The organism is Pseudomonas fluorescens group sp. PF-69 (assembly GCF_054481235.1).
In genome coordinates this window covers 797,136-854,806 of the sequence record NZ_JBTMNC010000001.1, presented here as the reverse complement: position 1 = coordinate 854,806, position 57,671 = coordinate 797,136, and the positions used below count along the sequence as shown (strand labels likewise).

The window sequence follows — 57,671 nt, the reverse complement described above, 5'->3', positions numbered from 1 at the left end:
CGGTAGCCGTTTGTGTTGGCGACCAGGTGGCGGATGCGCTGGTGGCCAAACTTGTACCGCAAATCAAGGCATTGAAAATCGGTGCTGGCACCTCTTGCGGTCTGGACATGGGGCCGCTGGTCACAGGTCAGGCGCGCGACAAGGTCAGCGGTTATGTTGAAGACGGCGTTGCAGCCGGCGCGAAACTGGTGGTTGATGGCCGCGGCCTGAGCGTGGCCGGTCACGAGGAAGGCTTCTTCCTGGGTGGCTGCCTGTTCGATAACGTCACCCCGGAAATGCGTATCTATAAAGAAGAGATCTTCGGGCCGGTACTGTGCGTGGTTCGAGTGAACAGCCTGGAAGAAGCCATGCAACTGATCAACGATCACGAGTATGGCAACGGCACCTGCATCTTCACCCGTGATGGGGAAGCGGCGCGGTTGTTCTGCGATGAGATCGAAGTCGGCATGGTCGGCGTCAACGTGCCTTTGCCGGTGCCAGTGGCTTATCACAGCTTCGGTGGCTGGAAGCGTTCGCTGTTTGGCGACCTGCATGCTTACGGTCCGGATGGCGTGCGCTTCTACACCCGTCGCAAGGCCATCACTCAGCGTTGGCCGCAGCGTGCGAGCCACGAAGCGTCGCAGTTCGCATTCCCTAGCTTGTAAGTAGAAGGGGATAAAAGGCCGACCCATTGGGTCGGCCTTTTTGTTTTCGGGGCTTTTTTGACCTGTATGACAGATTTATGAAGATAGGGGTTGACGGCAGATTCTGGAAGCCTATAATTCGCCCCACTTCCGGCGCAGTCGAAACTGAAAACTCCTTGGAATACAATGAGTTACGAAGTTTTCGGCAGCAAGTTGCTTCAGGTTATCGAAGCGCGAAGGAAGTTGAAAAAGAGGTGTTGACAGCAGCGAGTAACGCTGTAGAATTCGCCTCCCGCTGACGAGAGATCGAAGGCGCAAGTGGTTGAAGTTGTTAAGGAATCCTTGAAAACTTCTGAAAATAATCACTTGACAGCAAATGAGGCTGCTGTAGAATGCGCGCCTCGGTTGAGACGAAAGATCTTAACCAACCGCTCTTTAACAACTGAATCAAGCAATTCGTGTGGGTGCTTGTGGAGTCAGACTGCTAGTCAACAGATTATCAGCATCACAAGTTACTCCGCGAGAAATCAAAGATGTAGCCAACGATTGCTGAGCCAAGTTTAGGGTTTTCTCAAAACCCAAAGATGTTTGAACTGAAGAGTTTGATCATGGCTCAGATTGAACGCTGGCGGCAGGCCTAACACATGCAAGTCGAGCGGATGAAGAGAGCTTGCTCTCTGATTCAGCGGCGGACGGGTGAGTAATGCCTAGGAATCTGCCTGGTAGTGGGGGACAACGTTTCGAAAGGAACGCTAATACCGCATACGTCCTACGGGAGAAAGCAGGGGACCTTCGGGCCTTGCGCTATCAGATGAGCCTAGGTCGGATTAGCTAGTTGGTGAGGTAATGGCTCACCAAGGCGACGATCCGTAACTGGTCTGAGAGGATGATCAGTCACACTGGAACTGAGACACGGTCCAGACTCCTACGGGAGGCAGCAGTGGGGAATATTGGACAATGGGCGAAAGCCTGATCCAGCCATGCCGCGTGTGTGAAGAAGGTCTTCGGATTGTAAAGCACTTTAAGTTGGGAGGAAGGGCAGTAAATTAATACTTTGCTGTTTTGACGTTACCGACAGAATAAGCACCGGCTAACTCTGTGCCAGCAGCCGCGGTAATACAGAGGGTGCAAGCGTTAATCGGAATTACTGGGCGTAAAGCGCGCGTAGGTGGTTTGTTAAGTTGGATGTGAAAGCCCCGGGCTCAACCTGGGAACTGCATTCAAAACTGACAAGCTAGAGTATGGTAGAGGGTGGTGGAATTTCCTGTGTAGCGGTGAAATGCGTAGATATAGGAAGGAACACCAGTGGCGAAGGCGACCACCTGGACTGATACTGACACTGAGGTGCGAAAGCGTGGGGAGCAAACAGGATTAGATACCCTGGTAGTCCACGCCGTAAACGATGTCAACTAGCCGTTGGGAGCCTTGAGCTCTTAGTGGCGCAGCTAACGCATTAAGTTGACCGCCTGGGGAGTACGGCCGCAAGGTTAAAACTCAAATGAATTGACGGGGGCCCGCACAAGCGGTGGAGCATGTGGTTTAATTCGAAGCAACGCGAAGAACCTTACCAGGCCTTGACATCCAATGAACTTTCCAGAGATGGATTGGTGCCTTCGGGAACATTGAGACAGGTGCTGCATGGCTGTCGTCAGCTCGTGTCGTGAGATGTTGGGTTAAGTCCCGTAACGAGCGCAACCCTTGTCCTTAGTTACCAGCACGTTATGGTGGGCACTCTAAGGAGACTGCCGGTGACAAACCGGAGGAAGGTGGGGATGACGTCAAGTCATCATGGCCCTTACGGCCTGGGCTACACACGTGCTACAATGGTCGGTACAGAGGGTTGCCAAGCCGCGAGGTGGAGCTAATCCCATAAAACCGATCGTAGTCCGGATCGCAGTCTGCAACTCGACTGCGTGAAGTCGGAATCGCTAGTAATCGCGAATCAGAATGTCGCGGTGAATACGTTCCCGGGCCTTGTACACACCGCCCGTCACACCATGGGAGTGGGTTGCACCAGAAGTAGCTAGTCTAACCTTCGGGAGGACGGTTACCACGGTGTGATTCATGACTGGGGTGAAGTCGTAACAAGGTAGCCGTAGGGGAACCTGCGGCTGGATCACCTCCTTAATCGACGACTCAGCTGCTCCATAAGTTCCCACACGAATTGCTTGATTCATTGAAGAAGACGATAGAAGCAGCTTTAAGCTCCAAGCTGATAGCTCACGCTAACAGTTACGCGCTCGAAATTGGGTCTGTAGCTCAGTTGGTTAGAGCGCACCCCTGATAAGGGTGAGGTCGGCAGTTCGAATCTGCCCAGACCCACCAATTTTGTATGGGGCCATAGCTCAGCTGGGAGAGCGCCTGCCTTGCACGCAGGAGGTCAACGGTTCGATCCCGTTTGGCTCCACCATTAACTGCTTCGAAACGTTTGAGAGTTTAGAAATGAATATTCCGATGTGAATATTGATTTCTAGTCTTTTGACTAGATCGTTCTTTAAAAATTTGGGTATGTGATAGAAAGATAGACTGAACGTTACTTTCACTGGTAACGGATCAGGCTAAGGTAAAATTTGTGAGTTGCTCTTTATTGAGCGGCGCGAATTTTCGGCGAATGTCGTCTTCACAGTATAACCAGATTGCTTGGGGTTATATGGTCAAGTGAAGAAGCGCATACGGTGGATGCCTTGGCAGTCAGAGGCGATGAAAGACGTGGTAGCCTGCGAAAAGCTTCGGGGAGTCGGCAAACAGACTTTGATCCGGAGATGTCTGAATGGGGGAACCCAGCCATCATAAGATGGTTATCTTAAGCTGAATACATAGGCTTAAGAGGCGAACCAGGGGAACTGAAACATCTAAGTACCCTGAGGAAAAGAAATCAACCGAGATTCCCTTAGTAGTGGCGAGCGAACGGGGACTAGCCCTTAAGTGGCTTTGAGATTAGCGGAACGCTCTGGAAAGTGCGGCCATAGTGGGTGATAGCCCTGTACGCGAAAATCTCTTGGTCATGAAATCGAGTAGGACGGAGCACGAGAAACTTTGTCTGAATATGGGGGGACCATCCTCCAAGGCTAAATACTACTGACTGACCGATAGTGAACTAGTACCGTGAGGGAAAGGCGAAAAGAACCCCGGAGAGGGGAGTGAAATAGATCCTGAAACCGTATGCGTACAAGCAGTGGGAGCAGACTTTGTTCTGTGACTGCGTACCTTTTGTATAATGGGTCAGCGACTTATTTTCAGTGGCGAGCTTAACCGAATAGGGGAGGCGTAGCGAAAGCGAGTCTTAATAGGGCGTCTAGTCGCTGGGAATAGACCCGAAACCGGGCGATCTATCCATGGGCAGGTTGAAGGTTAGGTAACACTGACTGGAGGACCGAACCGACTACCGTTGAAAAGTTAGCGGATGACCTGTGGATCGGAGTGAAAGGCTAATCAAGCTCGGAGATAGCTGGTTCTCCTCGAAAGCTATTTAGGTAGCGCCTCATGTATCACTGTAGGGGGTAGAGCACTGTTTCGGCTAGGGGGTCATCCCGACTTACCAAACCGATGCAAACTCCGAATACCTACAAGTGCCGAGCATGGGAGACACACGGCGGGTGCTAACGTCCGTCGTGAAAAGGGAAACAACCCAGACCGTCAGCTAAGGTCCCAAAGTTATGGTTAAGTGGGAAACGATGTGGGAAGGCTTAGACAGCTAGGAGGTTGGCTTAGAAGCAGCCACCCTTTAAAGAAAGCGTAATAGCTCACTAGTCGAGTCGGCCTGCGCGGAAGATGTAACGGGGCTCAAACCATACACCGAAGCTACGGGTATCACTTAGGTGATGCGGTAGAGGAGCGTTCTGTAAGCCTGTGAAGGTGAGTTGAGAAGCTTGCTGGAGGTATCAGAAGTGCGAATGCTGACATGAGTAACGACAATGGGTGTGAAAAACACCCACGCCGAAAGACCAAGGTTTCCTGCGCAACGTTAATCGACGCAGGGTTAGTCGGTCCCTAAGGCGAGGCTGAAAAGCGTAGTCGATGGAAAACAGGTTAATATTCCTGTACTTCTGGTTATTGCGATGGAGGGACGGAGAAGGCTAGGCCAGCTTGGCGTTGGTTGTCCAAGTTTAAGGTGGTAGGCTGGAATCTTAGGTAAATCCGGGATTCCAAGGCCGAGAGCTGATGACGAGTGTTCTTTTAGAACACGAAGTGGTTGATGCCATGCTTCCAAGAAAAGCTTCTAAGCTTCAGGTAACCAGGAACCGTACCCCAAACCGACACAGGTGGTTGGGTAGAGAATACCAAGGCGCTTGAGAGAACTCGGGTGAAGGAACTAGGCAAAATGGCACCGTAACTTCGGGAGAAGGTGCGCCGGTGAGGGTGAAGCACTTGCTGCGTAAGCCCACGCCGGTCGAAGATACCAGGCCGCTGCGACTGTTTATTAAAAACACAGCACTCTGCAAACACGAAAGTGGACGTATAGGGTGTGACGCCTGCCCGGTGCCGGAAGGTTAATTGATGGGGTTAGCTAACGCGAAGCTCTTGATCGAAGCCCCGGTAAACGGCGGCCGTAACTATAACGGTCCTAAGGTAGCGAAATTCCTTGTCGGGTAAGTTCCGACCTGCACGAATGGCGTAACGATGGCGGCGCTGTCTCCACCCGAGACTCAGTGAAATTGAAATCGCTGTGAAGATGCAGTGTATCCGCGGCTAGACGGAAAGACCCCGTGAACCTTTACTATAGCTTTGCACTGGACTTTGAATTTGCTTGTGTAGGATAGGTGGGAGGCTTTGAAGCGTGGACGCCAGTTCGCGTGGAGCCATCCTTGAAATACCACCCTGGCAACTTTGAGGTTCTAACTCAGGTCCGTTATCCGGATCGAGGACAGTGTATGGTGGGTAGTTTGACTGGGGCGGTCTCCTCCTAAAGAGTAACGGAGGAGTACGAAGGTGCGCTCAGACCGGTCGGAAATCGGTCGTAGAGTATAAAGGCAAAAGCGCGCTTGACTGCGAGACAGACACGTCGAGCAGGTACGAAAGTAGGTCTTAGTGATCCGGTGGTTCTGTATGGAAGGGCCATCGCTCAACGGATAAAAGGTACTCCGGGGATAACAGGCTGATACCGCCCAAGAGTTCATATCGACGGCGGTGTTTGGCACCTCGATGTCGGCTCATCACATCCTGGGGCTGAAGCCGGTCCCAAGGGTATGGCTGTTCGCCATTTAAAGTGGTACGCGAGCTGGGTTTAGAACGTCGTGAGACAGTTCGGTCCCTATCTGCCGTGGACGTTTGAGATTTGAGAGGGGCTGCTCCTAGTACGAGAGGACCGGAGTGGACGAACCTCTGGTGTTCCGGTTGTCACGCCAGTGGCATTGCCGGGTAGCTATGTTCGGAATAGATAACCGCTGAAAGCATCTAAGCGGGAAACTAGCCTCAAGATGAGATCTCACTGGAACCTTGAGTTCCCTGAAGGGCCGTCGAAGACTACGACGTTGATAGGTTGGGTGTGTAAGCGCTGTGAGGCGTTGAGCTAACCAATACTAATTGCCCGTGAGGCTTGACCATATAACACCCAAGCAATTTGCATGCTCCTAAATAAAGAGCAAAGCCAGATTGCGGTGTGTGAAGACGCAATGAACCGAAAGTTCGCACAACACACAAACTATCGCATACCCAATTTGCTGAAGCGTCGAAAGACGGTTCGGTACCCGAATTTCTTGACGACCATAGAGCATTGGAACCACCTGATCCCATCCCGAACTCAGCAGTGAAACGATGCATCGCCGATGGTAGTGTGGGGTTTCCCCATGTGAGAGTAGGTCATCGTCAAGATTAAATTCCAAAACCCCTATCTGCGTATGCAGGTAGGGGTTTTGTTTTTGTCCGCAGGAAAGTACCGCGCCGGAAATGGCAGCGGCAGCGATGACGTTACTGTCTGACGCCCCCCGCAGCCCTGAAGTTCTTCGCGAGCGAGCTCGCTCCCACAATGAAGCAAGTCGCCTTCAATGCTAAAGTCGTCCCTCGATTTTGAGCTTTCCAAGGAAGCCTTTATGCCGGATGCAACGTCCCTCAGTGCTGGTTTTATGGTGGTTCACGGCAACCGCCTCGACGAGTTACGCAGCCTGGTGGTGAGCTGGATGCGGCGCTACCCGCTGGCTCCCTTGGAAAATGAGATTGCTCTGGTGCAGAGCAATGGCATTGCCCAGTGGCTCAAGTTGGCACTGGCTGAAGACTCTGAAGAAGATGACATGGGCGGCTGCGGTATCGCCGCTGCCATCGACGTACAGTTACCGGGCAGCTTCATGTGGCAGCTGTATCGCATGGTCCTTGGCCGTGACGAAATCCCGGTCACTTCCCTGCTCGATAAGGCTCCCTTGACCTGGCGTCTGATGCGTCTGCTTCCGCAACTGATCAATCAAGCGCATTTCGAGCCTCTGCAGCGCTTCCTGACCCATGACACCGATCTGCGCAAACGCTATCAACTGGCAGAGCGGCTGGCGGATTTGTTCGACCAGTACCAGGTGTACCGTGCCGACTGGCTCGAAGACTGGGCTGAAGGCCGGCATCAATTACGCAACGGCAGAGGTGAAGCCAAACCGCTGACCCCGGCCAATTGCTGGCAAGCGGAATTGTGGCGCGCTCTGTTGCTGGATGTCGGCGAAGAGGGCATGGCGCAAAGCCGCGCGGGTGTACACCAGCGGTTCATCGAGCGGATCAACAGTCTCGATGTTGCCCCTGTCGGGCTGCCTTCCCGGGTCATCGTTTTCGGCATTTCGTCGCTACCCGCACAAGCCCTGGAAGCCCTGGCCGGACTGGCTCGTTTCAGCCAGGTGCTGCTGTGCGTGCATAACCCGTGTCGCCACCATTGGGCGGACATCGTCGCCGATAAGGACCTATTGCGGCATCAATACAAACGCCAGGCTCGCAAGAGCGGTATGCCGGTTGTGCTCGACCCGCAAACCCTTCATCAGCATGCCCATCCGTTGCTGGCCGCATGGGGCAAGCAGGGGCGGGACTATATCAACCTGCTCGATAGCTACGACGATCCCAACAGCTATCGTTCGGCATTCCGCGACGGCCGCATCGACCTGTTCAGTGACAGCCAGCCCCTGAACATGCTCAATCAGTTGCAGGACGACATCCTTGAGTTGCGCCCCCTGAACGAAACCCGCGAACGTTGGCCGGCAGTGGATCTGGAGACAGACCCGTCGATCCGCTTTCATATCGCTCACAGTGCCCAGCGCGAAGTCGAAATCCTTCACGATCAACTGCTCGCCCGCTTCAGCGCCGATCCGCAATTGCGTCCCCGAGACGTGATTGTGATGGTCCCGGATATCGACAGTTATGCCCCGCATATACGAGCAGTGTTCGGCCAGCTTGATCGCCAGGATCCGCGGTTCATTCCCTTCACGCTCGCTGATCAAGGCCAGCGTGGCCGCGACCCGTTACTGATCGCCGTCGAACATCTACTCAAGCTGCCGGACAGCCGTTTCCCTGTCAGCGAAATTCTCGACCTGTTGGATGTCCCGGCATTGCGCGCTCGCTTCGGCGTCGAGGAGCGTGACCTGCCCACCCTTCACCGCTGGATTGAAGGCGCGGGTATTCGTTGGGGCATGAATGCCGAGCAGCGGGCGGGATTGGGACTGCCGCAGGCGCTGGAGCAAAACAGTTGGCGTTTTGGCCTGCGCCGGATGTTGCTGGGTTATGCCGTGGGCAGTGGCAGTGCGTGCGAAGGTATCGAACCCTACGACGAGATCGGCGGGCTGGATGCGGCACTCATCGGTCCGTTGGTGGCGTTGCTGGATACGCTGGAGATCGCCCACCACGAACTCACGCAACCGGCATCGCCCCGGCAATGGAGCGTGCGATTACAGGCGTTGATGTCATTGTTCTTCCAGGCCAGTAACGAGCATGACGACTATTTGCTGACCCAACTGGAAGCGTTGCGCGAAACCTGGCTCGAGAATTGTGAATCGGTAGGCTTGCAGGATGAACTGCCCCTGACCGTCGTCCGTGAGGCCTGGCTGGCCGGTCTCGATCAGGGACGCTTGTCTCAGCGTTTTCTGGCCGGAGCCGTTAACTTCTGCACATTGATGCCCATGCGAGCCATTCCCTTCAAACTGGTCTGTCTGCTGGGGATGAATGACGGCGACTACCCGCGCGCGCAGCCTCCATTGGATTTCGACCTCATGGGCAGTGACTACCGCCCCGGTGATCGATCACGACGCGAAGATGACCGTTACTTGCTGTTGGAGGCGCTGTTGTCGGCCCGCGACCAGCTCTACATCAGTTGGGTCGGCCGTAGTATCCGCGATAACAGCGAGCGCCCGGCGTCGGTGCTGATCGGCCAGCTCCGCGACCACCTGGCCAGCGGCTGGCGATTGAGCGACGCCAACGAGGACCTGCTCGAGGCCATCACCCAGGAGCACCCCTTGCAGCCCTTCAGTGCTCGTTATTTCCATGAAGGCGACGCACTGTTCAGCTACGCCACTGAATGGCAGGCGCTTCATCACGCGACCGAGCACGCCACGGACGTCGAAGTGCTGGATGCCCACGCTCAAGAAGAACCGCTGGGTCTCGGCCAATTGCAGGATTTCCTGCGCAACCCTGTGCGGCATTTCTTCAGCCAGCGCTTGAAGGTGTTTTTCGAAGCTGCCGAAGTGCCCTTGGCGGATGAAGAGCCCTTTGTGCTCGATGCTCTACAACGCTACAGCCTCAGCGACAGTTTGCTCGACGCCGCACTGACGCAACCGGGCGAAGTCGATCAGGCATTGGAGTCGCAGGCCCGGCGCCTGCAAAACAGTGGGCTGCTGCCGATGGCAGGATTTGGCGAATGCCTTCAGCGAGAGTTGATAGAGCCGTTACCCGATCTGCTGCAACGCTACCATCAGCTCCTGGCGTTATGGCCGACGCCGCTGACCAGTGCCCTGCCGGTCAATCTGGAGCTGCATGGTTTGCCTGTCGAGGGCTGGCTCAGCGGGCTGCACCAGCGCGCCGACGGTGGTTTGCTCTCGGTCACAACCATCCCCAACAGCATCGGCTCGATCAAATCGCGCAAATGGCATCGCCTGACGCGAGCCTGGGTCAATCATCTGGTCGCTTGTGCCAGCGGCATGGCGATGACGACCGCATTGGTGGCCAGTGACGACAGCCTGATCCTTGAGCCGATGGAGCAAGAATCAGCATCACGGATTCTGGGAGACCTGTTGCTGGCCTGGCAATCGGGCATGCGTCAGCCGCTACCGATTGCCGTCAAGACTGCGTTCGCCTGGTTGGGTCAAGCCGAGCCGGTCAAAGCCGAAGCGGCCGCTCGCAAAGCATATGAAGGTGATGGCGTGAACACTGACGGGGAGCGAAGGGAAAGCGTGGCACTGGCCCGTCAATTCGCTGATTACGATGCACTGACCGCCGATGAAACGTTCGTCGATTGGTGCAACGCCTTGTATCGGCCACTACTCGAGGCGCCTTGGCGCTCGTTGTCCAGCGAGGAGGCGCGCCCATGACCAGCAAGACACCTCTGGCCCTGGCATTCCCGCTGCGCGGCAGTCAACTGATCGAAGCCAGTGCCGGGACCGGCAAGACCTTCACTATTTCTGCGTTGTATTTGCGCCTGGTCCTTGGCCATGGCGGCGAACCGAGTGGTTTCGGGCGTGAGCTGTTGCCTCCGCAAATCCTCGTCGTGACCTTCACCGACGCCGCCACCAAAGAGCTGCGTGAACGCATTCGCACACGGCTGGCAGAAGCCGCCCGGTATTTCCGGGATGAAACATCGGCACCCGATGGGCTGATTGCAGAACTGCGTAACGAGTACCCGCCCGAACAGTGGCCCGGTTGCGCGAACCGCCTGGACATCGCCGCCCAGTGGATGGACGAAGCCGCCGTCTCGACCATCCACAGCTGGTGTCAGCGCATGTTGCGCGAACACGCCTTCGACAGTGGCAGCCTGTTTACCCAGACCCTGGAAACCGACCACAGCGATTTGCTCGGCGAGGTCTTGCGCGATTACTGGCGACTGTTCTGCTACCCGATGCAAGGCGATGCCCTGAACTGGGTGCGCAACAATTGGGGCGGCCCGGCCGCATTGTTGCCGCGTGTTCGCGGACTGTTCGCCAGTGAGCGGGACAGTGTTGAAGGTAAAGAACCTGTCGAACTGATCACCGAATGTCTACAGGAACGACGGGCGGCCTTGCTCGAACTCAAGAAACCCTGGCGTCAGTGGGCGGACGAGTTGCTCGCCATCTGCCACGAGGGTGTTGCCAGCAAAAATGTCGACGGTCGCAAGATGCAGGCGCGTTACTTCGAGCCCTGGTTCGAGAAACTCAAAGCCTGGGCCGAGGATGAATCCCTTGAGCAACTGGATATTGGCACCGGTTTCACGCGTCTCACGCCCGACGGTATGGCCGAAGCCTGGAAGAAGGGCGACGTGCCCAGTCATCCTGGCCTGGACGCAATGCCCGGCCTGAAAACCGCGCTCGATCAATTGCCGACGCCTGATGCCGCCGTGCTGCAACACGCCGCCCATTGGGTCGGTGCACGCTTCGAAGAAGAGAAGCGTCGCCGTGCGGAAATGGGCTTTGACGACATGTTGCTGCGTCTTGATGCGGCGTTGCAATCCGATGGCGGCGAGCGCCTGGCCGCCTTGATCCGCGAGCAGTTTCCGGTAGCGCTGATCGATGAGTTCCAGGACACCGACCCGGTGCAGTACCGGATCTTCGAGAGCATCTACCGCATCGAAGACAACAACCCCGAAAACGGCCTGTTTCTGATCGGCGACCCGAAGCAGGCGATTTACGCCTTCCGCGGTGCCGACATCTACACCTACCTTCGAGCGCGCCAGGCCACCGCTGGCCGACTGCACACCCTGGGCACCAATTTCCGTTCCAGTCATGGCATGGTCGGTGCCGTGAACCATGTCTTCGAACGTGCGGAATCCCGTGAGTCCGGGCGTGGTGCGTTCCTGTTCCGCGAAACGAACGGCGACAACCCGGTGCCGTTCCTGCCGGTCGACTCGCAGGGTCGCAAAGAAGTCCTGTGCGTCGATGGTCAGGTCTTGCCGGCCCTGAACATCTGGCACTTGTCCGCCGAGCAACCGTTGTCCGGTGCGGTTTACCGGCAACAACTGGCGGCCGCCTGTGCCAGCGAGATCACCGGACTGCTCAATGGCGGGCAACAGGGGCGTGCGGGTTTCAATCAGGATGGCAAGGACTTCAGAGGGCTGTTGCCCGCGGACATTGCGATCCTGGTCCGCGATGGCAAGGAAGCGCAGGCTGTGCGTGCCGAACTCTCGGCCCGTGGCGTACGCAGCGTTTATTTGTCGGACAAGGACTCGGTGTTCGCCGCTCAGGAAGCTCACGATGTGCTGGCCTGGCTCAAGGCCTGCGCCGAGCCGGATGTCGAACGCCCTCTGCGGGCCGCATTGGCCTGCATCACGCTGAATCTGTCGCTGGCGGAACTGGAGCGGCTGAATCAGGACGAACTGGCTTGGGAATCGCGGGTCATGCAGTTCCGCAATTATCGCGAGATCTGGCGCAAGCAGGGCGTGTTGCCCATGTTGCGACGCTTGCTGCATGACTTCCAGCTGCCCCAGGCGTTGATGGCACGCAGCGATGGCGAGCGAGTGTTGACCAACCTGTTGCACCTCTCCGAGTTGCTGCAGCAGGCGGCGGCCGAACTGGATGGCGAGCAGGCCCTGATCCGGCATCTGTCCGAGCATCTGGCATTGTCCGGCCAGGCCGGCGAAGAGCAGATCCTGCGTCTGGAAAGCGATGAGCAACTGGTCAAGGTCGTGACCATCCACAAATCCAAGGGACTGGAGTACCCCTTGGTGTTCCTGCCGTTCATTTGTTCGGCGAAACCGGTGGATGGCAGCCGACTGCCGATGCATTACCACGACGCCACGGGCAAGGCCCAGGTGACCTTGAGCCCGACCGCCGAGTTGATTGCCCTGGCCGATGATGAACGTCTGGCCGAAGATTTGCGCTTGCTGTATGTCGCCCTGACCCGGGCGCAGCATGCCTGTTGGCTGGGCGTGACGGACCTCAAGCGCGGCAATAACAACAGCTCGGTGCTGCACCTTTCGGCGCTGGGTTATCTGTTGGGCGGCGGCGCGGCATTGGCTGAGTCGGCGGGGCTGAAGCGCTGGCTGGAAGACCTGCAACAGGATTGTGCCGCGCTGGCTTACGGCGAAATGCCCGAAGCCACCGCCGAGCATTACCACCCACCGCAGAACGAAGCAGCGTTGCTGGCCCCGTTGATGCCGAAGCGCAAGGCCAGCGAAAACTGGTGGATCGCTTCCTACAGCGCGTTGCGAATCAGCGACATCCTGAATGTCGGCAGCGTTGAAGCGCCGGAGAGTCCGCAGGCGCAGAAACTCTTTGACGACGAACGTCTCGATCCACAAGCGCTCCATGAAATGGTCGCCGGGGGCGCCGATATCCATCGATTCCCTCGCGGTCCGAACCCGGGCACCTTTCTGCATGGATTGCTCGAATGGGCGGGCGGCGAAGGTTTTGCCGCCAGCCCTCAGGCCGTGGAAGATGCGATCGCCCGTCGCTGCAATCGCCGTGGCTGGGAAGGCTGGATCACCACGTTGAGCGATTGGCTGCAGCACTTGCTCAAATCACCGTTGCCGGTCGGTGCAGGGCACCCCCCGGTGGTTTTCGAGCAACTGACCCAGTACCAGGTCGAAATGGAATTCTGGTTCGCCAGTCACAAAGTCGACGTGCTCAAGCTCGACGCGCTGGTGTGCCAATACACGCACAACGGCGTGGCGCGGGTAGCCGCCGAACCCGTGTTGCTCAATGGCATGTTCAAGGGCTTTATCGACCTGACCTTCGAGCACGACGGCCGCTACTACGTCGCTGACTACAAATCCAACTGGCTCGGTGTCGACGACGCGGCGTACACCGAACAGGCCATGGAGCAGTCGATCCTCGACAACCGCTACGACCTGCAATACGTGCTGTACCTCCTGGCGCTGCATCGGCAACTCAAGGCCCGACTGGCCGATTACGACTACGACCGGCATGTCGGTGGCGCGTTGTACCTGTTCTTGCGCGGCACGCGGGCATCCAGCCAGGGCGTGTACTTCGCCCGCCCTCCAAAAGAGCTGATCGAACGAATGGACCGGCTGTTTCAAGGTCAGCCAGAACCCAAGGCCGAACCCGCCTGGGAACAGGGAGTATTGCTATGAGCCGCACCTTCGCTGACTTGCTGCCCACTTCATTGGCTGCCGAGAGCCTCGCCGATCTTGCCCCGTTGAGCCGTGCTGAGGACTTGCTGTTGCTGCTCACCCGCTGGGTCGAGCGTGGCTGGTTGCGTGCACTGGACAAAGCCTTCGTGGCCTTCCTTCATGAACTGGCTCCGCACGATGATCCCTTGGTGTTGCTGGCCGCGGCATTGACCAGTCATCAGTTGGGCCATGGGCATGTTTGCCTGGATCTGTTCGAGACCCTGAAGGAGCCGGATTTCGCCTTGTCGCTACCACCGGAGGGTGATCTGCACAGTGGCGCGATGTTGTTGCCATCGCAGTTGCTGGAAGCGCTGGACGGTGCCCATTGGTGCAAGGTGCTGGCCTCCAGCAGTCTGGTCGCGTTGGCGGCCGACGGGCGTGAGGCGGTGCACAGCCGTCCACTGGTGTTGTCGGGCAAGCGTCTGTACCTGCGCCGTTACTGGGCTTACGAGCGCCGTATCGACAACGCGCTGCGTCAACGCCTGGCCGAACACGAAGCAACCCCGGGCGACTTGCCCGAGCGCCTCAGCGGATTGTTCGGGCCGGCCAAGCCGGGGGACGTGATCGACTGGCAGAAACTGGCCTGCGCCCTCGCTACCCGAGGTGCCTTCAGCATCGTCACCGGCGGGCCGGGAACCGGCAAGACCACTACTGTCGTGCGCCTGCTGGCGTTGCTTCAGGCGCCAGCGGTAGAGGCGGGCAAACCGCTGCGCATTCGTCTCGCCGCCCCGACCGGCAAAGCGGCGGCGCGCCTGACCGAATCCATCAGTCAGCAAGTCAGAACGTTGAAAGTCACCGACGCCATACGCCAGAAAGTCCCTTCGGATGTCACCACTGTTCACCGTCTGCTCGGCAGCCGTCCCGGTACGCGGCATTTCCGCCACCACGCGGGCAATCGCTTGCCATTGGACGTGTTGGTGGTGGACGAAGCCTCGATGATCGACCTGGAAATGATGGCCAGCCTGCTCGACGCGCTGCCAGCCCATGCTCGCCTGGTGTTGCTGGGCGACAAGGATCAACTGGCATCGGTCGAGGCCGGTGCCGTGTTGGGCGATTTGTGCCGCGATGCCGAGGCCGGTTGGTACAGCCCGCAAACACGCCAGTGGCTGGAAGCGGTCAGTGGCGAAAGCCTGGCGGCCAGTGGCTTGCAGGAAGACACCCAGAGCACTCACCCACTGGCCCAGCAAGTGGTGATGCTGCGTCACTCGCGGCGGTTTGGCGAGGGCAGTGGAATCGGTCAACTCGCCCGATGGGTCAATCAACAACAACCGGATGAAGCCCGCAGATTGCTGGCTGCACGAAGCCATGACGACGTGTTTTCCCTGTCCCTCAAGAACGAACAGGATCGAGCGCTGGAGCGCCTGTTGCTCGATGGCCATGGCGAAGGACCCCAAGGTTACCGGCATTACCTGAGCCTGTTGCGCACCCAGCGGCCGGCCCTCGACCGTCCGCTCGATGATGCGTGCTGGATGGAGTGGGCGCGGGATGTCCTGAAAGCCTTCGACGCTTTTCAGTTGCTGTGCGCGGTGCGCAAGGGGCCGTGGGGCGTCGAGGGCTTGAATCGGCGAGTGACCGACGCGTTGCTCAAGGCCCGCCTGATCGACAGCGACCAGCAGTGGTACGAAGGACGGCCCGTACTGATGACCCGCAACGACTACGGCCTGGGCCTGATGAACGGCGACATCGGTATTGCGCTGAAACTTCCCGAGCGTGATGGGCCTGATACTGGCAAGCAGGTGCTTCGCGTGGCGTTCCCGCGCAACGACGGACAGGGCGGCGTGCGTTTCGTCCTGCCCAGTCGACTCAACGACGTTGAAACCGTGTACGCCATGACCGTGCATAAATCCCAGGGCTCGGAATTCACACACACCGCGTTGATTCTGCCCGATGCCCTGAACCCGGTGCTGACCAAAGAGTTGATCTACACCGGGATTACCCGGGCCAAGGACTGGTTCACCTTGATCGAGCCGCGTGCAGGGGTATTTGAGGAGGCCGTGAGGCGCAAGGTCAAACGCTTGAGCGGGTTGATGCTGGCGCTCAAGGAAGAAGTCGAAACGATAGGCTGAGCCAGGCGTCACGAGGCTGCGCAAACGGTTCGAAGTACGATCGTGCACAGTCTCGCTGGCGTTTAAGCGCTGTGCTATCGTTGCGGCATCATTTAGTTACGTTCGAAGAGAATCCCTGCATGAAGGTGGCTGTCAGGACGACGGGGCGTGTGGCTGGCTGCAAACAAACGCTGCTTGCCGGTCTTCTCTTTGTGATGTCTGGCGTGGTTTTCGCCCAGTCGCAGGCACCGGCGGGCATGGCCGACCAGCGTGCCAAATCAGTCACGCAAGTGGTGCTCGGGATTCTCAGCTATGCCCGTTGGCCGGTTGAGCCTGCGCAACTTCGTCTGTGCATCGTCGGCCCCACCGAATACACCGACGATCTGGTCAAAGGCACGACCCAGGCGACCGGCAGGCCCGTGACGGTGCAGCGGCTGCTGGCTGACAATCCGTCGATTGCCGGTGAATGCGATGCGGTCTACATCGGCAAATTGACCCAGGAAGAGCGCGGACGGCTGTTCGCCTCGCTGACCGGCCGCCCCGTACTGAGCATCAGCGAAAGCGACACTCAATGCACCGTGGGCAGCCTGTTTTGCCTGCGGGTCAGCGACGATCAGGTGTCGTTTGAAGTCAACCTCGATTCCGTTGCCCGTAGCGGCGTACGCATTCACCCAAGCGTGCTGCAACTGTCCCGCCGCAAGCCGGTGGCGCCATGAGTCTATTCAAACCGGGTAGCCGCCCGGCCTTGCGTTCCGTCCTCGGCCGCGGTCATTTGATTGTCGCGCTGGTGGGCGTGGCGATGGCCAGTGTTTCGTTGACCCTGCTTGGCATACTGGCCTTGCGCGTCTACGCCGACCACAACCTGCACCTGATCGCACGTTCGATCAATTACACCGTGGAAGCCGCCGTCGTGTTCAACGACAAGGCCGCCGCCACCGAGGCGCTGGCGCTGATTGCCTCCACCGAAGAAGTGGCCGATGCCCAGGTGCTGGACGCACGTGGTCAATTGCTGGCGCGCTGGCAGCGGCCGGAAACCGGGTTGTTTTCCAGACTCGAAATGCAGGTGGCCAAGGCCTTTCTGGAAGAACCCATCAACCTGCCGATCATCCATCAGGATCGGGAGATCGGCAGCATTTTGCTGACCGGCCATGGCGGCAACCTGATGCGCTTTTTGCTCAGCGGCCTGATGGGTATTGTGTTGTGTTCGGCGATCAGCACCTGGGTCGCGCTCTCTCTGGCACGCCGACAGCTTCGCGGGATCATTGGTCCACTTCGCAATCTGGCCTCGGTGGCTCATGCCGTGCGCAGCGAGCGTGCCTTCGACCAACGTGTCCCCGCCGCTTCCATTGCCGAACTCGACAACCTGGGCAACGACTTCAACGCCCTGCTCGATGAGCTGGAATCCTGGCAAACCCACCTGCAAAGTGAAAACGAAACCCTGGCCCACCAGGCCAGTCACGACAGCCTCACGGGGTTGCCGAACCGGGCGTTTTTTGAGGGGCGGTTGATACGGGCATTGCGCAATGCCAACAAACTCAACGAGCGGGCGGCGGTGTTGTTTCTCGACAGCGATCGGTTCAAGGAAATCAACGACAACTTCGGTCATGCCGCGGGGGACGCCGTGTTGGTCGCCGTGGCCAATCGGGTACGGATGCAACTGCGGGAAGAGGATCTGGTGGCACGCTTGGGCGGTGATGAGTTTGCCGTGCTGCTGACACCGTTGCACAAGATCGAAGACGCCGAGCGCATTGCCGACAAAATCCTGGCCAGCATGGAAGTCCCCATCCCGTTGCCGGGCGATCATCAAGTGCTGACCTCACTCAGCATTGGCATTGCCGTATACCCCGATCATGGCGCTACACCGGTCGCGTTACTCAACGCGGCCGACACGGCGATGTATCAAGCCAAGCGCATCGCCCGAGGCGCTCGACACACGGCAGGGGCGGAGCACCCTGTCGCCGATGTTCAAATCAGGAGCTAATTTCCCGTGTCCTCACTCATTCAGCGTTCCCTGCGACTGTTCACGATCACCCTGGTAATGGCCATCCTGACCCTGACGGGTTGCCAGTCGGTACCGCAAAAAGGTCTGACCCCGGCGCAGATTGCCGTGCTCAAGCAGCAAGGGTTCAAGCTGACCGATGAAGGCTGGGCGTTCGGCCTGTCCGGCAAAGTGCTGTTTGGCAGTGATATCGACAGCCTCAACCCGCAGAGCACCGCGATCGTCGAGCGCATTGGCAAGTCGTTGCTGGGTGTCGGCATCGAGCGCGTCAGAGTCGATGGGCATACCGATGCTTCCGGCAAAGAAGCCTATAACGAACAGCTTGCCCTGCGCCGGGCAAAAAGCGTCGCCACGGTGCTGGCCACCACCGGTATGAAGCAGGACAACATCCAACTGCGTGGGCTTGGCAGCAGCCAGCCCGTGGCCTCCAACGACACGGTGGACGGCCGCGCGGAAAACCGCCGCGTCGCTATCGTGGTGAGTGCCGACTAATCGGCGAACAACATCTCCCGACTTTCCCCCATCAACAGCCGCTGATTCTGCTCAGTGACCTCGCGGATGTAATCCCACAACAGGGTGATCCGCTTGAGCTTGCGCAGGTCTTCGCGGCAGTACATCCAGAATTGCCGGGTGATGTTGATTTCCTCCGGCAGCACCGGCAGCAGCCGTGGGTCTTGTGCGGCGAGGAAGCACGGCAGGATCGCCAGTGACCGGCCCTGCTGCGCTGCCACGAATTGCGCGATGACGCTGGTGCTGCGCAGGTTGGCACTGGCGCCGGGCAACACGTTGGCCAGGTACAGCAGCTCCGAGCTGAACGCCAGGTCGTCGACATAGCTGATGAATGAATGCTCACTGAGGTCGGCCGGGCGGCGGATCGCCGGGTGTTTGTCGAGGTATTCCTGGGTCGCATACAGCTGCAGGCGATAGTCCGTCAGTTTGCAGCACACGTAGGGCCCGTGTTCCGGGCGCTCCAGGGCGATGACGATGTCCGCCTCGCGCTTGGACAGGCTGATGAAGTGCGGCAGCGGCAGGATGTCCACCGAAATCGCCGGGTAGGCGTCGACGAAATGGCTGAGCTGAGGCGTGATGAAAAAACTGCCGAACCCTTCGGTGCAGCCCATGCGCACATGCCCGGACAACGCCACCCCGGAGCCGGACACCTGCTCGCAGGCCATGTGCAACGTGCTTTCGATCGACTCGGCGTAACCCAGCAATCGCTGGCCTTCGGCGGTCAGGACGAAGCCGCTGGTCCGGGACTTCTCGAACAGCAAAGTCCCCAATGACGCTTCCAGCGAACTGATGCGCCGCGACACGGTGGTGTAGTCGACGGCCAGGCGTTTGGCCGCGGTGCTGGCCTTGCGGGTTCGGGCGACTTCGAGGAAAAACTTGAGGTCGTCCCAGTTCAGCGAGCCTAAAGACGTGATGTTTTTTTGCATGATGGACCGGCTTTTATGTACGTTCTTATTAGAAGTTTGCACATCTATACTCCAAAAACAGTCCCACAACCAATTCGCGACACACGCCTCATCGCAAGGCGACTTTTTCGCCTTGGCTCCCAAGATAAAAACAAACATCCGGAGACCCACATGAACGCTTCGCTCACGCCTAACGAAACCACGCTGCACAAGGTCAAGCTGTTGATCGACGGCCAGTGGGTCGAGTCCAAGACCACTGAATGGCACGACATCATCAACCCGGCGACCCAACAGGTGCTGGCCAAGGTGCCGTTTGCCACCACCGAAGAAGTCGACGCCGCGATCAGCGCCGCCCATCGCGCCTTCCAGACCTGGAAGCTGACGCCGATAGGCGCGCGGATGCGCATCATGCTCAAGCTGCAGGCGTTGATTCGCGAACATTCCAAACGCATCGCCGTCGTGCTCAGCAACGAGCAAGGCAAAACCATCGCCGACGCCGAGGGCGACATTTTCCGTGGCCTGGAAGTGGTCGAACACGCCTGCTCCATTGGCACCCTGCAAATGGGCGAGTTCGCTGAAAACGTGGCGGGCGGTGTCGACACCTACACCCTGCGTCAACCGATCGGCGTCTGCGCCGGCATCACCCCGTTCAACTTCCCGGCAATGATTCCACTGTGGATGTTCCCGATGGCCATCGCCTGCGGCAACACCTTCGTGCTCAAGCCGTCCGAGCAGGACCCGCTGTCGACCATGCTGCTGGTGGAACTGGCGATCGAAGCCGGCGTTCCGGCAGGCGTGCTCAACGTCGTGCACGGTGGCAAGGACGTGGTGGATGCGCTCTGCACCCACAAGGACATCAAGGCGGTTTCGTTCGTCGGCTCGACCGCCGTCGGGACTCACGTCTACGACCTGGCCGGCAAGCACGGCAAGCGTGTGCAATCGATGATGGGCGCCAAGAACCACGCCGTGGTGCTGCCGGATGCCAATCGCGAACAAGCGCTGAATGCGCTGGTAGGTGCCGGTTTCGGCGCGGCCGGTCAACGTTGCATGGCCACCTCGGTGGTGGTGCTGGTGGGCGCGGCTAGGCAGTGGCTGCCTGACCTCAAGGCGCTGGCGCAAAAGCTCAAGGTCAACGCGGGCAGTGAGCCGGGCACCGACGTAGGGCCGGTGATCTCGAAAAAGGCCAAGGCGCGGATTCTCGACCTGATCGAAAGCGGCATCAAGGAAGGCGCGAAACTGGAGCTGGACGGTCGCGATATCACGGTTCCCGGTTTTGAGCAGGGCAACTTTGTCGGCCCGACGCTGTTCTCCGGCGTGACCACCGACATGCAGATCTACACCCAGGAAATCTTCGGCCCGGTGCTGGTGGTGCTGGAGGTCAATACCCTCGACGAGGCCATCGCCCTGGTCAACGCCAACCCGTTCGGCAACGGCACCGGCCTGTTCACCCAGAGCGGTGCGGCGGCGCGCAAATTCCAGAGCGAAATCGACGTCGGCCAGGTCGGTATCAACATCCCGATCCCCGTGCCGGTGCCGTTCTTCAGCTTCACCGGTTCCCGTGGTTCCAAACTCGGCGACCTCGGTCCGTACGGCAAGCAAGTGGTGCAGTTCTACACTCAGACCAAGACGGTCACCAGTCGCTGGTTCGATGACGACAGCGTCAACGACGGTGTGAACACCACCATCAACTTGCGTTAAGGAGCCGGACATGAAAATCGCTTTTATCGGTCTGGGCAACATGGGCGCGCCGATGGCGCGCAACCTGATCAAGGCCGGCCATGCCCTGCGCCTGGTCGACCTGAACAAAGCCGTGCTGGCGGAACTCGAGCAGTTGGGCGGCAGCATCAGCGCCTCGGCGCGGGAAGCGGCGGACGGTGCCGAGCTGGTGATCACCATGCTGCCGGCGGCCGTGCATGTGCGCAGTGTCTGGCTGGGTGAAGACGGCGTTCTGGCCGGTATCGGCAAAGGCGTACCGGCGGTGGATTGCAGCACCATCGACCCGCAGACCGCGCGTGACGTGGCCGCCGCTGCCGCCAAACAGGGCGTGGCCATGGCCGATGCACCGGTTTCCGGCGGCACGGGTGGCGCCGCCGCCGGGACGCTGACGTTCATGGTCGGCGCCACCCCGGAACTGTTCGCCACCCTGCAACCGGTACTCGCGCAGATGGGCCGTAACATCGTCCATTGCGGTGAGGTCGGCACCGGGCAAATCGCTAAAATCTGCAACAACCTGCTGCTGGGGATTTCCATGGTCGGCGTCAGCGAAGCCATGGCCCTGGGCGATGCCCTGGGCATCGACACCAAGGTGCTGGCGGGCATCATCAACAGCTCCACCGGGCGTTGCTGGAGTTCGGAGATGTACAACCCATGGCCGGGCATCGTCGAAACGGCGCCGGCGTCACGCGGCTATACCGGCGGTTTCGGTGCCGAACTGATGCTCAAGGATCTGGGGCTGGCCACCGAAGCGGCGCGTCAGGCACACCAACCGGTGGTGCTCGGCGCGGTGGCCCAGCAGTTGTATCAGGCGATGAGTTTGCGTGGGGAAGGCGGGAACGACTTTTCGGCGATCATTAACAGCTATCGCAAACCGCAATAATCGCTCGGAAACCTGTGGGAGCGAGCCTGCTCGCGATAGCGGTGTGACAGTCGACGAAAATGTTGAATGTGAGTCCGACATCGCGAGCAGCCTCGCTCCCACAGGGGCAGCATCTACCTATCGACATTTACCGGGAGATCACGTCGGGTGATCTCCCGGTTTTTTTGTATCAGGCAAACACGAAATACTTGCGCACGGTCTCCACCACTTCCCACGTGCCTTTCATGCCTGGCTCGATGACGAAAATGTCACCGGCGCGCAGGTGGATCGGCGCCATGCCTTCCGGGGTGATGATGCAGTAGCCTTCCTGGAAGTGGCAGTACTCCCACTTCACGTATTCCACGTACCACTTGCCCGGCGTGCAGATCCAGGTGCCCATGATCTTGCTGCCGTCTTCGCTGGTGTAGGCATTGAGGTTGACGGTATGCGGATCGCCTTCGAGTTTTTCCCATTTGCAGGCGTCGAGCACCGGCAGCGGGTGAGTGTCGCGAAGAACAGTAATCGGTGCGGACATGATGACTCCGAGCGTTGGGGAGAACTGAAGTCGCACCCTATCGGGCTTGGTTGTGCGTCAGTTGTCTGTGCTCGACATCGAGGTATCCAGAAACGCAGCGGTCAGTGTTCGGCCAGGTAAGTCTTTCGAAGCCCTGATGCCGACCGATGATTATCAAAGACTGTCGAGCCGGCACTGTTCCTGAGCATTCTGCAAGCTCGCCTCTAAGTCCTCCAGCGCCCGGTGGCGTTGTTGGAGGGCATCGATGTTGTCCGTCAGCTCGCGTTTTTTGTCGGCGATGGCGACTCGCGCAAGTGCCCATGGAAAGGCCTCGCCCCGGTGCTGTTCGAACATCGCCTGCATTTCCTTGAGCCTGAAGCCCAACTGTTGGGCGCACTTGATGAACATCAGCAACTCGACGTGTTGCTGCGAGTAAGTGCGGTACTTTCCCTGGCGTTGCGCGGGGGGCAACAAGCCGATGGCTTCATAGTGGCGGATGCTTTTGACGGTGCTTCCCGAGAGTCGCGCGGCTTGACCGATGTACATGAAAGTCCCTTTTTAAATGTCCCGAACAATGCGCCCGCAGGCCCTGCGCATTATCCGGGACATTCAATGAGCGGCGATAGCATGCACCTGTTCGAGCCAGGCCTGCCGTTGCGCTGCGTTGGCCCCGAGAATCGGCCCGAACGTGAGGGTTTTGGTGGGCTTGATACCGCAAAACTCCAGTGTGGCCTTGCGGACCTCGTGCAGCCCCGGCATGCGATAGATCCAGCGGTAGTACCAGGGTGGCGTATCCATGGTCACCAGCAAATGGGCGCTGCGACCGTGCAGCAGTTTGTCGGGAAAGGCTTTGCCTTCGCGGTACTTGAAGGCGAAACCGGACAGCAACACGCGATCGAAAAAGCCCTTGAGCAAGGCTGGAATCCCGCCCCACCAGATCGGATAGACCAGTGTCAGATGCTCGGCCCACAAAATGTCCGCCTGCGCCTGGCGCAAGTCCGGTTCCAGTGGCTGAACCTGTTGATAGCCTTCGTGCAGGATGGGATCGAAGTCCAGTTTCCCGAGAAACAGCTGGCGCACCTCATGCCCGGCATGCAACGCCGATTGTGTGTAGCGCTCGGCGATGGCCCCGCAAAAACTGTTGCTCGACGGATGACCCAGAATCACCAGCATTCGTTTGCCCATTGTCGCTGTCCTTGAAGTTGAAAGCCCCAAGGGTAAAGTCTGCCCCTCAGGGGAGAGTCAAGGCATGCAGCAAGGCCCTGGCATAACCGGGCAGTGCCGCGAAATCCCTGGCGCAGAGCTGGAGCGTGCGTCGGGCCCAGGGTTCCTGCAGGGCGATGCAGTTGAAAGGGGCTTCCCCTGGCCAGCGTTCGACCGCCGCCAACGGCACAATCGCCAACCCCGCGCCGCGAGCGACCATGCGCATCACGCCATCGAAACCGTCTGCGCGGATGCGGATCTGCAAGCGCGCGCCGAGATGCAGCGCTTGTTCTTCGAGGTACACCGCCAACGCACTGTTGGCGTTCAATCCAACGTAATCGTGGTGCAGCGTTTCGCTGAAGGCGAGTGACCGGGTGTCGGCCAGAGGGTGATGACGGGGCACGATCAACCCCAGGGGATCGTCACGAAACGGCAGGGTCTGCAGGTTCTCGGTGTCCACGGCGTCGGAGACGATACCGAGGTCGGCCGCGCCTTGACGCAAGGCATGGGTGATGCGGGCGCTGGGCAGTTCCTGCAGGTCGATGTCCAGGTTGGGATGTTCGCGCAGAAAGTCCGCGAGCAGTTCCGGCAGGTACTCGGTGAGCGCCGTGGTGTTGCACAGCAGCCGCACCTGACCTTTGACGCCATTGGCGTATTCGGCGAGGTCCTGCTGCATGCGTTCGGCGTGTTGCAGCAAGAGCCGGGCGTGCTGCGCCAGCGCTTTTCCCGCCGGCGTGGGAGTGACGCCACGCCGGCCGCGCTCGAGAAAATCAATGCCGATCGATGCTTCCATGGCACGGATTCGTGCGCTCGCCGCCGCCAGGGACAGGTGACTGCGCGCGGCACCGGCGGTGATGTTGCCGCTGTCGAGGATATTCAGGTACAGGCGCAGGTCGGTCAGGTCGAAGTGCATCTTAAGGCTCTGGATGTGTGATGTCGGGGCTGGCCCCTTCGCGGGCAAGCCCGCTCCCACAGGGGATTGGTGTCGTTCGCAAGTCTCATGTAGGAGCGAGCCTGCTCGCGATGGACTTAAGAGCGCCGCGTTTAACCAGTAAACACGCGTTATCGTTAACGACCATCGCGGGCAAGCCCGCTCCCACAGGGGATTGGTGTCGTTCGCAAGTCTCATGTAGGAGCGAGCCTGCTCGCGATGGCGTCAGTCGCCGCGCCTCGTTCCTCAGCCTCTTGTTTTAAGAGAGGCAGCCTCAGTATATGGCAGATTTTCAAGCGACCACGGCGGGCTCACCATGGCCCCATGAATACACTCGCCACGTTCTACCAAAATCTCGGCTTTGCCCTGTCCTTGCTGGTCATGGTGACTTTTCTGCTGGCCGGCACGATCAAGGGTGTGATCGGTCTCGGTCTGCCGACCATCGCCATGGGCTTGCTCGGTCTGGCTATGGCCCCGTCACAGGCTGCTGCGTTGTTGATCATTCCCGCGACACTGACCAACGTCTGGCAATTGGCATTCGGCGGACATTTGCGCGGTTTGATCAAACGACTCTGGCCGATGCTGCTGGCGATTTTCATCGGCACCGGGGCCGGCACGTTGTGGATCGGCATGGCGGGCGGGCACTGGGTCGTACGGGGATTGGGGGCGGCGCTGTTGCTCTATGCGTTGAGCGGGTTGTTTCTGCCGACCTTGCGTGCAGGTGCCCGCAGCGAACCCTGGCTCGGTCCGCTGTGCGGTGGACTGACAGGCGTCATCACTTCGGCCACCGGCGTGTTCGTGATCCCGGCGGTGCCGTATCTGCAAGCACTGGGCTTGAGCAAGGATGAACTGGTACAGGCGCTGGGCCTGTCGTTTACCGTGTCGACACTGGCCCTGGCGGGTGGCTTGTTATGGCGTGGCGCGCTCGGTGGCGGCGAGTTGAGCGCGTCCCTGCTGGCGCTGATCCCGGCAGTGCTCGGCATGTGGCTGGGGCAATCGCTGCGCCAGCGGATCAGCGCCGTGTTGTTCAAACGCGTGTTCTTCATCGGCCTCGGCGTGCTCGGCGGCCACTTGTTGATCAGCGGCTAGCGGACGACGGGCTGATCATGTCGATGGCGCGGATCTCGAAATCCCGCTCCAGGTATTCGTCGCGTTGATCGAGGAACTGCTTCATGTGCGGCAGATTAGAGTGCACGTCGAGGTGGGCCTGGGACTGCCAGATCTCGTAGAAGATGAACAGGGTCGGGTCCTGTTTGTCGCGCAGCATGTGGTACTCGATGCAGCCGGGTTCGGCACGACTGGCTTCTACATAGCCGCTGAAAAACGCTTCGAAGGCGTCGGATTTTTCCGGGCGGGTCTTGGCGTGCAGGATGAAGCCTTGCAGTTCACTCATCGAAAATGCTCCTCAAGTCAGAATGGGCGCCAGTCTAAGTCAACAATAACCCATCAATTCGTGCTTGTGGGTCAAATGAATTTTGCGATGAAGGCGCTTATTCCGCGCGAGGCGAATCGGTACGCTGCCGCCATCCATTTCTGACCCTTTCCGAGATCCCTCATGAAAAAAGTCCTGTTGCTCAATGGCGGCAAAAAATTCGCCCATTCCGATGGCCGCTACAACACCACCCTCCACGAAACCGCGTTGAGCGTGCTGGACCGTGGCGGCGTGGATATCAAAACCACGTTCATCGACGAGGGCTACGACATCGCGGAAGAAGTCGCCAAGTTCCTCTGGGCCGACGTGATCATTTACCAGATGCCCGGCTGGTGGATGGGCGCGCCGTGGACTGTGAAGAAGTACATCGATGAAGTGTTCACCGAAGGCCATGGCAGCCTCTACGCCAGCGACGGTCGTACCCGTTCCGACGCATCGCAGAAGTACGGCAGCGGCGGCTTGATCCAGGGCAAACAGTACATGCTGTCCCTGACCTGGAACGCACCGCAGCAAGCCTTTGACGACCCGACCGACTTCTTCGAAGCCAAAGGCGTGGACGCGGTGTACTTTCCTTTCCACAAGGCCAACGAATTCCTCGGCATGACCGGGTTGCCGACATTCCTCTGCGTTGACGTGATGAAACGCCCGAACATCGAAGCCGATGTGGCGCGCTACGAGCAGCATCTGATTGAGGTGTTTGGCCTTAAGGCTTGAGGCTCCGCTACTATCGATAGCTGGAGCGGGCACTGACAATGGATTGCCCACACAGCAGACCTGTGCAGGACTATCGATAAGGAACACACGTGAAAGCCAGATCCGATGAATTGCAGATTTTCGTCTGCGTGATTGAGTGCGGGTCGATTTCTGCGGCGGCCGAGCAGGTCGGGCAAACGCCTTCGGCGGTCAGCCGCACGCTGTCGCGGCTGGAGGCCAAGCTCGATACCACGTTGATCAACCGCACGACGCGGCGCATGGACCTGACCGAGGAGGGCAAGTACTTCTTCGAACAGGCCAAGCTGATTCTCGATCAGATGGACGAACTCGAAGAGCGCCTGTCCTCGCGCCAGCAAACGCCGTCCGGGCGTTTGCGCATCAACGCCGCATCGCCGTTCATGCTGCACGCGATCGTGCCCTACATCGATGAGTTCCGCCGGCTCTATCCGGACATTCAACTGGAACTCAACAGCAACGACCTGATCATCGATCTGCTCGAACAGAGCACCGACATCGCCATCCGCATCGGCACCCTGGCCGACTCGACCCTGCATGCCCGCTCCCTGGGCTGCAGTCCGCTGCACATCGTCGCCAGTCCGGCGTACCTGGAAAAGCACGGCACCCCCACCGCCGTGGCCGACCTTACCGCCCACACCTTGTTGGGATTCACCCAGAACGAAGGCCTCAACCAATGGCCGCTGCGCTACGTGCACGGTGACCGCTGGCCGATCCAGGCCTCGCTCAGTGCCTCCAGCGGCGAAACCATTCGTCATCTGGCGCTGGAGGGGCAGGGCATCGCCAGCCTGTCGCATTACATGACCATCGACGACATCCGCGCCGGACGCTTGAAAGTCTTGCTGGCCGAGTTCAACAGTGGTTATCGCCAGCCGATCAACGCGGTGTATTACCGCAACTCGCAACTGGCCCTGCGAATTCAATGTTTCCTGGATTTCATCCAGAGCAAATTGGCGCTCTATGCCTCCGATGATTTCAGTGACTGATTCGTGATTCCTGCGCAAGAGTGAATTGGGCCGGCAGGGATTTTTCGTCAGGGATCGCTGCTTGATACTCGCTGCATCACTGATCAACGCAGGGAGTTCCTCCATGAATGTATTCGTCACCGGCGCCGCCGGCTTCATCGGCGGCTCGATCGCCACGGGACTGATCCGCGCGGGTCATCGGGTCACCGGTCTGGTGCGCAGCGCCGAACAAGCGGATGAACTGACAGCGCTGGGCATCACCCCGGTCATCGGCACTCTTGACGACAGCGCACTATTGGCCGATCAGGCCCGCGCCGCCGACGCCGTGATCAACGCCGCCAGCAGTGACCATCGCGGTGCGGTGCAAGCCCTGCTCGACGCCCTGCGCGGTTCCAACAAGGTGTTCCTGCACACCAGCGGTTCGAGCATCGTCGGCGATGCGTCGGGCGGTAAGTCCAGCGATGTCATCTACTACGAAGACAACCTGCCGGAACCGACCGTCGACAAGGCTGCACGGGTGGCCATCGACAACCTGATCCTGGCGGCGGCCAGGGACGGCGTGAATTCGGCGGTCATCTGCAACACCCTGATCTACGGCCACAGCCTGGGCGTCCATCGCGACAGCGTGCAGTTGCCGCGTTTGCTGAAACAGGCGCGTAAAAGTGGCGTGGTGCGTCACGTCGGGACCGGCCAGAACATCTGGTCCAACGTGCACATCGAAGACGTGGTGGCCCTGTACCTGCTGGCGCTGAGCAAAAACGTCCCCGGCACGTTCTACTTTGTCGAAAGCGGCGAAGCGTCGTTCATCGACATGACCACGGCGATGGCCGAGGTGTTGAAACTGGGCAAGCCGCAAGACTGGCCACTGAAAGACGCCGAAGCCGAATGGGGTTATGAAATGGCCAACTATGGCCTGGGCTCCAACAGCCGGGTTCGCGGCAAGCATGCGCGGGCGTTGCTGGGCTGGGTGCCGAAGCGCACGTCGGTGGTTGAGTGGATTCTTAACGAGATGGTGTGAAGTCTTTATTAGACCGCGTCATCGTTCATCGCGAGCAGGCTCGCTCCCACATTAGACCGCGCCGGTATGGAGAACGCGGTTCACTGTGGGAGCGAGCCTGCTCGCGAGAGCGTTTTTGAAACCGCATAAACTGGCCGGGCCGCCCTCGATTCCGTAACATCCGCAAACTCTTTCTTGCGACTCCCTGCATGCGGTCCCCATGAAACCAAAACATCTACGCGCCGATGCCCTGGCCGGCCTCACCACGTCTTTCGCCTTGCTGCCCGAATGCATCGCCTTCGCGCTGGTGGCCCACCTCAATCCGCTGATGGGCCTGTATGGCGCGTTCATCATTTGCACCCTGACCGCGCTGTTCGGCGGTCGGCCGGGCATGGTCTCGGGGGCTGCGGGTTCGATGGCGGTGGTGATTGTCGCGCTGGTGGTGCAGCACGGCGTGCAGTACTTGCTGGCCACGGTGTTGCTCGGTGGCCTGGTCATGCTGGCGTTCGGGCTGCTGCGGCTGGGCAAACTGGTGCGGATGGTGCCGCATCCGGTGATGCTCGGCTTCGTCAACGGCCTGGCGATCATCATTGCCCTGGCGCAACTGGAACACTTCAAAAACGGAGAGGCCTGGTTGAGCGGTACGCCGCTGTACATGATGATCGGCCTGGTCGCGGTGACGATGGCGATTGTCTATGTACTGCCGCGCCTGACCCGCACGGTCCCGCCAGCGTTGGTGGCGATTCTGGGCGTTGGCCTGGCGGTTGACCTGCTCGGCCTGCCGACCCGTACCCTGGGCGATATGGCGCACATCGCCGGCGGCCTGCCGACGTTTGCCCTGCCGGACCTTCCCTGGAACCTGGAAACCCTGCGCATCATCGCGCCCTACGCGATCCTGATGGCACTGGTCGGTTTGCTGGAAACCCTGCTGACCCTGAACCTCACCGACGAAATCACTGAAAGTCGCGGCTACCCCGATCGCGAATGCGTGGCGTTGGGCGCGGCCAATGTGGTGTCCGGTCTGTTTGGCGGCATGGGTGGTTGCGCGATGATCGGCCAGACCGTGATCAACCTCAGTTCCGGTGGTCGGGGTCGCTTGTCCGGTGTGGTCGCCGGGGTGGCAATTTTGCTGTTCATTCTGTTTCTGTCGCCGCTGATCGAGCGCATTCCGTTGGCGGCCCTGGTCGGGGTGATGTTCGTGGTGTCGCAGCAGACCTTTGCCTGGGCCTCGCTGCGGGTGCTGAACAAGGTGCCGCTCAATGACGTGCTGGTGATCATCGCGGTGACGGTGATCACGGTGTTCACCGATCTGGCGACGGCCGTGCTGTGCGGCATCATCATCGCGGCGCTCAATTTCGCCTGGCAGCAGGCTCGCGAGCTGTATGCCGACACTCACGTCGAAGCCGACGGCAGCAAGCTGTACCTGCTGCATGGCACGCTGTTCTTCGCCTCGACCACACCCTTTCTCAACCAGTTCGATCCTGCCAACGACCCGTCCGTGGTGACCATCGATTGTCGCCACCTGAGCTTCGTCGATTACTCGGCCATCGCCGCGCTCAAGACATTGCGCGAGCGCTATGAAAAGGCTGGGAAGCACCTGCGGGTGCTGCACTTGTCCGAACGCTGCAAGAAGCTGCTCAAGCGGGCGCGCGTGCAGCACGACTGAGGTCCCGCCCGTGGCAGGCGCGATGAAAGTCCACGATCAAGAACGTCTGCGGCGGTTCAAACTCGCCCTGGACGATGACCGCGGCGGCGATGATCACTTGCCGTTGGGAGACTGAGATGATGTACGACACGCTGATTCGCAACGCACTGATCATCGATGGCAGCAACAGCCCCGGCTACCCCGCCGACCTGGCGATTCTGAACGGTCGCATCGAGCGCATCGGCGACTTGCACGACGCCCGCGCCACCGAGGAGATCGACGCCGCCGCTCGCGTGCTGGCGCCGGGTTTCATCGACGTGCACACCCATGACGACACCGTGGTGATCCGCCAGCCGCAAATGCTGCCCAAGCTCAGCCAGGGCGTGACCACGGTGATCGTCGGCAACTGCGGCATCAGTGCTTCGCCGGTGAGTTTGCGCGGCGATCCGCCGGACCCGATGAACCTGCTGGGCAGCCGCGCCGCTTTTGTTTATCCGACGTTCAGCGATTACCGCGCGGCGGTCGAAGCCGCGAACACGACGCTGAACGTTGCCGCGCTGGTGGGCCACACCGCACTGCGCAGCAACCATCTCGACGATCTGTATCGCACCGCCACCGCCGGCGAAATTGCCGCGATGCGCGAACAGCTGCGCGAGAGCCTGGAGGCCGGTGCGCTGGGACTGTCCACGGGCCTGGCTTACGCCAGCGCGTTTTCGGCGTCCACGGATGAAGTCATGCAACTGACCGAAGAGCTGACAGCGTTCGGCGCCGTCTACACCACCCACTTGCGCAGCGAATTCGAACCGGTACTGGAGGCCATGGACGAGGCGTTCCGGATCGGCCGTCATGCGAAAGTCCCGGTGATCATTTCCCACCTCAAATGCGCCGGCGCCGGTAACTGGGGCCGCAGCTCGCAGTTGCTGGAATCCCTTGAGCGTGCCGCGCAAACCCACCCGGTGGGCTGCGATTGCTATCCCTATGCGGCGAGCTCTTCGACCCTGGACCTCAAGCAAGTCACCGACGCCCATCGCATCACCATCACCTGGTCGACGCCGCACCCGGAGATGGGCGGCCGCGACCTGATGGACATCGCTGCCGAGTGGAACCTGTCGTTGCTCGATACCGCCCGCCAACTGCAACCGGCCGGCGCGGTGTATTACGGAATGGACGAGGCGGACGTGCGCAGAATCCTCGCGCATCCGCTGTCGATGGTCGGCTCCGACGGTTTGCCGGAAGACCCGTTTCCCCATCCTCGTTTGTGGGGCGCGTTCCCTCGGGTGCTGGGGCATTTCAGCCGCGACGCAGGGCTGTTCGAGCTGCACACCGCCGTGCACAAGATGACCGGGCTATCAGCCGCGCGATTCGGCTTGAAGGAACGGGGCGAGATCCGCGAAGGGCATTGGGCCGACCTGGTGTTGTTCGACCCGGCGACCATTCGCGACGTGGCGGACTTCAATGATCCGCAACGGGCGGCCGAAGGCATCGACGGCGTGTGGGTCAACGGCGTTCTGAGTTACTGCGACGGTCAGGCGAACGGACGCAGGGAAGGGCGGTTTCTGGCGCGGGAAGGGGATTTGCGAGACGGGTTTGAGTGAGGATTGGGCGTTGCATCACAGTGGTGGCACATTGAGATTAAAGAATGCCATGGCCAAGCCGAATTGCTGAGGTACAGCCCGGCTACACGCCGGGCAATTTCTGTCTGGGAGCAACGCGATGAGCTTCGGCAAAACCACCCCGATCCTGCGGATCTCCGATGAAGTCAAGGCCGTGGAGTTCTACGTCGACTTCCTCGGATTCAAGATCGATTGGCAGCATCGTTTCGAACCCGACTTCCCGTTGTACCTGCAGGTTTCCCACGGTGAATGCGTGCTGCATCTGTCCGGACACCAGGGTGACAGCACTCCGGGCTCGGCGCTGCGCATCGAGACCGATGAACTGGAAGTGTTCCAGCAGCAATTGCTGGCCAAGCAATACCCCTTCGCTCACCCGCAGATTCAGGCGATGCCGTGGGGCAGCCAGGACATGACCATCGCCGATCCGTTCGGCAATCGGTTGGTGTTTACCAATGCGATCAGTGTGTGACGCCATTCAGCGGCCAGCAGTGGTAACTGAATCATGATGTGCTAGCCTGCAATCAATGATTTCATTGATTGCAGGAGGCATCATGGCCAGCATCACTATTCGAAACCTCGACGATCAGATTAAAGAGCAGCTACGCATTGCGGCTGCCCATAACGGGCACTCGATGGAAGAAGAAGCTCGTCTGATTTTGGGGAGAGCATTGGCGACCATCGATCGAGCAGGAGGGCTCGGCAGTAGAATTCGTGATCGGTTCAGAGTGTGCGGCGGTGTTGAACTCGATTTGCCAGAGCGGCAAGAAAAAGCGAGCGCTGTGGATTTCTCCGAATGATCGTGCTCGATACGAATGTGCTTTCAGAGTTCATGCGACTCGAACCTGACACCCAAGTTCTTGCCTGGGTGGATGCGCAACCTGCTTTGGAGCTGGCAATCAGTGCTATTACCGTGGCGGAAATTCTCCATGGTATCGCCAGGCTCCCGTCCGGCAAGCGTAAACAAAAGCTCGAATCCCATGCGATGGCGATGTTTGAAGAAGACTTTGCCGGAAGGATTTTGCCCTTTGATGTTCATGCCGCGGTCGAGTACGCGACGCTTGTGGCCGGTTGTGAAGCCAAGGGACGTGCTGCGTCGATGGCTGATGCGCAGATTGCCGCTGTCTGCCGAATCCACGGAGCTCCAATTGCTACTCGTAATGTTCGGGATTTCGAGTTTTCCGGACTGGACGTGATCAATCCGTGGGGAGCCTGAGTGTCTTCATTGCCAGTCAGATCGCCATCGCGGGCAAGCCCGCTCCCACAGGGTACTCACTGAACCTGTGGGAGCGGGCTTGCCCGCGATTGGATCTGTGGTTCAGCGCTGATCCAGCGTCAGACCCGGAAGTGGCTCACCATCGCTTGCAACTGATTCCCCAACCGCGCCAGTTCAACACTGGATGCTGCCGTTTCGTCGCTGGCCGCGGCTGTCTGTTCGGAGACGTCGCGTACGTTGATGATGCTGCGGCTGATCTCTTCGGCCACGGCGCTTTGCTGTTCGGCGGCGGCGGCGATCTGCTGGTTCATCGACTGGATGTTGGACACCGTGCGGGTGATGTTTTCCAGTGACGCGCCGGCCTTGCGGGTCAGGGCCACGCTGCTGTCGGTCAGGACGCGGCTGTTGTTCATCACCATTGCCACTTGTTGGGTGCCGTTCTGCAGACCCGCCACCAGGCTTTCGATTTCTTCGGTGGATTTTTGCGTACGCTGGGCCAGGCCGCGGACTTCGTCGGCCACCACGGCAAAACCACGTCCGGCTTCACCGGCACGCGCCGCTTCAATGGCCGCGTTGAGCGCCAGCAGGTTGGTCTGTTCGGCCACGGCCTTGATCACGTCCATCACGCTGCCGATCTTGTCGCTTTCCTGTTGCAGCACGCCCATGGCTTCGGTGGAACGCACCACTTCGCTGGCCAGGCGTTCGATCTGGGTGATGGCCTCGGCCACCACTTTGTCGCCTTCGCGAGCTTCACCATCGGCCGCGGCTGCCGCTTGCGAAGCCTGCTCGGCATTGCGCGCGACTTCCTGCACGGTGGCGGTCATTTCGTGCATGGCGGTGGCGACCTGATCGGTTTCGACTTTCTGGCTGTTGACCCCGGCGCTGGTTTGTTCGGTCACGGCCGACAGCTCTTCTGCGGCGCTGGCGATCTGGGTGACGCCGTCGCGGATGCCGCTGATCAGGTCGCGCAGGGTCACGCCCATGCGCGCGATGCCTTGTTGCAACACACCGAGTTCGTCGCGGCGCGTCACCTGGACATCGTGGGACAAGTCGCCGCTGGCGATGCGATCGACCACGGCCAGGGTGTCGCGCAGCGGGCCGGTAATCTGTCGGGTAATGACGACGGCGGCAATGATGCCCACCAACAATGCCAGCAATGTGCTGACCAGTTGCAGGGTGCGGGCGTTGTCGCTTTCGGCGTCACGGCGGTCGAGTTGAATCTGGTACAGCGCATCGCTCAGGCTGACGATGGCGGCACCCTCGTCAGTCATTTCCTTGCGTGCCTGTACCACGTCACCGTTTGCGGTTTTGTAAGCCTGCAAGGCGCTGCGGTAGTTGCCCAGCGCGGTTTCCAGTCGTTGCAGGGCATCTGGCTGAACGTCGGCGAAATGCGCGTTGAGCTGTTTCAGGCTGGCGATGGCGGCGTCCAGTTGGGCGACGGCCTTTTGCTCGGTTTCAGCGTTGGTGGTCGCGGTGTAGCCGCGCACTTCGTAGCGGGCCAGCAAGAAGGCTTCCTTGGCGGCGGTGATGGCCTGGAACTGTTCGAAGCGCTGATCGCCCGGCGGCAGTTGTTGCACGCGGTTATTGAGATCGTTGATCAGCGTTTTGGCCGTTTCAGCATTGGCGGTCATGGCATCGCGGGCGCTGCTGCCGGCACGGTAGGCGCCGCGCATTTTGTTCAGGGACGTCTTGTAGGCGTCGATGACGGTGCCTTGCTCATTGAGCAGCTTGAGGTTCTCCGGGCTCTTGAACTTCACCAGCAGCGCTTGTTGTTGAGCGGAAAAGGCTTCGAGGGTGGTCTGCACGTTCTGGGCGGTGGCTTCGTCGCCGTTGGTCAGCATGTATTGCAGGCGCACCACACGCAGCTTGGTCAGGCTGGCGTTGAGCTGGGTGATGTCGCTCATCCAGTTGCTGCGGTCAATCAAACCGCCCAGGCTGGTCCAGCCGGTCAGGGCGAGGACGCAAGTCAGTGCCAGAACCAGGCCAAAGCCCAGGCCCAGTTTCAGGTTCACGCTGATGTTGCCGAACCAGCTATTCATGAAAATTCCTCCAGTAACGCAGTGCTTCTTGATCGTCGGTGGCTGGAAGATTGTTGTTGTTGGGAGCCTCCAAGCTATGTAAGCAGGGTGTATCGGCCGCGATTCCTGGAGCTGAAACGTTTTTTGCAATGGCTTTTGCGCGAAAGTGTTGCACTTTGTGTACGGGGTGACCGTGCGTCGGACCGCGCCAATTCTTAAGCTTTTTTTCACATGGGTTTCACCTGCAGTCGACGCCTGCCTCTCTAACCTCGCCGCATAAAAATAATGGTGCATGTCGGTGAGGCGGATAGATATGGAATTGAGACTGACTCTGTTCGGCGTAAAACGCTCGATTGACCTGAGCCGATTTGCCCGCTATCGCAATGCAATCGTGGTGCTGGCCTCGGCGTTGCTGGTGGTACCCCTGATCCTTTTTCTTCTGCGGCCTGCCGCCGTGCCGGACCTGGCCCATGGTAATGTGGCCGGCGCTCAGGCATTGCGGGCCGGTTGGGCCAAGGGCGACATGATCGTGCTGGTACGCCATGTCGAGCGTTGTGATCACTCCAGCGCCGCCTGCCTGGTGGGCAACGATGGGATTACCGATCGTTCGCGTAGCGTCGCGGTGGGAGTCGGTGCGCACTTCGAGCAGTTGGGGCTGAACAAGGCCGACATCTACAACAGCCCGATGCTGCGTACGGCACAGACAGCGGCCTACATGTTCAACAAGGTCGGCACCGGTGAGGACTGGCTGATCAGTTGCAAGGGCACTATGCTGCGCGACGCTCTGGCGCATAAAGTGGCCGGACGCAACCTGATCCTGGTGACCCACAGCGAATGCATGGAGCAACTCGAGAAAGACCTCAAGTTGTCAGGCTCCACTCCGGGCTACGGCGCTTCGTTGTTTGTTTCTGCCGAAACGCCACAGACACCTCGCATGCTAGGCCTCATCGACGCCTCGGACTGGCAATCGATGACGAGCAAATGAATTCATCTTTTTGATCAGGACGCACGATGCTGAGTACTTCCCAACGTTTTTACTGGCTGAATTTCGGCATTCCGCTGGCCTGCGCGGCCGTGGTTTTCCTGATGTTCGACATGACGTCAATCGACATCGCGTTCAGCAATCTGTTCTTTGATCCGATTACCCAAACCTTCCCAATCGACCAGGTTCACTTCTTTGAGAAGCTCACCCACAAGTGGGCGCGGATCATTCCCAACTGGACCGCTGAAATTGCGTTGATCGGCGCGATCCTGTCGTTTGTCTGGCCATTGGTCACCCCGCAAAAACATCCGCGCCTGGGCAACTTTCTGGAACGGACCAAAGCCGCCCCTGTGCTTCGGTTTGCCAGGGACCATCGTCGGGATTTTCTGTTTGTGGTATTTGCGTTCGCGATTTGCACTGGCGTGATCCATTTCCTCAAGTCGCATACCAGCGTGTACTGCCCGATTGAAACGACGCTTTACGGTGGAAAAATCGCCCACATCGAGTGGTACGAGAATTTTCAGCTGTTCATGAAAGCAGGCGATGGCCGCTGCTGGCCGGGTGGTCATGCTTCGGGTGGTTTCACCATGCTGGCGCTGTATTTCGTGGCGCGTCGCTACCAGTGGCGCTTTTCCAAAGCGGTGATGTACGGTTCGCTGCTGCTGGGTTTCGTCTACGGCACCACGCGTGTTCTGCAAGGCTGGCACTACATGTCCCACACCTTCTGGGCCGGGATCTTCGTGTGGCTGGCGTGTTTGCTGACGGCGCTGGCGTTTTACGGCCGGGCGCGGCTGGATCTGCCGGTTCTGCAAAAACATGAGCGGCGGGTAGCTGTAGCGCAGGCTCAGACGGCCAGTTAATTTCAGGCGCTGGATCTGAAAAACCCGTGATCCTCAGGGGGCACGGGTTTTTTATTGCCTGACAAAGTAGTAATCCTGCCGCCCGACCTTCATGGATTTGAGCACTTTCAATGGCGCGGGCGGTTCTGCATCGGCGCCAATGACCGCTACGTTGGAAGGCGACGCGGTCAGGAACTCATGCAGCTGCGCCTCGGTATCCAGTCCTTTGAGCACGCGGTGGGTGTAGAACACGCTGGCGCCGCCCAGTCGTTCGTTGGCCTGAAACAGCGCTACTTGCTGACCGTTGGCCTGCAGGGCCCGGATCTGCTCGGTCAGCGGCAGGAACGACAATGTGCGGTCGGCGTGGGGGAGTGCCCATTGTGCCGCGGCGAGGTAGCTGGCGATCACCACGGCCAGCGTGCCAACCGCCACGCTGCGACGGTGCCGGATAATGCGGCTAGCCAAGATCGAGACGTTTTGCCGAGCCATCAGCCTTGCGTAGAGGACGCTCGCGTACTCGGCGGCGATGACGGCCGCCGCCGGCGTCATCGACATCAGGTACACCGTGCGTTTGCTCGACGCCAGCGTCAGCATGACGAACTGCGCCAGAATCCACAGGGTGAAGAACAGCAGGTAACGGTTGGCCATCAGGCTTTTACGGAAATGCCAGAGCCCCAGGTACACCAGAATGTTCCAGGGCAAAAACGCCTGGGGCAGTTTGGCCAGATAGTAGTAGAACGGTTCGTAATGACCGGCTTCCACGAAGGAGCCACTGAAGCGTCCGACGCTGTTGGTCAGCAGCACTTCCGTCACGGCCTGGGTGCCTGCGCGCTGATACAGCAGCGCCAGCCAGATCATCAAGGGCAGCAATCCCAGCAGCGTCAGCAGGCCCGGCCGTAGCCAGTGCGAGAGGTACAGGCGCTTGTCCAGCAGGCTCTCGGCGAGCAGAAAGGCGAAGATCACCACCCCCGGCATCGCCAGCCCCAATACACCTTTGCTCAAGGTGGCGATGGCGATTCCCAGGGCGAACAACAGCGCGTTGCCCCGGCTCGCTTGTCGGTGCCCCTGAAAGAACGCCAGCAGCGCCAGGGTCACGCCGAGGGCGAGCAACGCGTCTTCGCCGACGCCGCGCACGTTGCTCCAGTAACTGGCCATGGTCGCCAACAGTAATGCAGCGGTCCAGGCCATGGATGTTGGCCGGCCCAAGCGCCGCAGCATTGCGAACAACAGCATCACGCTGAATAACCCGGCACCGGCCGAGGTCAACCGCACCGCCCACGGCGTGCTGCCGAATGCGCCGATGGCTCCGGCGTCGAGCCACAGGCTCAGGGGCGGTTTTTCCAGGAAGGGTTCGCCGAACAGGCGGGGTGTCACCCAGTCGTTGTCCAGGTGCATTTCCATGGCAATACCGGCGACCCGCGCCTCGGTGGAGCCTTGCAACTGGTGATTGCCCAGGGCGAAGAAAAACAGCAGCGCGGCAAGCAATAACAGTGAGGAAGTGGAGCGCGACATGGGCGTTCGGGGACCGGGGAGGGAGTTCGAATCCCGAGCATACGAAGCGAATCCTTAACAAAACGTGAACGAGGTGTGAAAGCTTAGGAAAGCGGTCTTGACCAGCATTGATCAGGGTCTTCGTAGACCTTGCTGACCAGCGCCGTCAGCACATGATCCTGCCAGCGCCCGCCGATGTTCAGGTACGCCTTGGCATAGCCTTCGCGCTCGAAACCCAGGCGTTCCAGCAACCGGGCGCTGCGCTCGTTGTCGGGGATGTAGTTGGCCATGATCCGGTGCAGGTTCATTGTCTCGAACACGTAACGGATACCCGCTTGCAGGGCTTCATGCATCAAACCCTGGCCCTGGTGGGATTGGTCGATGTGATAGCCGAGGTAACACGCCTGAAATGCCCCGCGAATGATGCCGCTGAAATTGCATGCGCCGATCATCTGCTGGCCGTCGCGATCCAGCATTGCAAAGTGCACCGCGTAGCCGTCTTCGAAGGCAAAGGCCTGCTGCGCCAGGCGCGAGCGGATTTTTTCCGGACGGTAGTAGTCGTCGGGGCGAACCGGTGACCAGGGGGCGAGGTGTGCCTGATTGCGCTGGTAGAAGTCGCTTTCCAGCGCGGCCTGGCTGGGGCTGAGGATGGCCAGCGTCAGGCGTTTGCAGGGGAGGGTGAGGATCGTCATCGGGCGCTCGAGGTTACGGTGGACGACCCACAATTTACAGGCAAAAAAAAGCCCGCGGGAGGGCGGGCAAACCGTAGTTTCTTGAATGGGCGAAGAAAATGTACAGGTTGCGGCCAATGGACGGGGTGAAGAAAAGTTCATTTGCCAGAGGGTTGGCGCCCCCTCGAGGCCGTACAAGTGATCCGGCACAAAATCTGGAATAAAAGTCGTCAAAAAAATGACAAATTTTCTATGGTTTTGAAAGCAATGAGAAAAATAGACGGTCTATTGACAGTCATCGCCCGATCTCCCATCATCGGCGGCGTTTTGATGGCCTACCGCCATAAAAATGTCACTCGCGACTGGCAAGTTTCACGGGGCATCCGCGACTGTGATTGCGCGAGCTCAAACCGATGGCGGACTTCAAATCCATGTATCCGCTTGATTTTTCAGGAAGAACTTTCATGTTTGTGGAGCGAATACTCGTTACTGGCGGTGCTGGTTTCATCGGATCACACCTGGTGGAAGCGTTGCTGGCGAAAGGTTACAAAGTGCGTGTGCTGGATAACCTGTCCTCCGGCAAAGTCAGTAACTTGCCAATGGATAACGCCAACCTGAACCTGGTCGTCGGTGATGTCGCCGACAGCGCCGCGGTGAGTCAGGCCATGCGTGATTGCAGCGCGGTGGTTCACCTGGCCGCCGTGGCCTCCGTGCAAGCATCGGTGGACGATCCGGTCAGCACCCATCAAAGCAATTTTGTCGGCACGCTCAACGTCTGTGAAAACATGTTGAAGGCCGGGATCAAGCGTGTCGTGTTCGCCTCCAGCGCGGCCATCTATGGCAACAATGGCGAAGGTTCGGCGATTGATGAAAACACCGCCAAGTCGCCGCTCACGCCCTATGCCAGCGACAAACTGGCCAGCGAGTATTACCTGGATTTCTATCGCCGCGAACACGGCCTGGAGCCGGTGATCCTGAGGTTCTTCAACATTTTTGGCCCGCGCCAGGATCCGTCTTCGCCGTACTCCGGTGTGATCAGCATCTTCACCGAGCGGGCGATGAACCGGCAGCCGGTTTCGATTTTCGGTGACGGTGAGCAGACCCGCGACTTCGTCTACGTCCTGGACCTGGTGAGCATCCTGCTCCAGGCGGTGGAGGCGAGCGAACCGCAATCCGGTGCGGTGAACATCGGCTTGAGCCGCTCCACCAGCCTCAATGATTTGATCGCTGAACTGGGAGCGGCCACCGGCAACCCCTTGACGGTGAATTATCAGGCGCCACGTCAGGGCGATATTCGCCATTCGCGCGCCAACAATGCGCGCCTGCTCGAACGCTTCAATCTTCCGGAGCCGACGTCCATCGGCAATGGTCTAGCGCAACTTATCCGCAGTCTTTGATTCGGCCGGTTTTACTGCCCGATGTTCAAGCGGTAACGGTTCAGTCATTTCAAGAGTGAGTTATGGAAATCGTTTTTCGCAGGACGCGTGTCCGCTCGGTCGCCAAGCGACTGTTAGCCGCTCTGGCGTTGTGTGTAAGTGGACCTGCCGTGCAGGCTGCCGCATTGGTGCCACCCTCCAGCGTGACCTTTTGGTACGCCGACGAGCCGCCGATCTCCGAGCTGGCCCAGTTCGACTGGTCGGTGGTCGAGCCGGGGCATGTGTCGGCGGGGGACGTCAAAACCCTGCGCAAGTTGGGCAGCCAGCCGTTTGCCTATCTGTCCGTCGGTGAATTCAGTGGCAACAAGGCGGCCATCGACAAGGCTGGCCTGGGCAAGGCCGTCAGCCCGGTTCGCAACGGAGCCTGGGACAGCCAGGTCATGGACCTCGCCGCGCCGGCCTGGCGTGAGCATTTGTTCAGCCGCGCCAAGGCACTGCAAGCCGAAGGCTATGCCGGGCTGTTCCTCGACACGCTCGACAGCTTCCAGTTGATGCCGCAAGCGGAGCAAGAAGCGCAACGCCATGCCCTGGCCAGTTTCCTGCGGGAGCTGCACCAGCGTCAGCCGGACCTGAAGCTGTTTTTCAATCGCGGTTTTGAAGTGCTGGCAGAGCTCGATGGCGTGGCTGCCGCCGTGGCCGTCGAGTCCATCCATGCCGGTTGGGACGCGTCCGCCAAACGATATCGTCCGGTGCCCGAAGCCGACCGCCAGTGGCTGGAAACCCAGCTGCAACCCTTGCGCGCCAAAGGCATTGCGCTGGTGGCCATCGACTACTTGCCGCCAGAGCGCCGCGAGGAAGCGCGCAAGCTGGCCAAGCGTCTGCGTGAAGAAGGTTTCATTCCGTACATTGGCACCCCCGATCTGGATTCGATGGGCATCAGCAGCATCGAAGTCCAGCCTCGTCGCATCGCCTTGATTTACGACCCGCGCGAAGGCGATGTGATTCGCAACGCCGGGCACACACTGTTGGGCGGTCTGCTTGAATACCTGGGCTATCGGGTCGACTATCTGGCGGCTGACGAAACGCTGCCGGAGCACCGTTTCAGCGGTTTGTATGCGGGCATCATTACCTGGATGACCAGCGGTCCGCCGCAGGACAGTCCGGCATTCAATCGCTGGCTGGGCAAGCGTCTGGACGAACAGGTGCCGCTGGTGTTCTTCGCCGGTCTGCCGGTTGAAGACAAGCTGCTGCTCAAGCGCCTGGGCCTTGAACGCCGGGCACCTCCGGCCACTCAAGCGCTGACGATCACCTATCAGGACAAGTTGCTGCTCGGGGCGTTCGAAGCTCCGGTGCAGCCCCGATCCCGTGACCTGAGTGCGGTTTCTGTGCTGCCCAATGGTCCTAAAGCATCGTTGCTGCTGACTGGTGAAGGCGGCCAGACGTTTACCCCTGTCGCGGTAGCCAGTTGGGGCGGTCTGGCACTCGCGCCGTACATCCTGGAAACCAACAACGAGCGCAGCCGCTGGATTCTCGATCCGTTCGCGTTTCTCCAGGCCAGCCTGCGGCTGCCGGTGCAGCCACGGCCGGACACCACCACCGAAAACGGGCGGCGCATCGCCACCGTGCACATCGATGGCGACGGCTTTCCCTCGCGCGCCGAGGTGCGTGGCACGCCTTACGCGGGCAAACAAGTGTTGGATGACTTCATCCGGCCCAACCCGTTCCTGACCTCGGTATCGATCGTCGAGGGCGAGATTTCCCCGCGCGGAATGTTTCCGTTCCTGGCCCGCGAGCTGGAGCCCATCGCTCGCGAGTTGTTCGCCAACCCGAAAGTCGAAGTCGCGACGCACACCTTCAGCCATCCGTTTTTCATGCAGCCGGAAGTGGCGCAGAAACGCGAAGGCTTCAATCCGGAATATGGCTTGAAAATGGCCATTCCGAATTACGACAAACTGGATTTCCGCCGCGAGATTTTTGGTTCGCGTGACTACATCAATCAGCAACTGACGACCCCGGAAAAACCGGTGAAGCTGGTCTTCTGGCCGGGCGACGCCTTGCCGTCGGCGGCCACGATCAAACTGGCCTATGACGCGGGCCTGAAAAACGTCAACGGCGCCGAGACCATGCTGACCAGGGCCAACCCGTCGCTGACCGGTCTGAACCCGCTGTTGCGACCGACCTCGGGCGGTCTGCAGTACTACGCGCCGATCATCAACGAAAACCTCTACACCAATCTGTGGAAGGGACCGTATTACGGTTTTCGCGATGTGATTGACACCTTTGAGCTGACCGACAGCCCACGACGCCTGCGCGGCCTGCACCTCTATTACCACTTCTATTCGAGCACCAAGCAGGCCTCGATCAAAGCGATGAACGAGATCTACGGCTACATGCGCGAACAGCAGCCGATGTCGCTGTGGATGAGCGATTACCTTGATCGCCTGCACGGTCTGTATCAGGCCAGTCTGGCGCGCACCGCCGAGGGCGACTGGCAGATTCGCGGCATGGATGCGTTGCGCACCGTGCGCCTTGACCCGCAAATGGGCTGGCCGGATCTGCGGCGTTCCCAAGGTATTGCGGGGGTGCGTGATGTGCCCCAGGGACGCTACGTGCACTTGAGCAGTGACCGTGCATTGCTGGTGTTGCGCCCTGACCGGGATTCACGCCCGGCCCTTGAAGAAGCCAATTTGCCATTGCTGGACTGGCGTTACCTGGATGACCAACGCGTGAGTTTTTCGTTTGCCGGTCAAGTCGACCTGAGTTTCTCGGTGCGCTCGGCGAGCGCCTGCCGGGTCGAAGTGGATGGACAGCGTTTTACAGGCAAGGCGTCCGCCGGCCTGTGGACTTTTCAATTACCGATGAAGCAGGTGAGTAATGGTCAGCTCCTCTGCAACTAACGCCTCAGTCACTAAAGGCAGTCGCCTGCTCAATCCTTGGGCATTGGCGGTGGTGGCGGTCACCGTGGGTGGCCTGCTGTGGGCGACGTTCCAGCGCGAAGAAGTGTTCCAGCCCGATGGCCGTGAACCGGATGCCGTCTCGGCCAACTATGCCGAACTGCTGCTGACGGCCCACCCCGAAGACGATCGCCTGCGCCTGCAACTGATCGATCTGTTGATCCGTCTCGGCGATTACACCAAGGCCCGTCAGCATCTGGAGAACTGGCCCAAGCCGAACCTGGAATTGCAGGCCTATTACCGGCTTGAACTGGATGCGCTGGAAGCGGCCAAGGGCAGCGATCTGATCACGCAGCAGGCGTTGGTCGAACGCCTGAAAAGCTTCGATCATCACCTGTTGCCGCTGCCGCAATTGCAAAGCCTGGCCAAGCTCGCGTTGAACTTGCAGGCGCCAGCCTTTGCCGCCAGCATCTATGAAGAGATCGCCGCGCGTGATCCGCAGCAGCGAAGCGATGCCCTCAAGTCTGCCGCGCAGTGGTACCTGGCCGGCGAGCAACCGGGACGCGCCGCCGAAATTTACCTGGCGCTGAAAAAGGCCACCGAACAGGCGACCGAGCGCCGTGAATACGCGCAACTGGCGTTCAACAGCCTCCTGGCCTCCGGACAGGGCGACCAGGCCGTGCAGGTGCTCGCCGATGAAGTCGACCGGCTGACCAATCCACAAACCGATACGGCTTGGGTGCAGCAGGGCGTCGATGTGGCGATCGCGAGCAAACGCTTCGATCTGGCGCAACGCTTCCTGCAACAATGGCGCGTCTTGCAACCTGACGATCCGCAAATCCTGCAAAAGGATTTCAGCATGCGTCTGGCCCTCGGCGATTTGCCGGGCGCCTGGAAAAGCGGTCAGCAACTGCTGCTCGAACATCCCGAAGACCCGCAATTACTGGAGCAAATGGCTCAGCTCGGCGAGTGGAGCGGCGAAACCGAGACGGCCCTCGACTACTGGATTCGCCTGCTGAAATTGCGCGAAGACGCGCAAACCCGTGAGCACGCCTGGCGCCTGGCGAGCCAGCAGTTCGACTTCGACCGCTCGATTCCATTGCTCGCCGAGATCATGGAGCAACGGCCGCTGACCGACATCGAGCTGGACGCATTGATCTACGGCCACGAATCCCGGGGCACGCCGCAACAGGCTGAGGCCTGGCTGCACACTTATTTGCGCAAGTACCCCCGGCATCGTCTGGCCTGGACGCGTCTGCTGCAAAACCTGGAAAACACCGGGCAGTACGCGTCCAAGGCCAAGGTCTACAAGGACTACTCGAAACGCTTTGCCCTGACCTCCACCGAACGGGTCGATTGGGTCGATACCTACCTGAAGCTGTTTGATAACAAAGCCGCGTGGCAGGTGTTGCAGGTCGATAACCGCAATATCACCGATCCGAATTACTGGCGATCCCGTGCCGCGCTGGCCTGGGACCTGGAACTGGACGATGAACTGCAGGTGTCCCTGGAAAAAATGCTGGCGCTCAAGGGCTCGCTCAACAGCGGCGACGAGAGTCAATTGATCACCCTTTATCGCACCAGCAATCCCCGGCGCGCCTTGCAGTTGATGGTCGGCAGTTGGCAGCGCAGCCATGACCCGCAGCGCCTGGTCGAAGCGTTGCAGCAAGCCGAGGAACTGCAGGACTGGTCACAAGTGGAGGCGTTGCTCAAGGATGCCGAGCAATACCCGGCCGCTTACGGGCAGGCTCAAGTGTTGGCCGTGCGCGGCGCACTGGCCGTGCACAAAGACCAGCCCGAAGAGGCGCAGCGCCTGTATCAGGAAGGACTGGCGCGATTCCCCGAGGACAACCTGTTTCGCGAGCGCTTGATGTGGCTTTACGTCGATCAGGGCAATACGGCCGAACTCAAGCCGTTGCTGACCCAATGGAAAGCCCGGGCACGTGAAGACCGGATTTTGTGGCTACCGTTCGCCAGTGCCAGCCAGATGCTCGGTCGCGATAGCGAAGCGCTGGCCTGGTATCGGATGTACCTCAAGACCAGTCCGCAGGATTGGCTGGTGCAAGCGGCCTACGCCGATGCGCTGGAGAGCGCCGGCTATCAGGATGCGGCCCAGCGCCTGCGCCTGAAGTTGCTGCGCAGCCCCGAGGCGGACAATGTCCAGCCGTCGTCCGGGCGCTATGGCATCTGGTTGCGTTTGATGGCCAGCAGTTACTCGCCGAAAAAGGCCCAGCACGAAGTGCTGAAGTGGAAGGATGGCTCGCCGGCGATGCTGCAATTGTGGTTCGAACGCTTGCTGGCGCGTCTGGATGCGACCAACCAGGACTCGCAAAAGGACCAATGGCTGGATTGGGCGCGCGGTCAGGGCTTGAAGGTCGAGCGTTATGAGCAGATCCAGCAAGCTCTGCGTAGCCGTAACAAGGAACAGGTCGAAACGCTGTTGGCCAGCAGCGATCTGAACCCGGCGCAACGCGCGCAGGCCCTCAGTCGTCTGGGCCGGCTGAACGAAGCCCTCGACACCAGCCTGACGGCGCTCGGCGACGAGCAGCCGCAAGCGGTGCGCGAACAACTGCGTCGTCAGGCCGTGGAAATCCACGAACGCACGCCGCAAGGTGCGCAGTTGTCGTGGCATGACCAGGATTTCGGCGGCCTCGCGTTCAAGGCGCCGCGCCTGGAAATTGCGCACAACCTGGGTGATCAGTGGTACGCCGATCTTGAGCTGGAACAGGGCGACTACAGTGGCGACGAGATCGAGTCATCGAAAATCGGCGAAGAGCGTAACGCTGCGCTGACCTTGCAACGTTCGGTGGAAAACGGCAGCTACAAACTGTTCGCCGACACCAGCCAGCGCAAGGACGACGACCGCAATGGCCTGGGCCTTTCCCGGACCTGGCAGTTGGGCGTGAGCGATGAACTGGAGACCGGCGTCGACTGGCATCGCAAGAGCGAAGACAGCGGCCTGATGCGCGCTTTCGGTCAGCAGGACCGGGTGTTCCTCGGGGGGCGTCACAGCCTGACCGCTCGCGATCAGTTCAGTTGGGAGGTCGCACAGCGGTCGTTTTCCACCCGTGCCGGTGACGACCTCGGCAATGGTCACGCGCTGAAAATGGAGCTCAACCACACGCTGGAATTCGCCGGTCCCAACTGGACCGTGCGCAGCGGTGTCGACTATCAGAAAAACCAGGTCAAGGATAAGTCGCTGGATTACCTGTCCAGTAACTTTGGTGGCCCGGTCATCAGAGCAGCACCTGTGCAGACGTTCGACCCGGAGACTGGATTGCCTGATCCGATCAATCCACTGGACATCGAAACCGTCACTGCCAGCGACCTGCTGCAAAGCCGCTACGGCCAACTGTATTTCGGCAGTTCCTGGCGTCGTGGTCTGCCCGGCGCACTGGTACGGACCAAGCCGCAATACACCTGGCTGGTGGACCTGACGGCGGGCTGGCAATGGACGGATCAAACCTTCAACTACGGCATCAACACCGGGATTGGCGTTGAAGTGCTGGGTGACGACGAACTGGCCCTGACCTTCGGCTACCAATCCGCGCCACAGGGCGGGGATGGCAAGTCAGGCGGAACACTGGGTGTGAGCTACGGCGTGCGTTTCGGACGCTGATCATGGAATTTTCTACGGGAGAAAAACGTATGCAAGCAATTCGTAATCTGGGCCTGGCGCTGGCGGTCCTGTTCGTCGCTGGTTGCGCGAGCTTCACCGGCGACGCCAGCCCGAGCCTGCCGCGCACTGCGCAGTGGGGCATCCTGCCGATGGTCAACTATTCGCAGACGCCGCAGGCCGGTGAGCGCAGCGAGCAAATCCTGCTCAGCGTGCTCAGCAGCCATGGTCTGCAACCACGGGTCTACCCGGCCAGCACCCAGGGCGAACAAGCGTTGATGGATGACAACGAGCGTCTGGCCGGTGCGCTGGATTGGGCGCGTGAGCAGAAACTCGATTATGTGGTCACCGGCAGCGTTGAAGAGTGGCAGTACAAGAACGGCCTGGACGGCGAACCGGCGGTGGGCATCAGCCTGCGCGTGCTCGATGCGGACAGCGGTCGGGTGCTCTGGAGCAAAAGTGGCGCACGTGCCGGCTGGTCCCGTGAAAGCCTCGCGGGCACTGCGCAAAAAGTGCTCGATACGCTTGTTGGCGCCCTTCGGTTCGAGTGATCGCAATGAATTCTCCACACATGGATTACAGCCTGGCGCCTCGCGCCAGCGGCCCGGTGTCTTGGCTGGAAACGTTCCTGGTGACCGGCCTGGCGATCGGCCTCGGCTTGTGGCTGACGCCGCAAGACCCGATGCAAATGCACGGTGGGTTCCCCTGGCCGATCCTGGCGCCGCTGCTGTTGGGTGTGCGTTACGGATTTGTCCGCGGTTTGCTCAGCGCCGTGTTGTTGGTCATGGCGGTGTTCGCGCTGCGCTACAGCGGCCACGCCGGTTATGCAGAGCTTGAGCCGTCCTGGATTGTTGGCGTGCTGGTCTGCGGGATGTTGGTGGGCGAGGTGCGCGATCTGTGGGAACGCCGACTGGAGCGTCTGCAGATGGCCAACGATTATCGTCAATATCGACTCGATGAATTCACTCGCGCGCATCAGATTCTGCGGGTCTCCCACGATCTGCTGGAACAGCGTGTGGCGGGCAGTGACCAAAGCTTGCGCAGCTCGTTGCTGGGCCTGCGCGAAAAACTGCGGGTGATGCCGGAGGAAGGCGATGCGCTGGGTGCATTGGCCGACCCGATCGTGGCGGTGCTGGGGCAATACGGTGCGCTGCGGGTAGCCGGTTTGTATCGCGTGGACGATCACGCCGGCCACCTGTTGCCCAAGCCGTTGGCGACCATCGGGGTCATGGGGGATCTGGACACCGAAGACGGGCTGGTCAAGCTGTGCCTGGAGCGCGGCGAGCTGGTGAGCGTGCGCCAGGAACTGATCGATGCCGGCGGTTCGGCGCAATTCTCGTCATTGCAGGCGTGTATTCCGTTAATCGATGCCGAGGGCCGTTTGTTGGCGGTGCTGGCTGTACGGCACATGCCGTTCTTCGCTTTCCAGGATCGCACCCTGAGCCTGTTGGCGCTGCTGGCCGGGCATATCGCCGACCTGTTGCTGCGCGACACGCAGGTGCTGCAATTGGTCAATGCCGATGCGCAGCACTTCACACTGCAACTCAAGCGTTCGCTGGCGGACGTCGAGCAGCACAAGTTGTCGGCCGGCCTGTTCGCCTTTGAAATGACCCGGGCCAACGAAGAGCTGACACGCTTGCTGGAACGCAGTCAGCGCGGTCTGGATTTGCACCTGCCGCTGCGCAACAACCGCGACCATCAGCTGCTGCTGGTGCTTTTGCCGTTGACCAGCCCGCAGGGCACCGAAGGTTATCTGTCACGCATCAACCTGCTGATACACGAACACTTTGGCATTGAGAGTGACATGGACAGCCTCGGCGTACGGGTCATGCCTTTCAACCTGGAGCCTGGTGAACACAACGGGCTGCGTAACTTCCTGTTCAACGAGTGTGGTCTGAATGATCAGCAAGTGGCTGTTTAGCGGAGCCTTGTTGTTAGAGGCAGGCAGTTGGACCAGTCTGTGGGTGGACGTGCCCGAGGTGCAGCAACTGCTGGTGTTCACCCTCACTCATGGCCTGGCCTGCGTGATGCTGTGCGCGGCGGTGTGGCTGCTGTTGCCGGCGCGGTATCGTTCGCCGCTGCCTTGGAGCCCGCTGTTCATTTTCAGCATGGCGTTCTTTGTCCCTGTGCTCGGCACGGTGGGCGTGGTTGCAGCGATTTTTCCGGCGCTGTACCTGCCACGCAAACGCGACAAGCAAGCCTGGCAAGCGGTCGGCATTCCGAGCCTGCCATATCGGGCGCAACAGCAACTGCATAAACCGATTTTTGCCGACGGCGGTTTGCAGGACGTGCTGCGCCATGCGCCCGACCCCGATCAGCGTCTGGCCGCTCTATTGGCGACGCGACGCATGCGCGGCAAGGAAGCGGTACCGATCCTCAAACTGGCACTGGGCGACCCGAGCGATGATGTGCGCTTGCTGGCGTATTCGATGCTGGACAAACAGGAAAGCGATATCAATTTGCATATCCAGATCGCCCTTGGCCAACTGAACGGCGCAAAGGGCAAAGCCGCCGGCGTGCTGCATGGCACGCTGGCGCGCTGGTACTGGGAGCTGGCGTACCTGGGGCTGGCGCAAGGCAGCGTACTCGAGCACGTGCTCAATCAGGCCAGCGAGCATGCCGAGCAGGGCCTGGAAGCGGGTGAGGGCGGTGAATTGTTTCTGCTGGCCGGACGCATTGCCCTGGAGCGTGGTGATATCGCGCGTGCCGAAGTGTTGCTCCAGGAAGCCCAGGACAACGGTATGGGTGCGGCGCAGATTCTGCCTTTCCAGGCCGAGCTGGCGTTCGAGGCGGGTCGTTATCGCGAGATTCCCGGGTTGCTGGCGAGCCTCCCCGAGAAAACCCGTCAGCGACCCCCCTTCGCTGACCTGGTGAGGAGCTGGACATGAGTCACAAGCAAGAGGCACCGATGGCCGACATCTGCCTGCTGCTCGAAGGCACTTGGCCTTATGTGCGCGGCGGCGTGTCGAGCTGGATTCACCAGATGATCCTCGGTCTGCCGGAACTGACGTTTTCGGTGATGTTCATTGGCGGACAGCGTTCGGCGTATTCGCAGCGACGTTATCAAGTGCCGGCGAATGTACTGCACATCGAAGAAGTCTTTCTCGAAGACGCCACTCATCCGACCGACACCCGAGGCACGCCACGGGACGCCGATCTGCAACAGTTGCAGGATTTGTATCGCTTCCTGCATCACCCGGACGCGCCGGAGCCCGAACTGGGTGAGCGCTTGCTCGACAACATCGCCCAGGGCCGTCTGACCCTCGACGATGTGCTGCGCAGCCGCGCCAGTTGGGAGGCGTTGAGCGAAGGTTATCGCCTGCATTGCGCCGACCCGTCCTTCATCAACTATTTCTGGACCCTGCGCTCGATGCAGTCGCCTTTGCTGATGCTCGCCGAGGCGTCGCGCAAGATGCCCCGGGCGCGGGTGCTGCATTCGATTTCCACCGGTTACGCCGGGCTGTTGGGCTGCATTCTCAAGCAACGCTGGAACTGTTCCTACCTGCTCAGCGAGCACGGGATCTATACCAAGGAGCGCAAGATCGATCTGGCCCAGGCCAGCTGGATCGCCGAGAGTTCCGGCCAGGCGCTGAACCGCAGCCTCGATGCCGGCTCGGGTTACATCCGTACCTTATGGGTGCGTTTCTTCGAGCGCATCGGGCAACTGACCTACAACAGCGCCGACAGCATCATTTCGCTGTATGACGGTAACCGACAGCGGCAAATCAAGGACGGCGCCGATCCGGTCCGCACCCGGGTCATTCCCAACGGTATTGACCTGCCGCAATGGACCGCCGCCCTCGAATCCCGAGCTCCCGGCATCGCGCCGGTAGTGGGTTTGATCGGGCGTGTGGTGCCGATCAAAGACGTCAAGACCTTCCTGCGGGCGATGCGCGGGGTGATCAGTGCCATGCCCCAGGCCGAAGGCTGGATCGTCGGTCCGGAAGAGGAAGACCCGGAATATGTCAGCGAATGCCGCAGCCTGATGGCCAGTCTCGGGTTGGAAGGCAAGGTGCGCTTCCTGGGCTTCCAGCGCATCCAGGACATCCTGCCGCAACTGGGCTTGATGGTGCTGACCTCGATCAGCGAAGCGCAACCGCTGGTGATTCTCGAAGCCTGGGCCGCCGGTACGCCGGTCGTCAGCAGCGACGTGGGCTCCTGCCGCGAGCTGATCGAAGGCGGCAGCGTCGAGGACCGCGACCTCGGCCTGGCCGGCAAAGTGGTTGCGATTGCCGACCCGCAAGCCACCAGCGTGGCGATCCTCGAACTGCTGCGCAGCCCGCAACGCTGGGAAGCTGCACAGGCCAGCGGCTTGCTGCGGGTCAATCGCTACTACACCGAAGCCTTGATGCTGCAGCGTTATCGCGACTTGTATCAAGCCGCCATGGAGAACAGTTAAATGGCCGGGATTGGCTTCGAACTACGCAAGATCCTGTCGCGCGATTCCTACACCGCGACTTTGCACGCTTACGTCTACGCCGGACTGATCAGCTCCGGGCCCTGGGTGCTGTCGATCATCAGCGTGATGCTGGTGGGCATCATCAGCCTGGGCCTGTTGCTGCCGAATGTGCTGGTCGGGCAGTTTCTGGTGACGGTGACGTACCTGATGGCCAGCTCGCTGATTCTCACGGGCGGTCTGCAACTGTTCTTCACCCGATTCGTTTCCGACCGGTTGTTCGAGCACAAGTACGAGCAGATTCTGCCCAACCTGCTGGGCGTGCTGTTGCTGGTGACCGTCGGTGCCGGGGTGTTGGGAATCGTGGTGCTGAGCCTGTTGTTCGACCAGCCGCTGATCTACCGGTTGCTGGTGCTGTCGAACTTCGTGGTGTTGTGCAACTTGTGGCTGGTGATCATCTTTCTTTCAGGGATGAAGGCCTACAACCGCATCCTGCTGGTGATGCTGGTGGGTTACACGCTGATGGTCGCCAGTGCCTACCTGCTGAGCTTCCTGCAGATGCCGGGCTTGTTGCTGGCGTTGCTGATCGGGCACAGCACGCTGCTGTTTCTGTTTCTCTACGACATCTTGCGTGAGTACCGCGCGGAGAAGCTGATCGCCTTCGACTTCCTGCAACGCCGCCAGGTGTTTCTCAGCCTGCTGGCGACCGGGTTCTTCTACAACTTCGGTATCTGGATCGACAAATTCCTGTTCTGGTTCAACCCCGGTACCTCGAACCTCGTCGTCGGCCCCCTGCGTGCGTCGATCCTGTATGACTTGCCGATCTTCCTCGCGTACCTGGCGATCATTCCCGGAATGGCGGTCTTCCTGGTGCGCATCGAAACCGATTTTGCCGAGTGGTACGACCGCCTGTTCCGGGCCATCCGCGAAGGCGAAACCCTGCAACACATCGGTTCGCTGAAAACCGAAATGACCTTGTCGATCCGCCAGGGCCTGCTGGAAATCTGCAAGGTACAGGGATTGACGGTGGTGCTGCTGTTCCTGTTCGCTCCGCGCTTGCTGGATTGGCTGGGCATTTCCAGTTACTACCTGCCGCTGTTCTACATCGACCTGATCGGTGTGAGTATCCAGGTGGTGTTCATGGCGCTGCTCAACGTGTTTTTCTACCTCGACAAACGCGCCGTGGTGCTGGAACTGTGCGTGATTTTCGCGGTGCTGAACGCCGGGTTGACCCTGCTCAGCATGCACCTGGGGCCGAGCTTCTTCGGTTATGGCTTTACCCTGTCATTGCTGGTTTGCGTGTTGCTGGGGTTGCACCGGTTGTCCACGGCACTGGAAGACCTCGAGTACGACACCTTTATGCTGTCGCGCTGAAATACTTTCGAGGCGCTGAAAAGGCACTGGCGATCATCGTCAGTGCCTTTTTTGTTGGGCGTGGTTGCATCCGATGACAGGCCTTGTGAGCCACGATACCGACGCAAGACGACTTGCTCCGGCCACTCCTTGATCCCGAGCGCTGCAAGTTCGTTAAAGCCGCCTGCCGCCTCTACACCCTGTCGATGCCAGTCGATACCTCCGACCTCGTTTCGATCCACGCCATCGTTCGTTAACTCGTGCGCCCCGATCAGGTGGTACTTCGCATCAACAGCAGTCTGGACGTTGTAGCCGACCATTCCCGTTCCGCGCGGCTTCACCGAGCGAGCATCAGGATCGGTTAACGAGATCTGTTTATCCGGCGTTTCCCGAGCACCACTGTAGATGAACCATTCAACGACAGCAGAGCAGATGCAGGTGGGCGCAATGGCATTGGTGTAAACGCAGGCGAATGAATCACCTGGCGTCGGCCAAGCGTCGTATGACCCCAAACATGGAGATCTCGCTGCCCACCCCGCCGAAGAAGATGCCTGAGTCATGTCACCTTGGTCCTAACCCGGTGTCGCCTGGAGCCGCGCGCCGATCTGGCTGTGCAGGCAACCTAGTCGTAACTGACAGGGGCCAATGGCAACTGGATAACAATAAAAAACGTGGCTCGACCAAGCCACCTGCATGTGAGGCAGACATGATCTCATTAGAAACCTTTTTATCCTTGTATCGGCTTGACGGTACCTACTGGGCCGTCGCTGATCTGCGAGTCGATCAGGCCTTAGACAGTCTGTTTTGCAAGGACGCGGTTTTGCATGTCGGCAAAATCGAGCTATCAGGCGCGCAAGCCATTTCCCGGTTTTTCCACGACCGAAAGATCCAGCATGACCTGACCAGGCGTGTTACCCGGCATTTTTCCAGCGGCTTCGACGCCGTACAGGTTGCTGAAGATGTGGCTAAGGCTCGATCCGTAGTGCAGGTATTCGCCGGCACCGGGGATTGGCCCGTGCCATCGGCCGTCCCTTCTACGATCGCTGATGTGGAAGATGTGTTTGTCCGCAATGGGGGCCAGTGGAAATTTCAGCGTCGCAGTATCACGCCGGTATTCATCGGCGAGTCGGCAGCCAGTTTCGCGCGTTGAGTCGTTCAGGTAGAGCGCGCGAGTGAACAACACAAATCCAATAATTCATGTGAACAGAAGAGTTCCTCTGGAGATTTACTATGAGCCTGTCGAATGCACTTCCTTCGGCTGAATCCCCCCAACGTCCCGCTCTGTACTCCACCGCCCAAGCCGCTGTCTTGGCGGACGGGCAGCCCATGATCGAAAAGGTGCGTGCTCTGCTACCGCAGATTGCTGCAGGGGCCGCGCAGGCCGAGCGTGAGCGTATGGCGCCAGCGCAAAGCATCGAGCTGCTCAAGAGTATTGAGTTGCATCGTGCGTTTCAGCCCAAGGTGTATGGCGGATTGGAAATGTCGCTGCCCGATTTCGAACAGTGCCTGGTCGTGATTGCTGGAGCATGTGCGAGCACTGCCTGGGCTTTCGCACTGCTGGCTCACCACTCACACATGTTGGCCATGTTTCCCAAGCGCCTGCAGGATGAGATCTGGGCTCATGATCCAGATGCATTAGCCAGTAGCAGTATTGCGCCGTTCGGTCGCAGCGAGGAGGTTGAGGGTGGAGTGCTGTTCTCAGGCGAAATGGGCTGGAGCAGTGGTTGCGACCATGCTCAGTGGGCGATCCTGGGGTTCATGCGTACCAATACAGCAGGCGAAAAAGCCTTGAGCTTCGTGGTGGTTCCGCGTTCGGATTACACCATACGCGATACTTGGTTTACGGCTGCGATGCGGGGCAGCGGATCCAAGACCATCGTGGTCGACAAAGTCTTCGTGCCAGAGCATCGAATCCAGAACATCAAGGAAATGGCGATGGGCTTGTCGGAGGGGGGTGGCAACCTCTATCCGCAAAGCGAGATCTATCACGTCAACTTCGTTCCGGTCTTTGCCAGCCTGTTCTCTTCGGTCAGCCTGGGTGTGGCAGAGCGAATGCTCCAGGTATTCAAAGAGAAGCAAAAGAGTCGAGTCCGAGCCTATACAGGGGCCAGCGTTGGCGGCGCAACACCCGCGCTGATGCGCCTGGCTCAATCAACGCATCAAGTGTCAGCCGGTCGAGCTTTTCTGGAAAAGACTTGGGAGGACATGCGCGTACATGCGGTGAGCAAGGTGCAACCGGATCCGCAGAAGCTTGCGTTTTGGCGTACCAATCAGGCGTATGCGGTGCAAATGTTCATCGAGTCAGTCGATCGTTTGTTCGCTGCTGCGGGCGGAACGGCATGGTTTGACGATAACGAATTGCAGCGTCTGTTCAGGGATTGCCACATGGTCGGGGCGCATGCCTATACCGACTACGACGTCTGCATGCAGATCCTCGGACGCGCGCTAATGGATCTGGAGCCTGATCCAACGTTGTTCTAGGGCGTACACCTGGCTGCCAACTCTTTCGATGCGGTTGATGCTCTGACATCGACAGCATCATCCCAATGGTAAAAATGATGAATACGATCTTGAAGCAAGACAATCAGGCCACCTCTTTCGATGCGCGTACCCTCCGAAACGCCCTGGGCAACTTCGCCACAGGCGTGACCGTGATTACTGCCAGTAACGGTGATCGTCGCGTGGGCGTGACCGTTAATAGTTTCAACTCGGTTTCGCTCGACCCGCCGTTGATTCTTTGGAGTATTGGCAAGCAATCGGGAAGTTTTCCCGTATTCGAAGAAGCGGGCTACTTCGGGGTCAATATCCTGGCTGCCGACCAGATCGAACTCTCCAATCGCTTTGCGCGCCCGGCGGTTGAGGACAAGTACGAAGGCGTGGAGGTCAGTCATGGCGCAGGAGGTTGTCTGCTGCTGCCCGATGCCTGTGCGAGCCTGGAATGCCAGACCTACAGCCTCGTCGATGGCGGCGATCATTGGATCTTTTTGGGCCGGGTGATCTCTCTCCAGGAATCAGGGCGTGCGCCACTGCTTTTCCATCGCGGTGGATACTCGGTGGTTTCTCCGCACCCCTCACTGGAAGTTCGAGGGTAGGCGCCTGGGCCACCTTTTGTTCGCTTCGTCATCTACTCGTTGTGGCTCGGCCGCTGTTTGGGGCTGTGCCTTTCACTCGTCAAGGAGAGCTTCTGTGACTCACCATAATTCCAATAATCCCACTGACTCGTCCGTATATGTTGCTTGCGTACCGCATGTGCCGCTTACGAAGATTCAAGAGCGCTGGCCCGTTGAGGCAAATCGCGCATTCTGGGAAAGCTACCAGGCGCGTGTGGATGAACTTAGAACATTCAACCCTGATCTGGTCATCATCTTTGGTGGCAATCATATGGATGGCATCCACCTCAAGTTGATGCCGCAGTTTGTCATTGCCCATGTTGCGCACGCGCTTGAGGACTGCGGAGGATGGCCCGGGACGCTAGATGTTCCTTTCGATCTTGCAACCCAATTGACAGCGGCGCTGGTGGAGCAGGACTTCGACATCGCCAGTTCCCATGCCATGGAAGTTGATCACGGCTTTTCTAATCCGTTGCACTATTTCCTGGGTGAGCTCGATGCCAGGCCCGTCATACCCATCCACATTAATACCATCTCCGATCCGCGCCCAACCTTGCGTCGCTGCCGCCAACTGGGTGAAGCCGTCGGGCGCTTCGCTCGTGATCTGAACAAGCGCGTCGCCATCCTGGGTACGGGCGGACTCTCGCATCAGACCGATTTTATCTTCCCGCAATATCACAATGCGCCAAACGGCGATGTCAGGGATTACCTGGTCTTCGGTGGTGAGAAGGGTTCAATAACTCGTGAGAAATGGCGCAACGACGTCGTGGTTGGCATGGACAAATTGAGCCACGACATCGTCGATGGTCGCTTCCGTGCGCCCTGGATCAACGAGTCCTGGGACAAAGCTTTTCTGGATGTTCTGTGTAGCGCAGACCTGACGCAGTTTGATGTTTGGACCGATCAACAGGTACTGGATGCTGCCGGCTATGGCGGCAGTGAGGTGCGTCTCTGGATTGCCGCTGCCGCTGCTGCGGCGGCATTTGATGAAACGATCCAGTTACGTCAGGACTTCTATTCTGGCGACACCACTTTTGCCGTCGGCGTCGGCGTCGTGCATGGCCAGTCGGGTAGGGCATCTGCCGCTCTTTGATTCATTGCTGGCGCTGATACGTTTCCATTCATTGAACTGTATCGATCATGAAAAAAGTCATTGTTACGTGCGCGATTAGGGATTCGATTCACACGCCTTCCATGTCTCCTCACTTGCCTGTCACACCAGGTGAAATTGCCCGGGCTGCTATAGAAGCTGCACAGGCAGGAGCGGCCAACCCTATCGTCAGCGCTGATCGATTACCTGTCAGGTCAGCGCCTGTGCAGGCAAGGAGTATCTATGTCATATGAACGCAACAAGAACACTGCCGTGCTGCTTCATGGCTGGGGCGGCTCCTACGAAACTGTCTGGAAGCAGGCCGGCTGGACTGATGCCCTCGAAAGCGCCGGTTTCGAAGTGGCTGGCATTGATTTGTACGGGCATGGTCGTGCAGCAAGGTCGCATGACCCTGCCGACTACGCCGATCTGGCAACACACGCCTGTGTCTCGCTGCCCGACATACAAGGACTGGTTGGCATTGGTTATTCCCTGGGATGCAAGGTGCTGTTGGAGATTGAGGCGCGTTCGCCGGGCCGATTCGAAATGTTGATTCTGGGTGGGCTCGGCGCCAATGTCTTTGCCCCCGAAGCGTTGGGGGGCGAAGTTGCCGATTGCCTTACGGACGGGCCCAACACCGATACGCTTCCGATCGTTCGACGGCTCGCTGATTATGGTCTGGCGGCTGGCAATGACCCACTGGCCATTGCCGCCTGCCTCAGGCGT

42 protein-coding genes, 2 tRNA genes, 3 rRNA genes and 4 pseudogenes (2 of these 51 cut by a window edge) are annotated in these 57,671 nt (G+C 59.6%); 40 read left to right on the top strand and 11 right to left on the bottom strand.

Annotation, left to right across the window (positions count from 1 at the left end):
* The 12 genes from ACX3YF_RS03910 to ACX3YF_RS03855 form a co-directional block, all read left to right on the top strand.
* Positions 1 to 644, top strand: partial view of a CoA-acylating methylmalonate-semialdehyde dehydrogenase gene (locus ACX3YF_RS03910; protein WP_090465112.1) — the 3' portion only. It extends 850 nt beyond the left edge of the window; only the last 644 of its 1,494 coding nucleotides appear in the window; the start codon falls outside the window, past its left edge; the stop codon is at positions 642 to 644.
* Between the two features lie 569 nt (positions 645 to 1,213).
* Positions 1,214 to 2,750: ribosomal RNA gene (locus ACX3YF_RS03905) — 16S ribosomal RNA — on the top strand.
* A gap of 121 nt (positions 2,751 to 2,871) precedes the next feature.
* A tRNA-Ile gene (locus tag ACX3YF_RS03900) sits at positions 2,872 to 2,948 on the top strand.
* A 9-nt stretch (positions 2,949 to 2,957) separates the two neighbouring features.
* Positions 2,958 to 3,033, top strand: a tRNA-Ala gene (locus ACX3YF_RS03895).
* A 242-nt stretch (positions 3,034 to 3,275) separates the two neighbouring features.
* Positions 3,276 to 6,167 (top strand): 23S ribosomal RNA (locus ACX3YF_RS03890).
* A 151-nt stretch (positions 6,168 to 6,318) separates the two neighbouring features.
* Positions 6,319 to 6,434, top strand: a 5S ribosomal RNA gene (rrf, locus tag ACX3YF_RS03885).
* The 16S, 23S and 5S rRNA genes sit together here with 2 tRNA genes alongside, the layout of an rRNA operon.
* A gap of 218 nt (positions 6,435 to 6,652) precedes the next feature.
* Positions 6,653 to 10,105: an exodeoxyribonuclease V subunit gamma gene (gene recC / locus ACX3YF_RS03880; RefSeq protein WP_458973433.1), complete on the top strand. Its 3,453-nt coding sequence runs from the start codon at positions 6,653 to 6,655 to the stop codon at positions 10,103 to 10,105.
* Complete coding sequence (gene recB, locus ACX3YF_RS03875) at positions 10,102 to 13,794, top strand: exodeoxyribonuclease V subunit beta (RefSeq protein ID WP_458973432.1); 3,693 nt, start codon at positions 10,102 to 10,104, stop codon at positions 13,792 to 13,794. Before recC ends, recB begins: the two co-directional genes overlap by 4 nt.
* The gene (gene recD / locus ACX3YF_RS03870) at positions 13,791 to 15,899 is read left to right on the top strand and encodes an exodeoxyribonuclease V subunit alpha (RefSeq protein WP_458973431.1); all 2,109 of its coding nucleotides are present in this window, start codon (positions 13,791 to 13,793) and stop codon (positions 15,897 to 15,899) included. The genes recB and recD overlap by 4 nt, the downstream gene beginning before the upstream one ends.
* Before the next feature lie 119 nt (positions 15,900 to 16,018).
* Entirely contained in the window at positions 16,019 to 16,594 is a 576-nt protein-coding gene (locus ACX3YF_RS03865) for a YfiR family protein (RefSeq protein ID WP_454837806.1), read from the top strand.
* A complete protein-coding gene (locus tag ACX3YF_RS03860; RefSeq protein WP_458973430.1) occupies positions 16,591 to 17,859 on the top strand; it encodes a diguanylate cyclase domain-containing protein in 1,269 nt (422 codons plus the stop codon). Before ACX3YF_RS03865 ends, ACX3YF_RS03860 begins: the two co-directional genes overlap by 4 nt.
* A 57-nt stretch (positions 17,860 to 17,916) precedes the next feature.
* Positions 17,917 to 18,369 carry an OmpA family protein gene (locus ACX3YF_RS03855; protein WP_130211250.1) on the top strand — a complete coding sequence of 151 codons (453 nt, stop codon included), beginning with the start codon at positions 17,917 to 17,919 and terminating at the stop codon, positions 18,367 to 18,369.
* On the opposite strand, the gene ACX3YF_RS03850 is transcribed toward ACX3YF_RS03855, so the two are convergent.
* A complete protein-coding gene (locus ACX3YF_RS03850) occupies positions 18,366 to 19,313 on the bottom strand; it encodes a LysR family transcriptional regulator (protein ID WP_454837817.1) in 948 nt (315 codons plus the stop codon). The genes ACX3YF_RS03855 and ACX3YF_RS03850 overlap by 4 nt on opposite strands.
* A 150-nt stretch (positions 19,314 to 19,463) precedes the next feature.
* On the opposite strand from ACX3YF_RS03850, the gene ACX3YF_RS03845 reads away from it, so the two are divergent.
* Both ACX3YF_RS03845 and mmsB read left to right on the top strand, forming a co-directional pair.
* The gene (locus tag ACX3YF_RS03845) at positions 19,464 to 20,990 is read left to right on the top strand and encodes a CoA-acylating methylmalonate-semialdehyde dehydrogenase (protein WP_448645759.1); all 1,527 of its coding nucleotides are present in this window, start codon (positions 19,464 to 19,466) and stop codon (positions 20,988 to 20,990) included.
* A gap of 10 nt (positions 20,991 to 21,000) precedes the next feature.
* A complete protein-coding gene (mmsB, locus tag ACX3YF_RS03840) occupies positions 21,001 to 21,888 on the top strand; it encodes a 3-hydroxyisobutyrate dehydrogenase (RefSeq protein ID WP_130211231.1) in 888 nt (295 codons plus the stop codon).
* A gap of 169 nt (positions 21,889 to 22,057) precedes the next feature.
* Here the strand turns inward: mmsB and ACX3YF_RS03835 are convergent, their stop codons facing one another.
* From ACX3YF_RS03835 to ACX3YF_RS03820, 4 genes are all read right to left on the bottom strand, one after another.
* Positions 22,058 to 22,402, bottom strand: a complete 345-nt coding sequence (locus tag ACX3YF_RS03835) for a cupin domain-containing protein (protein ID WP_030128140.1) — start codon at positions 22,400 to 22,402, stop codon at positions 22,058 to 22,060.
* Between the two features lie 153 nt (positions 22,403 to 22,555).
* Positions 22,556 to 22,927, bottom strand: a complete 372-nt coding sequence (locus ACX3YF_RS03830) for a MerR family transcriptional regulator (RefSeq protein ID WP_130211233.1) — start codon at positions 22,925 to 22,927, stop codon at positions 22,556 to 22,558.
* Between the two features lie 63 nt (positions 22,928 to 22,990).
* A complete protein-coding gene (locus ACX3YF_RS03825) occupies positions 22,991 to 23,566 on the bottom strand; it encodes an NAD(P)H-dependent oxidoreductase (RefSeq protein ID WP_198131935.1) in 576 nt (191 codons plus the stop codon).
* A gap of 46 nt (positions 23,567 to 23,612) precedes the next feature.
* Positions 23,613 to 24,497 (bottom strand): LysR substrate-binding domain-containing protein, encoded by an 885-nt coding sequence (locus ACX3YF_RS03820; RefSeq protein ID WP_458973429.1) that lies wholly within the window; start codon positions 24,495 to 24,497, stop codon positions 23,613 to 23,615.
* A 342-nt stretch (positions 24,498 to 24,839) separates the two neighbouring features.
* On the opposite strand from ACX3YF_RS03820, the gene ACX3YF_RS03815 reads away from it, so the two are divergent.
* On the top strand, positions 24,840 to 25,604 hold the full coding sequence (locus tag ACX3YF_RS03815; protein WP_458973428.1) for a sulfite exporter TauE/SafE family protein: 765 nt from the start codon (positions 24,840 to 24,842) through the stop codon (positions 25,602 to 25,604).
* Here ACX3YF_RS03815 and ACX3YF_RS03810 read toward each other — a convergent pair.
* Positions 25,594 to 25,908 (bottom strand): putative quinol monooxygenase, encoded by a 315-nt coding sequence (locus ACX3YF_RS03810; RefSeq protein ID WP_047537197.1) that lies wholly within the window; start codon positions 25,906 to 25,908, stop codon positions 25,594 to 25,596. The genes ACX3YF_RS03815 and ACX3YF_RS03810 overlap by 11 nt on opposite strands.
* A gap of 162 nt (positions 25,909 to 26,070) precedes the next feature.
* Between ACX3YF_RS03810 and ACX3YF_RS03805 the strand changes: the two genes are divergently transcribed.
* The 9 genes and pseudogenes from ACX3YF_RS03805 (at position 26,071) to ACX3YF_RS03765 (ending at position 33,109) form a co-directional block, all read left to right on the top strand.
* Positions 26,071 to 26,661 carry an NAD(P)H-dependent oxidoreductase gene (locus ACX3YF_RS03805; protein ID WP_454837821.1) on the top strand — a complete coding sequence of 197 codons (591 nt, stop codon included), beginning with the start codon at positions 26,071 to 26,073 and terminating at the stop codon, positions 26,659 to 26,661.
* An 89-nt stretch (positions 26,662 to 26,750) separates the two neighbouring features.
* On the top strand, positions 26,751 to 27,662 hold the full coding sequence (locus ACX3YF_RS03800; protein WP_288099076.1) for a LysR family transcriptional regulator: 912 nt from the start codon (positions 26,751 to 26,753) through the stop codon (positions 27,660 to 27,662).
* A 103-nt stretch (positions 27,663 to 27,765) separates the two neighbouring features.
* Positions 27,766 to 28,659 (top strand): NAD-dependent epimerase/dehydratase family protein, encoded by an 894-nt coding sequence (locus tag ACX3YF_RS03795; RefSeq protein ID WP_130211239.1) that lies wholly within the window; start codon positions 27,766 to 27,768, stop codon positions 28,657 to 28,659.
* 199 nt (positions 28,660 to 28,858) lie between these two features.
* On the top strand, positions 28,859 to 30,304 hold the full coding sequence (locus tag ACX3YF_RS03790) for a SulP family inorganic anion transporter (protein ID WP_458973427.1): 1,446 nt from the start codon (positions 28,859 to 28,861) through the stop codon (positions 30,302 to 30,304).
* 34 nt (positions 30,305 to 30,338) lie between these two features.
* Positions 30,339 to 30,419: pseudogene (locus ACX3YF_RS03785) on the top strand (MurR/RpiR family transcriptional regulator); the annotation flags it as partial.
* Position 30,420: 1 nt separating this feature from the next.
* Positions 30,421 to 31,878: a D-aminoacylase gene (locus ACX3YF_RS03780; RefSeq protein ID WP_458973426.1), complete on the top strand. Its 1,458-nt coding sequence runs from the start codon at positions 30,421 to 30,423 to the stop codon at positions 31,876 to 31,878.
* 118 nt (positions 31,879 to 31,996) lie between these two features.
* On the top strand, positions 31,997 to 32,365 hold the full coding sequence (locus tag ACX3YF_RS03775) for a glyoxalase superfamily protein (RefSeq protein ID WP_130211242.1): 369 nt from the start codon (positions 31,997 to 31,999) through the stop codon (positions 32,363 to 32,365).
* Between the two features lie 82 nt (positions 32,366 to 32,447).
* The gene (locus ACX3YF_RS03770) at positions 32,448 to 32,693 is read left to right on the top strand and encodes a FitA-like ribbon-helix-helix domain-containing protein (protein ID WP_130211243.1); all 246 of its coding nucleotides are present in this window, start codon (positions 32,448 to 32,450) and stop codon (positions 32,691 to 32,693) included.
* Complete coding sequence (locus ACX3YF_RS03765; RefSeq protein ID WP_130211244.1) at positions 32,690 to 33,109, top strand: type II toxin-antitoxin system VapC family toxin; 420 nt, start codon at positions 32,690 to 32,692, stop codon at positions 33,107 to 33,109. The genes ACX3YF_RS03770 and ACX3YF_RS03765 overlap by 4 nt, the downstream gene beginning before the upstream one ends.
* Before the next feature lie 119 nt (positions 33,110 to 33,228).
* Here ACX3YF_RS03765 and ACX3YF_RS03760 read toward each other — a convergent pair whose 3' ends face one another.
* Complete coding sequence (locus ACX3YF_RS03760; RefSeq protein ID WP_422625972.1) at positions 33,229 to 33,933, bottom strand: methyl-accepting chemotaxis protein; 705 nt, start codon at positions 33,931 to 33,933, stop codon at positions 33,229 to 33,231.
* 201 nt (positions 33,934 to 34,134) lie between these two features.
* A pseudogene (locus ACX3YF_RS03755) lies at positions 34,135 to 35,013 on the bottom strand (methyl-accepting chemotaxis protein); the annotation flags it as partial.
* Between the two features lie 427 nt (positions 35,014 to 35,440).
* On the opposite strand from ACX3YF_RS03755, the gene pmrG reads away from it, so the two are divergent.
* Both pmrG and ACX3YF_RS03745 read left to right on the top strand, forming a co-directional pair.
* On the top strand, positions 35,441 to 36,112 hold the full coding sequence (gene pmrG, locus ACX3YF_RS03750; protein WP_454837824.1) for a lipopolysaccharide core heptose(II)-phosphate phosphatase PmrG: 672 nt from the start codon (positions 35,441 to 35,443) through the stop codon (positions 36,110 to 36,112).
* 26 nt (positions 36,113 to 36,138) lie between these two features.
* Positions 36,139 to 36,969: a phosphatase PAP2 family protein gene (locus tag ACX3YF_RS03745; RefSeq protein ID WP_130211247.1), complete on the top strand. Its 831-nt coding sequence runs from the start codon at positions 36,139 to 36,141 to the stop codon at positions 36,967 to 36,969.
* 51 nt (positions 36,970 to 37,020) lie between these two features.
* Here ACX3YF_RS03745 and ACX3YF_RS03740 read toward each other — a convergent pair whose 3' ends face one another.
* Both ACX3YF_RS03740 and rimJ read right to left on the bottom strand, forming a co-directional pair.
* Complete coding sequence (locus tag ACX3YF_RS03740) at positions 37,021 to 38,460, bottom strand: ArnT family glycosyltransferase (RefSeq protein WP_458973425.1); 1,440 nt, start codon at positions 38,458 to 38,460, stop codon at positions 37,021 to 37,023.
* An 83-nt stretch (positions 38,461 to 38,543) separates the two neighbouring features.
* On the bottom strand, positions 38,544 to 39,131 hold the full coding sequence (gene rimJ, locus ACX3YF_RS03735) for a ribosomal protein S5-alanine N-acetyltransferase (RefSeq protein WP_448645771.1): 588 nt from the start codon (positions 39,129 to 39,131) through the stop codon (positions 38,544 to 38,546).
* Positions 39,132 to 39,574: 443 nt separating this feature from the next.
* Between rimJ and ACX3YF_RS03730 the strand changes: the two genes are divergently transcribed.
* The 8 genes from ACX3YF_RS03730 to pelG all read left to right on the top strand — a co-directional run bounded on the left by ACX3YF_RS03730 (position 39,575) and on the right by pelG (position 52,766).
* Entirely contained in the window at positions 39,575 to 40,507 is a 933-nt protein-coding gene (locus tag ACX3YF_RS03730; RefSeq protein WP_103404048.1) for an SDR family NAD(P)-dependent oxidoreductase, read from the top strand.
* Between the two features lie 62 nt (positions 40,508 to 40,569).
* Positions 40,570 to 43,383, top strand: coding sequence for an endo alpha-1,4 polygalactosaminidase (locus ACX3YF_RS03725; protein WP_458973424.1), 2,814 nt, complete (start codon positions 40,570 to 40,572; stop codon positions 43,381 to 43,383).
* Positions 43,361 to 46,999, top strand: a complete 3,639-nt coding sequence (locus ACX3YF_RS03720) for a tetratricopeptide repeat protein (RefSeq protein WP_130203842.1) — start codon at positions 43,361 to 43,363, stop codon at positions 46,997 to 46,999. The genes ACX3YF_RS03725 and ACX3YF_RS03720 overlap by 23 nt, the downstream gene beginning before the upstream one ends.
* Before the next feature lie 29 nt (positions 47,000 to 47,028).
* Positions 47,029 to 47,547 (top strand): penicillin-binding protein activator LpoB, encoded by a 519-nt coding sequence (locus tag ACX3YF_RS03715; protein WP_130203843.1) that lies wholly within the window; start codon positions 47,029 to 47,031, stop codon positions 47,545 to 47,547.
* Positions 47,548 to 47,552: 5 nt separating this feature from the next.
* Positions 47,553 to 48,917, top strand: coding sequence for a PelD GGDEF domain-containing protein (locus tag ACX3YF_RS03710; protein WP_223272606.1), 1,365 nt, complete (start codon positions 47,553 to 47,555; stop codon positions 48,915 to 48,917).
* Entirely contained in the window at positions 48,895 to 49,884 is a 990-nt protein-coding gene (locus ACX3YF_RS03705) for a HEAT repeat domain-containing protein (protein ID WP_090467081.1), read from the top strand. The genes ACX3YF_RS03710 and ACX3YF_RS03705 overlap by 23 nt, the downstream gene beginning before the upstream one ends.
* Positions 49,881 to 51,395 (top strand): GT4 family glycosyltransferase PelF, encoded by a 1,515-nt coding sequence (gene pelF, locus ACX3YF_RS03700; protein WP_130203844.1) that lies wholly within the window; start codon positions 49,881 to 49,883, stop codon positions 51,393 to 51,395. The genes ACX3YF_RS03705 and pelF overlap by 4 nt, the downstream gene beginning before the upstream one ends.
* On the top strand, positions 51,396 to 52,766 hold the full coding sequence (pelG, locus tag ACX3YF_RS03695) for an exopolysaccharide Pel transporter PelG (RefSeq protein WP_130203845.1): 1,371 nt from the start codon (positions 51,396 to 51,398) through the stop codon (positions 52,764 to 52,766).
* A gap of 194 nt (positions 52,767 to 52,960) precedes the next feature.
* Here pelG and ACX3YF_RS03690 read toward each other — a convergent pair.
* Positions 52,961 to 53,134, bottom strand: a pseudogene (locus ACX3YF_RS03690) (IS5/IS1182 family transposase); the annotation flags it as partial.
* 317 nt (positions 53,135 to 53,451) lie between these two features.
* Here ACX3YF_RS03690 and ACX3YF_RS03685 point away from each other — a divergent pair.
* From ACX3YF_RS03685 to ACX3YF_RS03660, 6 genes and pseudogenes are all read left to right on the top strand, one after another.
* Positions 53,452 to 53,895 carry a nuclear transport factor 2 family protein gene (locus tag ACX3YF_RS03685; RefSeq protein WP_458946199.1) on the top strand — a complete coding sequence of 148 codons (444 nt, stop codon included), beginning with the start codon at positions 53,452 to 53,454 and terminating at the stop codon, positions 53,893 to 53,895.
* Between the two features lie 176 nt (positions 53,896 to 54,071).
* Positions 54,072 to 55,226, top strand: a complete 1,155-nt coding sequence (locus tag ACX3YF_RS03680; protein WP_458946375.1) for a p-hydroxyphenylacetate 3-hydroxylase oxygenase component — start codon at positions 54,072 to 54,074, stop codon at positions 55,224 to 55,226.
* Positions 55,227 to 55,303: 77 nt separating this feature from the next.
* The gene (locus ACX3YF_RS03675) at positions 55,304 to 55,837 is read left to right on the top strand and encodes a flavin reductase family protein (protein ID WP_458946198.1); all 534 of its coding nucleotides are present in this window, start codon (positions 55,304 to 55,306) and stop codon (positions 55,835 to 55,837) included.
* A gap of 94 nt (positions 55,838 to 55,931) precedes the next feature.
* On the top strand, positions 55,932 to 56,948 hold the full coding sequence (locus tag ACX3YF_RS03670; protein ID WP_458946197.1) for a DODA-type extradiol aromatic ring-opening family dioxygenase: 1,017 nt from the start codon (positions 55,932 to 55,934) through the stop codon (positions 56,946 to 56,948).
* Positions 56,949 to 56,995: 47 nt separating this feature from the next.
* Positions 56,996 to 57,124: pseudogene (locus ACX3YF_RS03665) on the top strand (3-keto-5-aminohexanoate cleavage protein); the annotation flags it as partial.
* Positions 57,125 to 57,188: 64 nt separating this feature from the next.
* A protein-coding gene (locus tag ACX3YF_RS03660; RefSeq protein WP_458973423.1) for an alpha/beta fold hydrolase crosses the window boundary here: on the top strand, positions 57,189 to 57,671 show its 5' portion. The gene runs 273 nt beyond the window's last position; 483 of the gene's 756 nt are visible here — the first part of the coding sequence; it begins with the start codon at positions 57,189 to 57,191; its stop codon lies beyond the right edge, outside the window.

Bases quoted from the DNA above. Each gene is read 5' to 3' on its own strand.
- ACX3YF_RS03760 (WP_422625972.1), bottom strand. From the start codon at position 33,933: ATGACCGCCACCGTGCAGGAAGTCGCGCGCAATGCCGAGCAGGCTTCG.
- ACX3YF_RS03765 (WP_130211244.1), top strand. From the start codon at position 32,690: ATGATCGTGCTCGATACGAATGTGCTTTCAGAGTTCATGCGACTCGAA.
- ACX3YF_RS03820 (WP_458973429.1), bottom strand. From the start codon at position 24,497: ATGCACTTCGACCTGACCGACCTGCGCCTGTACCTGAATATCCTCGAC.
- ACX3YF_RS03830 (WP_130211233.1), bottom strand. From the start codon at position 22,927: ATGTACATCGGTCAAGCCGCGCGACTCTCGGGAAGCACCGTCAAAAGC.
- ACX3YF_RS03680 (WP_458946375.1), top strand. From the start codon at position 54,072: ATGATCGAAAAGGTGCGTGCTCTGCTACCGCAGATTGCTGCAGGGGCC.
- ACX3YF_RS03805 (WP_454837821.1), top strand. From the start codon at position 26,071: ATGAAAAAAGTCCTGTTGCTCAATGGCGGCAAAAAATTCGCCCATTCC.
- ACX3YF_RS03775 (WP_130211242.1), top strand. From the start codon at position 31,997: ATGAGCTTCGGCAAAACCACCCCGATCCTGCGGATCTCCGATGAAGTC.
- ACX3YF_RS03725 (WP_458973424.1), top strand. From the start codon at position 40,570: ATGGAAATCGTTTTTCGCAGGACGCGTGTCCGCTCGGTCGCCAAGCGA.
- ACX3YF_RS03795 (WP_130211239.1), top strand. From the start codon at position 27,766: ATGAATGTATTCGTCACCGGCGCCGCCGGCTTCATCGGCGGCTCGATC.
- ACX3YF_RS03860 (WP_458973430.1), top strand. From the start codon at position 16,591: ATGAGTCTATTCAAACCGGGTAGCCGCCCGGCCTTGCGTTCCGTCCTC.
- ACX3YF_RS03675 (WP_458946198.1), top strand. From the start codon at position 55,304: ATGAATACGATCTTGAAGCAAGACAATCAGGCCACCTCTTTCGATGCG.
- mmsB (WP_130211231.1), top strand. From the start codon at position 21,001: ATGAAAATCGCTTTTATCGGTCTGGGCAACATGGGCGCGCCGATGGCG.
- ACX3YF_RS03770 (WP_130211243.1), top strand. From the start codon at position 32,448: ATGGCCAGCATCACTATTCGAAACCTCGACGATCAGATTAAAGAGCAG.
- ACX3YF_RS03825 (WP_198131935.1), bottom strand. From the start codon at position 23,566: ATGGGCAAACGAATGCTGGTGATTCTGGGTCATCCGTCGAGCAACAGT.
- recD (WP_458973431.1), top strand. From the start codon at position 13,791: ATGAGCCGCACCTTCGCTGACTTGCTGCCCACTTCATTGGCTGCCGAG.
- ACX3YF_RS03715 (WP_130203843.1), top strand. From the start codon at position 47,029: ATGCAAGCAATTCGTAATCTGGGCCTGGCGCTGGCGGTCCTGTTCGTC.
- ACX3YF_RS03845 (WP_448645759.1), top strand. From the start codon at position 19,464: ATGAACGCTTCGCTCACGCCTAACGAAACCACGCTGCACAAGGTCAAG.
- rimJ (WP_448645771.1), bottom strand. From the start codon at position 39,131: ATGACGATCCTCACCCTCCCCTGCAAACGCCTGACGCTGGCCATCCTC.
- ACX3YF_RS03745 (WP_130211247.1), top strand. From the start codon at position 36,139: ATGCTGAGTACTTCCCAACGTTTTTACTGGCTGAATTTCGGCATTCCG.
- ACX3YF_RS03780 (WP_458973426.1), top strand. From the start codon at position 30,421: ATGATGTACGACACGCTGATTCGCAACGCACTGATCATCGATGGCAGC.
- ACX3YF_RS03835 (WP_030128140.1), bottom strand. From the start codon at position 22,402: ATGTCCGCACCGATTACTGTTCTTCGCGACACTCACCCGCTGCCGGTG.
- ACX3YF_RS03790 (WP_458973427.1), top strand. From the start codon at position 28,859: ATGAAACCAAAACATCTACGCGCCGATGCCCTGGCCGGCCTCACCACG.
- ACX3YF_RS03710 (WP_223272606.1), top strand. From the start codon at position 47,553: ATGAATTCTCCACACATGGATTACAGCCTGGCGCCTCGCGCCAGCGGC.
- ACX3YF_RS03855 (WP_130211250.1), top strand. From the start codon at position 17,917: ATGGCCATCCTGACCCTGACGGGTTGCCAGTCGGTACCGCAAAAAGGT.
- ACX3YF_RS03810 (WP_047537197.1), bottom strand. From the start codon at position 25,908: ATGAGTGAACTGCAAGGCTTCATCCTGCACGCCAAGACCCGCCCGGAA.
- recC (WP_458973433.1), top strand. From the start codon at position 6,653: ATGCCGGATGCAACGTCCCTCAGTGCTGGTTTTATGGTGGTTCACGGC.
- pmrG (WP_454837824.1), top strand. From the start codon at position 35,441: ATGGAATTGAGACTGACTCTGTTCGGCGTAAAACGCTCGATTGACCTG.
- ACX3YF_RS03730 (WP_103404048.1), top strand. From the start codon at position 39,575: ATGTTTGTGGAGCGAATACTCGTTACTGGCGGTGCTGGTTTCATCGGA.
- ACX3YF_RS03685 (WP_458946199.1), top strand. From the start codon at position 53,452: ATGATCTCATTAGAAACCTTTTTATCCTTGTATCGGCTTGACGGTACC.
- ACX3YF_RS03865 (WP_454837806.1), top strand. From the start codon at position 16,019: ATGAAGGTGGCTGTCAGGACGACGGGGCGTGTGGCTGGCTGCAAACAA.
- recB (WP_458973432.1), top strand. From the start codon at position 10,102: ATGACCAGCAAGACACCTCTGGCCCTGGCATTCCCGCTGCGCGGCAGT.
- ACX3YF_RS03720 (WP_130203842.1), top strand. From the start codon at position 43,361: ATGGTCAGCTCCTCTGCAACTAACGCCTCAGTCACTAAAGGCAGTCGC.
- pelF (WP_130203844.1), top strand. From the start codon at position 49,881: ATGAGTCACAAGCAAGAGGCACCGATGGCCGACATCTGCCTGCTGCTC.
- ACX3YF_RS03815 (WP_458973428.1), top strand. From the start codon at position 24,840: ATGAATACACTCGCCACGTTCTACCAAAATCTCGGCTTTGCCCTGTCC.
- ACX3YF_RS03740 (WP_458973425.1), bottom strand. From the start codon at position 38,460: ATGTCGCGCTCCACTTCCTCACTGTTATTGCTTGCCGCGCTGCTGTTT.
- pelG (WP_130203845.1), top strand. From the start codon at position 51,396: ATGGCCGGGATTGGCTTCGAACTACGCAAGATCCTGTCGCGCGATTCC.
- ACX3YF_RS03705 (WP_090467081.1), top strand. From the start codon at position 48,895: ATGATCAGCAAGTGGCTGTTTAGCGGAGCCTTGTTGTTAGAGGCAGGC.
- ACX3YF_RS03850 (WP_454837817.1), bottom strand. From the start codon at position 19,313: ATGCAAAAAAACATCACGTCTTTAGGCTCGCTGAACTGGGACGACCTC.